This window comes from Flavobacterium succinicans (genome assembly GCF_001662485.1).
Classification (GTDB): Bacteria; Bacteroidota; Bacteroidia; order Flavobacteriales; family Flavobacteriaceae; genus Flavobacterium; species Flavobacterium succinicans_A.
Genome location: NZ_JMTM01000065.1, coordinates 115,343 through 173,013 on the forward strand (window position 1 = coordinate 115,343; position 57,671 = coordinate 173,013).

Below are 57,671 nucleotides of genomic sequence, written 5' to 3' on the forward strand. Positions count from 1 at the left end.
ATCAATAATAAAGTCGTCAATGTACAATTAGATTTAGCCAGTGGAACCTTAGAAGAAGTTGTAGTCACCGGCTACGGAGTCCATAAAAGCAAAGTATCTGCAGGTGCAGTAGCAGTTGTTGAAGAGGACAATACCGTATACAATACCGCTGGAATAGAAGAAAGATTACAGGGAAAAGTATCAGGAATTCGAATTAGAGGAGCTGCTTCTTTAACAGGAAATCAAAGTACTCCACTAATTATCATCGATGGAGAAAATGCTTCTGAAGAAACGCTTAAAAATTTAAATCCATCAGACATTATTTCCATAGATGTTTTAAAAAATGAAAAAGCCACGGCATTATACGGCAGTAAGGGCAAAAATGGTGTTATTATCGTAATAACCAAAAAATCATTAGAAGCCTTAACACAAGTAAAAGCAAGAAAAAATCTATCAGAGACCGCATTCTTTTTTCCTAACCTAAGAACAGATGCCAAAGGCAAAGTGAACTTCAATTTTACTTCACCAGAAGCCTTGACCGCTTGGAAACTTCGTCTATTGGCACACAACAAAGAAGCCGTTTCGGGTTATTTAGAAAAAAGTGTAATTACCCAAAAAGAACTGATGGTTATACCCAATTTCCCTCGCTTCTTTAGAGAAAAAGATTCGATTGTCATTACTGCAAAAGTGAGTAATATGACTAATGAAACCAAAAATGGCATGGCTCTTTTACAGCTTTTTGATGCCACTACTATGCAATCTATTGATGCAAAAACAGCAAACACTAAAACGGTTAAAAGTTTCAAGACTGCTCCTTTAGGGAACAGCCTTGTGAGTTGGAAAATCTATATTCCTGAAGGGATGCAAGGTATTCAATATAAAATCTTGGCAAAAGCAGACAATTTCTCAGATGGAGAAGAAAATATCCTCCCTGTTTTGAGCAATTCAATGCTGGTAACCGAAAGTATTCCTATTTGGGTACGAGAAAATTCAAAAAAAGAATACAGTTTTGAAAACCTAAAAAACAATCCTTCGACTACTTTACGAAATCATCAATTTGTTTTGGAATATACCTCTAACCCTACTTGGCTAGCCATTCAATCCTTGCCGTATTTGATGGAATATGAACACGAATGTGCCGAACAAACTTTTGCACGTTTTTATGCTAATGCCTTGGCTTCATCAATCATTTCAAGTAACCCAAAAATTGCGACTCTTTTTGAAACATGGAGAAAAAACGGAAAGTTAAATTCTAAACTTGAAGAAAACGAAGAACTCAAATCGATGATTTTGGCCGAAACACCTTGGTTGAATGATGCTCAAAACGAAGAAGAAAAAAAGAAGCATCTCGCCTTGCTTTTCGATTTAGAAAAAATGAAGTCCTCACAAGAAACGACATTCAATAAACTAAAGCAAAAACAGACCTCTTCAGGAGGATTTGCTTGGTTTGACGGTGGTACTGAAAGTGAATACATTACCCGACATATTTTGGCTGGATTAGGACATTTGGCAAAATTGACTAATGAAAAAAGCGACCCAAATAGAATAAATCAAATTGCTAAAACAGGTATTCCTTTCTTGGATCAAAAATTTTTAGAACAATACAAAATTAGAACTCAAGATTTAAAAACTACTGACAAATTAATTTGGTTGAACCCCAATTTTGATTTGCATTATCTATATACCCGTAGTTTTTACTTGAAAAATTATCCCCTTTCAGATACTTTAACAAAAACTACAAAAAGGTATCTTGAAACGGCCAAAACAGATTGGTTGGGCTACTCATTATATGAAAAAGGATTAGCCGCCTTGGCTTTACACCGATTTGGAGAAAAAGAATCCGCTAAAAAAATTCTAGAAAGTCTAAAAGAAACCGCTTCCAATAATGAAGATTGGGGCATGTATTGGATTGCCAACAAAGCTGGCTGGTATTGGTACCAAGCACCTATAGAAACTCAGGCACTATTGATTGAAGCCTTCACAGAAGTTTTAGACGATACAAAATCGGTGGATGCTATGAAAGTTTGGTTACTGAAAAATAAACAAACCAAAAACTGGCCCACTACAAAATCCACCACCGAAGCTATTTATGCCTTGTTACTACAAGGAAACGATTGGTTGAGTGTTAAAGACAATACCATCTTAAAAATTGGAGACGAAAAAATCCTTACCAAAAAGTTATCCGAAAACGAAAAAGAAGCCGAAACAGGATATCTCAAACTCAATTGGAAAGCCGATGAAATCAAGAAAGAAATGGCCCACATTACTATACAAAACAAATCGAAAGTTCCAGGATTTGGAGGCGTATATTGGCAATATTTTGAGGACTTAGACAAAATTAAAACTAATTCGGGAACGGTTTTATCTATAGCTAAAGAATTATATCTGAAGAAAAATTCGCTTTCAGGAGAAGAATTACAAAAAGTTACCACTAAAAATAGTTTAAAAATTGGCGATTTAGTAACCATCCGATTAATCATTTCTTCAAAAGAAGACATGGAATTTGTTCATTTAAAAGATATGCGTGCTGCTTGTTTTGAACCTGTAAATGTACTTTCGGAATACCAATACAAAGGCGAACTAAGTTATTATATGAGTACAAAAGATGCTGCTACGCATTTCTTTTTTGACCATATTAACAAAGGTACTTATGTCCTAGAATACGATACTCGAATAAATAATCAAGGGGACTTCTCTAACGGAATTACCACTATTGAAAGTATGTATGCACCAGAATTCAACAATCACACGAAAGGGATTCGAATAAACACAAAAGAACAATAAAACTACGTCTTAACAACAAAGGTCTCAAAATGAGGCCTTTTTTTATATATAAATAATACTAAAATCACATTCCCCTAACACTACCATCTTATTTTCGTAAAAACTTTATATGAAATCGATAACAACCAAAAGTTTGCCTAAGCAAACACCGAAGAGAAGCAAGTCGACCCGAGTGAAGCGAATTGGCGAAGCATACCATATGTGTCCTTTAAAAAATATAATTCACACATATGAAAAGTAAACGAAAAATTCCTCTAGTCGTAATTAGTGATGTGCATTTGGGCACGTATGGTTGCCAAGCCAAAGAATTACTGCAATACCTCAAATCCATTCAACCGCAAATCTTAATTCTCAATGGCGACATTATCGATATGTGGAATTTCAGTAAAAGTTACTTTCCTGTTGCCCACATGAATGTTTTGAGACAAATCATAAAACTCTCCAATTTAGGCACAAGAGTCATCTACATTACCGGAAATCACGATGAAGCCCTTCGTAAATATTCAGATTTTGCTTTAGGAAATTTTGAGTTGGTCGACAAATTGATTTTAGAAATCGATGGAAAAAAAACCTGGTTCTTTCACGGCGATGTATTTGATTCTTCCACCAGAGGCTACGCCAAAATTCTCGCAAAATTGGGTGGCAAAGGCTATGATTTACTGATTCTAATCAACAGTTGTATCAATTGGTTTCGCGAATTGTTCGGCAAAGAAAAAAGAAGTTACTCCAAAACCATCAAAGACAGTGTAAAAAAAGCCGTCGCTTTTATCAGTAATTTCGAAACCACAGCCGCCGAAATCGCCATAGAAAAAGGCTACAGCTTCGTGGTTTGTGGCCATATCCATAAACCTCAAATGAAAACCATCGAAAATGAGCACGGACAAGTCACTTATCTCAACAGTGGTGATTGGGTCGAGAATTTAACCGCTTTGGAATACAAAAAAGGAAAATGGAGTATTTACCAATATCGTAAAGAACATTACAAAGATGCCGACACCTCCGAAGAAAAAATCAAGAACGACATTGTGGTCAAAATTTTATCCTAATCCATAAAATGAAAATATTCTACGCCATCCAAGCCACAGGAAACGGACACATTAGCCGAGCCATTCAGCTCTATCCTTACCTACAAAAATATGGTGAAGTAGATTTCCTCTTAAGCGGCACTTATGCGACGCTAAACCCAAGCATTCCAATCAAATACAGAAGCAACGGTTTGAGCCTTCATTACAGTCAATGTGGCGGATTAGATTATTGGAACATTGCCAAAAAAATAAAGCCCAACCAAATCTACAACGACGCTCGCTCGCTACCATTAGACCAATACGATGTCATCATCAACGATTTTGATTCCATCACTTCATTGGCTTGTAAATTGCAAAAAAAACATTCGGTATCCTTTGGTCATCAAGCCAGTTTCAGGTCCAAACTAACCCCACGACCCGAAAGAAAAGATGTCATGGGTGAATTAATTTTCAAACATTATGCGCCCGCTCCACAAAATATTGGATTGCATTTTGAGCGTTACGATGATTTTATTTTGCCTCCCATCATCAAGGACGAAATTTTAAACGCGGACCCAAAAAACAGCGGACATATCACCGTTTACCTTCCTTCTTTTCAAAAAGAGTGTTTAGAAAAAGCCTTCAATAAATTACCCAACGAGCGTTTTCACTGGTTTTTGAGCGATGTCAAAACAAAGCATAAAATCAAAAACATCACTTATTATCCCGTAGACCAAACCTTGTTCAACAAAAGTTTAATCAAATGTCAAGGCATCATCACTGGCGGCGGATTTGAAACGCCTTCAGAAGCTTTATACCTTCGCAAAAAAATCCTTTCCATCCCCATTCGAAAACATTACGAGCAAGAATGCAACGCCGCCGCCCTAAAAAAAATGGGCATTCCCGTTATTTACGAAGTCGGACCAGATTTCGATTTAATCATAGAAAATTGGCTTTCACTGCCTATGAATTACCCTAGAATCGAAGCCAATGTCATTCCACACACTTTAGACTTCATGTTTGACACCTATCCTCAAAAACAAAACCGCCTTGAAATGAATCAAGACGGTCTTATTTATTAAAATTTTTAGGAGCAGAAAAAATGGGCACTTTAGTGGTCATCGTCCCGCTATCCGCTACAATCTTTGGTGTCGAACCCCGCCACCAAAGGATTTTCGCTGCTATCGGGGCTAGAGAGCCACAATTTTCTTTCTTGCCTTCAATTTTCTTTTTTGGTTCTACCACCATTTGTGTGGGTTTCCAATTAAGATTTATTAAATTTTGTTTTTGAACCATTAAGATATTAAGTTTAATTAAGTCTTAATTGCCTTAATATCTTAATGGTTAAAATTTTTGAATAGTCTTTTTTTAATTTAAAACATTTGTTAAAAACCCACACATTTCGTGGTAGAGCCTCTTTTTTAAACTATTTTACGATAGTCATTTCATCAATAATATTTTGAGCTCCAGCATATTTATCAATAATCCAAAGCACAAAACGAATATCTAAATTGATGGTTCTTTGTAATTTTTTATCAAAAATAACATCACCCGCCATCGCTTCAATGTTACCATCAAAAGCAACTCCAATCAACTCTCCTTTTCCGTTCAATACTGGTGAACCTGAGTTACCACCCGTAATATCATTATCCGTTAAGAAGTTTACTGGCATATATCCTGCTTTGTCAGCATACTGACCAAAATCATTGGCTTTATTCAATTCTAATAAACGAGAAGGTAAGTCAAACTCAGCGTCACCTGCTTTGTATTTGTTTACCATTCCGGCCATAGTAGTATAATTGTTCACTTTAGCGTCGTTACGTTTGTCAGCAGGTAACGCTTTTACTTTTCCGTAAGTCAAACGCAAAGTTGAGTTTGCATCTGGATACTGAATCGTATTCAATTTTGATTCTCTCAAACCTTCGACCAATTTGCGGAAAGCTATAGCAAAATCATCATCAGCTTTGGCTTGTTCTGGCGATTTCGCTCTGATTTTAGTCACCAAATCACTAGAAACAACATACAAAGGATCGTTTGCAATCGTTTCAACTTTTGGCTCTTTCAAAAAAGCAAGCACTGCATCTTTTGAACTAAAAATACTAGAAGTCACTGCTTTGTTTACATCATTTGTGAAATCACCATTGTTAGTCGCTTTCATTTCAGCCACTTTTGGAGCTAATCCATATTCAGCTGCTTTAGCAGCATATAAATTCAATTGTGCGATCAACACTTCTTTTTCAAGAGGAGCGTACAAACTTCCGTAAGCACCATCAATCGCAGCAATAAGTTTTGGCAACATTTCAGTTCTCTTTGCTTCGTTTTCTTTAGCAAAAGCAATCAAACCATTACCTAAACTAGCAGGCAAAGCACCATAAGCAGCAGTACGCAATAATTGTGTCAAGTAGTTATCGTGACGCGCTTTTAAGTTGGTTTGTGCATAGTAGTTATTGATTGTAGCAATAACGTCTCCATATTTCGCTTTATTTTCTGCTTTATTAGCCCAAGCATTGAATTTAGCTTCTTCTTTCGTTTTGGTTTGAGCCGTTTTAGCTTTAGTCAAAGCATCAATCATCCCTTGACGATTTTTCCAATAGTTAGCAGTAGACGCATATTTAGAAGCATATTGCAAATTTACCGTAGCATCTTTGGTCATAAACTTTTTCATATTGTCCATACCTGTTTTGGCACCTTCAACCCATGCAGGATAAGCAAATTTTACGTTTTGCTCGATTCCATTAGCTGGCATCCATCGATTGGTACGACCTGGATAACCTAAAATCATAGCATAATCGTTTTCTTGCACTCCTTTTAAGCTTATTGGCAAATAATGCTTAGGTTGCAATGGCACATTATCTTTAGAATACTCTGCTGGATTTCCATCTTTATCCGCATACACTCTAAACATAGAAAAATCAGCCGTGTGGCGTGGCCATTCCCAGTTGTCAGTATCTCCACCAAACTTCCCTAAACTCTCTGTTGGAGTTCCTACCAAACGCACGTCTTTGTAATCTTGATAAACGAAATAGTAGTATTCATTTCCTTGAAAAAATGGACGAACCGAAACGGTATATTTTCCACCTTCACTGTTTTCTTTCTCAATCAAAGCAATTTCTTGTTGAATGGCTTTGTTGCGCTCAGCTTCTGTCATTTTATCGTTTACTTTAGACAAAATACGTTTAGAAACATCATCCATACGTACAAAGAAACGAACGAACAAAGATTTTGGCTTCATTTCTTGACTTTTGTCTTTCGCCCAAAATCCATTTTTCAAATAGTTGTTTTGTTCTGTTGACAATTCTGCTATGGCATCATAACCGCAGTGGTGATTGGTTAAAACTAGACCTTGTTTTGAAACAATTTCGGCAGTACATCCGCCATTGAATTGTACAATCGCATCTTTCAAACTGTGGTGATTGATACTGTAAATTTCTTCGGCTGTCAATTGCAAGCCCATTTTTTCCATATCTCTATGGTTTAATCTTTCGATAAACATCAAGAACCACATTCCTTCGTCAGCTTTTACAGGAAAAGCCATAAGGCATAAGGTCAAGAATAAGACAATCTTTTTCATATAGGTATATATTTATTTTAGCATTGCGAATATAAGTCATTTTCGCATTTTAAATGACTTTTGACATTCAAAATCACATTTTACATTCTCTTTCTTAACTTAATTTTATGAATTTTACAAAACAAAAAAAAGGTGCTCTTTTTCAAGAACACCTTTTTATATTTGAAGGAAAAGAAACTATTCGTTCAACATTTTCCATAATTTATCTTTCAATTCGGTCAAACCTTGTTGGGCAACAGATGAAATGAACATATAAGGAACATCTTTAAAAGCCACGTCTAAATCGGCTTTTAGTTCTGCTTTTAATTCGTCATCGAGCATATCAATTTTGGAAATAACCAACAAACGTTCTTTGTCGAGCATTTCTGGATTGTATTTGGTCAATTCGTTAACTAAAATATCGTATTCCGCTTTGATATCTGGCGTATCTACTGGAACCAAGAACAACAGCGTAGAATTTCTTTCGATGTGGCGTAAGAAATAATGACCTAATCCCTTTCCTTCTGCTGCACCTTCAATAATACCAGGAATATCAGCAATCACAAACGACTGATAATCGCGATAAGCAACAATTCCTAAATTAGGTTTTAAAGTCGTAAAAGGATAGTCGGCAATTTTAGGTTTCGCAGAAGTCAACACCGATAGCAAAGTTGATTTTCCAGCATTTGGGAAACCTACTAAACCAACATCCGCCAAAACTTTTAATTCAAGAATCACATCCATTTCAACGCCTGGTAAACCCGGTTGCGCATATCTTGGTGTTTGATTGGTCGAACTACGGAAATGCCAGTTACCTAACCCCCCTTTTCCGCCGCGGCATAAAACTTGTTTTTCTCCGTCTTCTGTGATTTCAAATAATGTTTCGCCTGTTTCTTTGTCTTTAACAACGGTTCCTAATGGTACCTCGATAAATTTATCTTCTCCATCAGCACCAGTACTTCTGTCGCCACCACCATCTCCTCCATGACCCGCTTTGATATGACGGGCAAATTTTAGATGAAATAAAGTCCAAAGCCCTTTATTTCCTACTAGATAAATGTGTCCTCCTCGACCACCATCTCCACCATCTGGCCCACCGTATTGTATAAATTTCTCCCTGTGCAAATGCGTAGATCCTTTTCCACCTTTACCCGATGAAACAAATATTTTTACGTAATCTACAAAATTTCCTTCTGTCATAATTTCTTTTACTTTTCAAAAAATCTAAAAAAAAACCTGACAGCCACTGACTGTCCTCCTTTTAATTTCAAATCTTCTGTCATTTTTTCTTGTTTAAAAGTTTAAAATTCAAAAGTTTAAAATTGTTCTGAGAACCAACAACATTAAACATTTAAACCCTAAACCAAATTAACCATTTAAGGCTTTCACCATTACTTTATCTATCTTAACCCCATCCATATCAATCACTTCTAGCTCAAACTTTTGCCAGATCAATTTCTCTCCTTGTTTAGGAATGTGTGACAATTCGGTCATAATTAATCCACTAACAGTGGTTACCTCATAATCATTGATTAATTCATCCAGCTCGAAAAAAGTCAAGAAATCGTGTAATGAATAATGCCCATCCACCAACCAAGAACCATCTTCTCTTTCTATTAGTTGAAAATCATCTTTGTAGAACTCAGCAGCATCACCAACTAACGCTTCTAGTATATCGTTCAATGTAATCACTCCCTGAAACACGCCATATTCATCAGAAACAAAGGCGTAATGAATTCCTGTTTTCTTAAAATCTTCTAGCGCAGTGTAAGCTGTAGTTTGCTCCATGATAAAAGGCGCTTCGGTCATGATATCGGCCAAATTGAAATTTTCATTCTCAAAATGAGAAAAAATATTCTTCAAATTCACTACCCCAACAATATCATCAAAGTTTTCTTTGTAGACAGGATAAATAGAATGCAATTCTTTCAACATCAATTGTCGCACTTGTTCCTTATTTGCGTCAAAAGGCAAGAAAACAACTGATTTTCTGTGCGTCATTAAAGAATTGACTTTTCGATCACCAATATGAAAAACGCGCTCTACGATATCTTGCTCAATTTCTTGTACTTCCCCTCCTTCGGTTCCTTCTTTGATAATGGCTTTGATTTCTTCCTCCGTTACTTTTCCGTCTGCCGTAGGTTTGATTTGCAAAATATCCAAAATAGCATCTGTAGAAGAAGTAAGTAACCATATAAAAGGAGCCGTGATTATCGAAATAAATTTCATTGGCATTGCTACCGTCTTTGCAATAGACTCGGGATGATTGAGACCAATTCTTTTGGGCAACAACTCGCCTAATACTAGTGAGAAGAAAGTTAACACCACGACAACAATTCCAACCGCTATAGAATGAGCATAAGGATGAAAAACTTCAAAGCCTTGAACAAAAAGTTCAACATCATTCGTGATTTTATCTCCAGAATAAATCCCCGTCAAGATTCCGATTAAGGTAATTCCAATTTGAACGGTTGATAAAAATTTATTGGGTGAATTGGCTAAATCGAGTGCCGTTTTAGCGCTTTTATTTCCTTTTTTTGCTGCTGTTTCTAATCTATTTTTCCTTGCTGAAATCAATGCGATTTCTGACATAGAGAAAACGCCATTTAAGAGTATTAGAAAAAAGATAATCAGTAATTCCAATTTTATGTTTGTTAGTTAAACTTCTTTTTAGCCCAGATGGCAGTGGAAAGCCCGGACTCTCGTTGTCTAGTTTTTTGTGAGTAGCGCTAAGCGACTAAAAGAAGCTTGGGCGATGCTCTACAAAAACAGATAAGGAGAGGAGGACTTGTAACGTACAGCTGGAAATGCTTCTATAAATTATCGATAACTTGTGTAAGTCTTTCGGTAATTTCTTGAATACTTCCTATACCATCTACAGCGTGAAATTTGTTTTGTGCCTTGTAGTAATCCATTAAAGGAGCTGTTTTTTCATTGTATTCTTGGTAACGGTTTCTGATTTTTTCTTCGTCTTGGTCGTCTACTCTGCCGCTCGTTTTTCCTCTTTCAAGCAAACGTGCCACTAGTACTTCGTCATCAGCTTCTAGTGCGACAGTCGCAGTTACTTGGCTACCGATAGTTGGCAAAAATGCATCTAATGCTTCGGCTTGAGAAATGGTTCTTGGGTAGCCATCGAATAAAATTCCTTTGGCATCCAAATGCTTATTTACTTCGTCAATTAGCATTTTGGTGGTTAATTCATCTGGCACTAAATCTCCTGCGTCCATGTAAACACGAGCTTGTTTTCCTAACTCGGTATCATTTTTCAGGTTATAACGAAATACATCTCCTGTTGAAATATGAACTAATTGGTATTTTTCTTTTAGGAATTCTGCTTGAGTTCCTTTTCCTGCACCTGGTTTCCCAAATAAAACAATGTTAATCATTTTTGTAATTTTAAAAAGTGGTAAGCTTGTGGTTAAAGATTACCTTTAAATTAGTTATAGTTAATTTTAGTTATTCACTTAGTTGATATACTTCGGGTAAATTTCTACCCAACCCATCATAATCAAGGCCATAGCCAACGATGAATTTATTCGGAATTCGGATCCCTACATAATCAATCTTACTATCTTGCTTGTAGGCTTCTGGCTTGAAGAAAAGGGTGGCAATCTTCAAATGCTTAACATTTTGACTTTTGAACAATTCTTTTAGTTCTACCAAAGTATTTCCGGTGTCTACGATATCTTCGAGAATCACAACTGACCTACCTGAAAGGTCTTGATTCAAACCTATTAATTGTTTTACATTTTCAGTAGAGGCCGTTCCCTCATAGGAAGCCATCTTAATGAAGGTGATTTCACAAGGTTTTTTGTATTTTTTCATCAAATCTGAAACCACCATAAATGACCCATTCAAAACTCCAACAAAAACAGGAGTTTCATCAGCAAAATCATCTTGAATTTGAGCGGCTAATTTGGTAATAGCAAAATCAATTTCGTTCGCAGAAATAAACGGAACAAATTGTTTATCGTGAAGTTGTATCATTATTTTTAGGTTTAAAATAATGCACAAAGATACAGAATTCGGGTTTGACAATTCACAATTGATTTTAAATTTGTATTTTTAAAATTAAAACCATCCAAAATGAGCGCTGAACTGTTGTCCCATCTAGATTATGTAAGTGGTTACCGCGACAAAAGAGTACTTGCTGCACAATTTGTTTTGAACCATCCCGCACATTTTGAAACATTATTACAACTTTGTTTTGCTACTGAAGATGAAAAGTCATACAAAGCCTGTTGGGTTTTGGAACAAGTGGCTTATAATCAATTAGAATGGCTGCAACCGCATTTGGATTTTTTTTGTTCGCATTTAAATCAACTCAATAATGAAAGTGCGATTCGTCCAGTCGCCAAAGTATTGCAGTTATTGGTTGAAAATCATTTCAAAAAGAAAACAATAAAACTAAGCCCAAATCAAATAGAGCAAATAACGGAATGCTGCTTTGATTGGCTGATTTCTGATACTAAAGTAGCGGCCAAATGCTATTGTATTCGCACGTTATTTGTCTTAGGAAAATCGAATGATTGGATTTATCCCGAGTTACAAATTATCATCGAAAAAGACTATCCCACTCAATCCGCAGCCTACAAGGCCGTTTCGAGAGAGATTTTGAGGAAAATAAAGTAGCGTTTTTCTATTTTCGGAAATAAACGAAATAAAAATTATCCGTACATTTGCAAAAACTATACGTATATGAACACCAAACTCACATTATCGTTAGAAAAAACCGTTATAGAAGATGCAAAATTGTATGCTAAAAAAACGGGGAGAAGTTTGTCTGAATTGGTAGAAAATTATTTCAAAAACCTTACCGACAAATCAGAAACGGCAGAAGACATTCACCCAAAAGTAAAAAAACTGATTGGCAGGATTACACTTCCACCCGATTTTGACTTAGACAAAGCAAAAGAAGAACATTACAAAGAGAAATATGGGTTTTAAAAATATTTTTCTTGACACCAATATTTTAGTGGACATCGTTGCGAATAGATTACCCTTTTCAAAGAATGTTATTTTAATTTTCGATTATTGTGAACGCCATAAAATCAAAATGTATTCTTCCTCTCACTCTATTGCCACTATGCACTATATCGCAAAAAGGGTAGTTGACGAAAAAGAATTACGTTCTATTATTGAAGATTTATTAGACACTATTTCTATAATTGCTGTAACAGAATCTATTTTAAAAAAAAGCCTCAAATCCAGTCACAAAGATTTTGAAGATGCAATACAAATTATCACAGCACAATCAATAAATACAATGGATTGCATAATCACTAGAGATTTGAAAGATTTTAAATTTTCAGAGATTAGTGTTTTCACTCCAGACGAATTTTTAAATATAATTACCAAATAACACGAGCGAAGCGAATGCATTTAATCGTTACTAAACAATAACTAAAAAATGAATTATTTTTCTTCTGATTTTAAACTAGGCATATTAGGTGGCGGACAATTAGGCAAAATGCTGTTGTTTGACACTCGAAAATTCGACATTCAAACCTATGTACTAGACCCTAGCGACGAAGCACCTTGCAAAATCGCTTGTAACCAATTCTTCCAAGGCGATTTGATGGATTTTGATACAGTGTACAACTTTGGAAAACAAGTCGATGTGCTGACTTTCGAAATCGAATTGGTAAATCTAGAAGCCTTAGAAAAACTAGAAAATGAAGGCAAAAAAGTTTATCCATCTCCAAAAACTTTGCGTTTGATTCAGAACAAGGGCGTACAAAAAGATTTTTACACTCAACATACTATTCCCACCGCTCCCTACACTCGATTTGAAAATCTTGATGCTTTACAATTGGCTGTAAAATCGAGTGCAGTTGAATTACCTTTTGTGTGGAAATGTACTGAATTTGGTTACGACGGAAACGGCGTAAAAGTGGTTCGAAAAGCTTCGGATTTGGATTTGTTACCCAATGTAGAATGCATTGCCGAAACGATGATTCCATTCAAAAACGAATTGGCCGTTATCGTTTGCCGCAATCCATCAGGCGAAATCAAAACCTATCCTGTAGTCGAAATGGAATTTCATCCCGAAGCCAATCAGGTAGAATATGTAATCTGTCCCGCCAGAATCAATGAAAAAGTAGCCGAAAAAGCGAGAGCTATTGCATTAAATGTTTCGCAACAATTTAACCACGTAGGTCTTTTGGCGGTTGAAATGTTTCAAACCGAAGACGACGAAATTCTAGTAAACGAAGTAGCCCCTCGTCCGCACAATTCAGGTCATTACAGCATTGAAGCGAGTTATACTTCGCAATTTGAGAACCATTTGCGTGCCATTTTGGATTTACCTTTAGGCAATACCGATAGTAAAGTAGCTGGAATTATGGTCAATTTGGTAGGTGCCGAAGGGCATTCAGGAGATGTGGTTTACGAAAACATCGAAACGATTTTAGGTTGGAATGGCGTTACCCCACATATTTATGGTAAAAAACAAACCCGTCCTTTCAGAAAAATGGGACACGTGACCATTGCCAATGAAAATATGACCGAAGCAAGAAGAATTGCTGAGGAGGTAAAGAATACGATAAGAGTGATTTCTAAATAATTAAAAGATTGAATAATTTAAAGATTAAAAAATTGGTAAAACCATAAAGTTCTATCTTTCCAAAATCTTTAAATCATTTAATTTTTAAATCTTTAAATGTAAAACAATGAGCAAAGTAGCAGTAATAATGGGCAGTATATCAGATATGCCTGTAATGCAAGACGCCATCGATATCCTAAACGGATTTGATATAGCAGTAGAAGTCGATATTGTTTCGGCTCACAGAACACCAGAAAAATTATTTGATTTTAGCCAAAACGCTCACAAACGAGGTATTTCAGTGATTATTGCAGGAGCTGGTGGAGCCGCGCATTTACCAGGAATGGTAGCTTCGATGTCGCCACTTCCAGTGATTGGTGTTCCTGTAAAATCAAGCAATTCTATTGATGGTTGGGATTCTGTATTGTCGATTTTGCAAATGCCAGGTGGTGTTCCAGTTGCCACTGTGGCCTTAAACGGTGCAAAAAACGCTGGATTATTGGCTGCTCAAATCATCGGTAGTGCTGATAAATGCGTTTTAGATAAAATCGTCCTTTATAAAGAAGGATTGAAAGATGCCGTAAACAAAGCGGCCGAAGGATTGAAAAAATAGATAACTGACGAACAAATCGGTTATTTTAAATTATTAATCAATAAAAGTACGGACAGGTCGCGACCTGTCCCTTCGGTAAATATGGAAATTTTAACCTCTACCTTCAAAACGAAATACAATACCGCACCCTTTTCTCAGATAAAATTGGAGGATTACCAACCGGCATTTATCGAGAATATTGCTGCGGCAAAAGCGGAAATTGATGCCATCATCAACAATCCATCAGCTCCGACTTTCGAAAACACTATCGAAGCCTTGGATTTTTCAGGAAATGCTTTGGACCGTTTATCGTCTATTTTTTTTAATTTGAATTCGGCCGAAACTTGCGATGAGATGCAAAAAATCGCCCAAGAAGTTTCGCCTTTGTTGACCGAATTCAGCAATGATATTACCTTAAACGAAGCTTTATTCCAAAGAATAAAAACCGTTTACGAGCAAAAAGACAGCTTGAATTTATCGCCCGAACAAGCAACATTGTTAGACAAGAAATTCAAAAGTTTTTCTCGAAATGGCGCCTTGCTTTCGGAAGAAGACAAACTAAAATTACGTGAGATTGACACGGAATTAGCTAAACTCAAACTGACTTTCAGTGAAAATGTTTTGGCCGAAACCAACAACTACCAATTGCATTTAACTAATGAAGCTGATTTAAAAGGTTTACCTGAAGGTGCTATAGAAGCGGCGAGTGCATTGGCCAAAAGCAAGGATTTGGATGGATGGATTTTTACGTTGGATTTCCCAAGTTACCTTCCGTTTGTGACCTATGCCGACAATCGTGAATTACGCAAAGAAATAGCAATCGCTGCTGGTAAAAAAGCCTTTCAAAATAACGAATTCGACAATCAAGAAATTGCTTTGAAAATTGCCAAGTTACGCTTTGAAAGAGCTAATTTATTAGGATATGAAACGCATTCTCATTTTGTCTTGGAAGAAAGAATGGCGCAACATCCTGACAAAGTCAAATCGTTTTTGAATGATTTGTTGACCAAAGCCAAACCAGCCGCTGAAAAAGAGTTTGCTGAATTATCGGCTTTCGCCAAAGAATTAGATGGCATAGAACAATTAGAAAAATGGGATGGTGCTTATTATGCTGAAAAATTGAAGCAAAAATTATTCAATTTGGATGACGAAAAGCTAAAACCTTATTTTCAATTAGAAAACGTTTTGAACGGAGCTTTTACCATTGCCAATAAATTATTTGGACTAACCTTTACAGAAATTTTCGATATCGATAAATACCACGAAGAAGTAACCACCTATGAAGTGAAAGATGAATTTGGCGAACTCGTAGCTATTTTCTACGCGGATTTTTTCCCAAGAAAAGGCAAACGAAACGGCGCTTGGATGACTTCTTTCAAATCGCAATACATCAAAGACGGTAGCAACGAAAGACCTCACATTTCTAATGTTTGTAATTTCACCAAGCCAACCGCCACCAAACCTTCATTACTAACTTTTAATGAAGTAACGACTTTATTCCATGAATTTGGTCACGGATTACACGGTATGTTGGCCAATACTATTTATCCAAGTTTGTCAGGAACCTCTGTGTACTGGGATTTTGTAGAATTACCAAGTCAGGTGATGGAAAACTGGTGTTACGAGCCTGAAGCGCTGGCTTTATTTGCCAAACATTATGAAACTGGCGAAATTATTCCACAAGAATATGTAGATAAAATAAAAGAAAGCGCCAGTTTCCAAGAAGGAATGGCTACGCTACGCCAATTGAGTTTTGGTATTTTAGATATGGCCTTTCATAGTAACAATCCAAGCGCGATTACTAACATAAAAGCGTTTGAAAAAACGGCTTTTGAAGGTACCTCTTTATATCCTGATGTAGCTGAGAATTGTATGTCGGTTTCCTTCTCCCATATTTTTGCTGGCGGCTATTCTTCTGGATATTATAGCTACAAATGGGCCGAAGTGCTCGATGCCGATGCGTTTGCTTATTTTCAAGAAAAAGGCATCTTCAATAAAGAAGTTGCAACAAAATTCAAAGATAACGTACTTTCAAAAGGCGGCACCGAATTACCAATGGAACTTTACAAACGCTTTAGAGGGCAAGAACCAAAGGCTGATGCGCTTTTGAAAAGAGCGGGGTTGCTGTAAAAGATTGCAGATTTTAGAATTCAAAGAAAATTCCGAAGTAGCAATGCTTCGGTTTTTTTATTTCAAAAACTCCCTAAAATTATCTGCAGTAATAATCTCAAAACTTCCTTTATAGTTGTCCGAAAAAGTTTTGGGCAATTTCACTTTTTTGGCTTTCCATTTGAATTCATAGGCATTCACATCATCAGCAACCGTTTCGACATAATCAATTTCTTGCTGTTGTGTGGTTCGCCAGAAATAAGGTTTCGCTATACTGTTTTGGTAACTCAATACTTTCATACGTTCTGAAATAAGGAAATTTTCCCAAAGCGCACCTTTATCTTGTCGGAATTCCAAAAAATTAAAATTTCCTATCAGCATATTCCGAACACCATTGTCGTAGAAATAGATTTTTCGATTGGCTTTTATTTCATTTCGAACATTTCGGCTGAAACTATTTAATTTAAAAATCACAAAACTCTTTTCAAGCAAATCGATATAACTGCTTACCGTATTTTTATCAACACCAACTAACTGGGCAAGTTCATTATAACTCACTTCATTCCCAATTTGAAGCGCCAAAGCTTGAAGAATCTTCTCTAACACCTCTGATTTTCGAATGCCTGTCAAAGCCAAAATATCTTTGTACAAATAACTTGAAACCAAGTTCTTTAGAATTTCATATTCGTTTCCAAAATTATTAATTACGTCTGGATACATACCATATAACAATCGGAGTTCGAGTTGTTGTTTTGCTTTAATATAGCCCACATTATTCTCGAATTCGGCCCAAGAAATTGGAAACATTTGAAACTCAAATTTCCTGCCTGTAAGCGGTTCTTGAGTCAAATTATGAATATCCAACGCTGAAGAACCACTCACTATAACTTGAACATCCTTGATTTGATCTACAATAATTTTTAGTTTCAAACCAATATTCGGAATGCGTTGTACTTCATCGATAAAAACATATTTGTAGTCACCAATAATACTTTTTAGTGTTTCGGTATTGGCATTTGCCAAAGTATCCATTATCACCGAGTCGTCTCCGTCCAAAAACAAATACGAAACACCTTTTAGCAACTCATTAATTAAGGTAGTTTTTCCCACTTGCCTTGGTCCAACAAGAACAATAGCTTTTCCTTTATTGAGCCGATTTCTTATTATCTCTATTAAACTCCTAGTTATCATAACATTAATTTTAATCAAATGTAATAAAATAATTAATTATTCACCAATTATTATGTTATTTAGTGAATATACTCACCAATTATTATCTTTTAAAAATAAATAATTGCAACATCAACCCAAAAATCGGCAAAACAAAATAAAACTCCAGAATAATTGAAAAGCACAAGTTAAGAATCAAAACAAAGTGATAATGAAAATTTCGTTTTTTTTATTTTCTAAAATATTTATTATTTTTTTGTAACAATTAATAAGTGTTTCCGTATAATTAGAGATTTTATACCATAACGATATTCTAAAATAACACAGGGCTGTTGTAACTTCAAAAAGGGATTTCAATTTTCTTATATAATTTGAATTCAGAAACTAAAAAAGGAAATTACAGTATTTTTCTATAGTCATTATCTACAAAAATCAAACATAGTAATAATCAAAAAAATATTTCATAATGACTGCAATTCTAGATTTTTGGTGGGTATTTTTACTAGTATTATCCATCGTTCTTTACAAATTTGTTTTAAGAGTTTTCTTTGGAATGGTAATCGTTCCCGAGGACAAAATTGGATTAGTAACCAAAAAATTCGTGCTCTTTGGTGCGGACAAATCATTGCCTGACGGAAGAATTATAGCCACGAAAGGCGAAGCAGGGTTTCAAGCACAAACGCTCGCTCCAGGTTTGTATTGGGGAATGTGGATTTGGCAATTTTCAGTAGATATGACTCCATTTACTATCATCCCTGAAGGAAAAATTGGATTAGTGTTGAGTAAAGATGGTAAAGAAATCCCAACGGGACGCATCCTTGCAAGAAAAGTAGATAGCGACAACTTTCAAGACGCTACTGCTTTCTTAACTAATGGTGGACAAAAAGGAAGACAATCCGCTTTTATAACTACTGGATCTTATCGTATCAATACCTTTTTGTTCGAAATTGTAATTGCCGAACAAATAAAGATTTTTGAAAACATGGTTGGAATTGTAACCGCCTTAGATGGTGATCCAATTCCACAAGGACAAATTGCAGGTAAATATGTAGATGGTCACAATAATTTTCAAGATTTTGACTATTTCTTAGAGCAAGGTGGAAATCGTGGTTTGCAACCTCAAGTAATGCTGGCAGGTTCTTACTACATCAATACTTGGGCGATTCAAATAGAACAAAACCCAATGACAGATGTGCCAATTGGTTATGTTGGAGTAGTGATTTCCTATATCGGTGAAGACGGAAAAGATGTTACAGGTGACACCTTCAAACACGGTAATATTGTGTCAAAAGGGCAACGTGGTGTTTGGATGGAACCGTTTGGTCCAGGTAAATATGCTTTGAATAAATACACAACAAAACTTGAGCCTGTTCCAACAACAAACCTAGTCTTAAACTGGGCAAATGCTAGAAGTGAATCCCACGACCTTGACAAGAATCTATCAACAATTACCGTTCGTTCAAAAGATGGTTTCCCTTTTAATTTGGATGTAGCACAAATTATTCACGTTCCCGCGAACGAAGCACCAAAAGTTATTGCACGTTTTGGTAGTATGACCAACTTAGTATCACAAGTTTTGGAACCAACTATCGGTAACTATTTTAGAAACTCAGCACAAGATAGCGATGTAATTTCATTCTTAAGTACTCGTAAAGAGCGTCAAGAATCAGCTAAAAACCATATCAAAGCAGTATTGGATGAATACAACGTAAATGCAGTTGATACCTTAATTGGGGATATCGTTCCTCCAGATTCTTTAATGAAAACATTGACCGACAGAAAAATTGCGGAAGAGGAACAAAAAACCTATCAAACCCAAAGAATGGCACAAGAACAACGTCAAGGTGTTGAAAAAGAAACTGCTATTGCTGATATGCAAAAAGAAATTGTAAAAGCTTCGCAAAGCGTTGAAATTGCTCAAAGAACGGCTGATGCGACAGTAAAAAAAGCAGAAGGAGACGCTACAAGTTTGAAACTTAATGTAAATGCAGAAGCTGAGGCTACTAAAATGCGTGCCAATGCAGAAGCTGAAGCCACAAAAGCAAGAGCTGGTGCACAAGCAGAAGCTACAAGATTAAATGCAAGTGCTGAGGCTGAAAAAATTTCTAAAACTGGTTTAGCAGAAGCTGAAAAAATCAAGGCTATAGGTCAATCTACAGCTGAAGCGTATCAATTACAGGTATCAGCTATGGGCGGTGATAACTTTACTAAATATAAAATTACAGAAGAAATTGGAAAAGGAAATATCAAAGTAATTCCTGATGTCTTAATTTCAGGAACAAATGGTTCTGAAGGCGGAATCAGCGGCTTACTAGGTATGAAACTAATGGAAATGATGGATGCCAAAACCGACAAACCAGCTCCTAAAAAGTAATTATTAATCGCTAAATTTTAGTCATAAAACTTCATTGTTTTGAAGCTCTATCTTAAAATCCGAAGCCATGCTTCGGATTTTTTATTTACCAAAAAAATAAGGCAGCTTTATTGTAACCTAAAAAAAAAAAAAACACTTCTTTTTGCCAATATAATAGGTTCTCCGATCTTTATTAAGGATGATTAGAGGTGTAAAGATGTTTGCTTATCGTTTAAATTCCCTCCTTCTTTGGATTCTAAATTATAACGTCAAATGGATTTTGATACCCCTAACTTGTTAATGAACTGATAAATGGTTTTAATTTACCCACTAAACATTGAAACATTATACAAGTAAATAACTTTACAGGTCTATTATTTTATTGCTAAAAATGTGTTCTGCATGATACCCATAAATCTCTAACCCTTTGTTTTCTTGATAATATTGCAATGCTTTATTATATTATTTTTTTGATTTAACCTCGTAAATACATCCAGTCTACGTTGTTATGGCTACAAAATAGGCTTCATCAGTATTGCTTTATACTTTGTTGCCGTTTTTGTTTTAAAATTAAACAAAAAAGTTGTAGCCTTTTTACAACTACAACTTTTTTACTTTAAATTTCTGCTCACTGTTGTGTGCACAGACAAATGCCTGTGCTAACCTTTAGATTGAAGACAAAACTGCGCCATCGGGTTGTATTTTTTTTGTAATTGACAACATTTGAGCGCAAAATGAGGCCTTTTGGTACTCTGAAATACCTCTCTAGTGTTTATCTAAAATACAAGATTTATCTCAAATCCAATTTTATCCATTCTTGTATTGAACTCCGCCTACCCACGTTTCTAGTACCTTGATATTTCTCATGTTTAGGTAGGCTTTCTCTGGCGTATCCATGAGCATAGGGTTTTTTTCCAAAATAATGAAATCGGCAAGTTTTCCAGGCAACAAAGACCCTACCAAATGGTCTGCTTGGCACTGCCATGCTGCATCAAGTGTTACTGCTTTTAAAGCTTGCATTACAGTTATTCTTTCTGATTCATTCAAAACTGGAAGATCTTTAAAAACAGTGTTTGTTGGTTTGTCTCCACTCTTTTTTTTCAGGTTCGTATAGTAATCCTTTGCCTGTTCCGAGCCTTCCATAATTCGTGTAATTGCCTGTTCCATATATCTAAGCGGACCCAATGGCGTTACCGCATTGTCACTGTGCAGCGTAATTCGCAGTGAATGATCTAAGGCCGATTTGCACAAGTCAAGATGTTCAGCTGCTGAATTGACTGTTTGCGATTTTGGGAAAATGTACTTATCGAATACATAGCCCCAGTACCCCACATGGCCAATTAAGAAACTTGGTTGAATCCCATATTCCTTCATATCCTTCAAATTCTGCTCATTCAATAATGAACAATGTTCAATACGATTTCTCTTATTTTGGAATTCCTCCATCTCTTCCTTTGTTGGAGGTGTACCAAGTGATTCTTTGTATGCATTGATTGTGTAGTCTATCGCTTGATTCCCATTGGCGTGGATCAATATTGGCCAACCTTCTTTTACAATTGCCTTTACGAGACTATTGTTATGATTTATTCCATCATTGAGAGTATCAACAGAAAGAGGGTCAAGCTTAGCCTGCGTTTGAAAATTATATATTCCTTTTTCATTTGGATCAGGGAGAGAAGGACAAACGTAATTCAAACTTTGATATCCTGTAAGTCCTTGATTGGACCCATCCGAGGTGATTTTTATACTTCCCCAATATCCGTTTATTGTCTTCTCCGTAGGAGGTTGAAAAGAATCAAAATCTTCGAATTGTTTTTTTAGATCTTCATTTGCTTTTTCAAATTTATTTTCAATTCCATACGGAAGAGACATCCCAATGCGAATCCCATGGTTTATTGGAGTACCATCTTTAAAAAAATAGGCATTCGCCCAATCTTGTTGCATTCCCGCATCATACACCATGGTGACCCCCAACTTTCTTGCAGATTTAATGTAATCATTAATTGAACCCTCTATACCATCCTTGAGATCTTTGAGTTGAGTTTTGCAAATTGCCCTCATTACGGGTGTCATCTGAGCCATCTCTTGCAGGACACAATTTTCGTTTATCACATATTTTTCCTCAGTTGGGTATTTTTCTAAAAATCCTGGAGTAGGCTTCTCCTTCTCGAGACTATAAGCAAGACTGAGCGCAATTTTGTTCACATAAGCGGTATGTCCGGATGCGCTCATCAACAATATCGGGGGTACTGCAAGGCTCGGTGTACTTCTTTCGAAGTCAAGGTCTACCTCTCTAAAAAAAGAAGAGTCAACGCAATTGTCAATTGTCCAATGTTTCTCTGGATAAACCTCATACATTAGTGAAGGGTCGACACCAAGGCCCAAGAGCCAATACGGACCGTTTTTTTTCTCTAAATAGCTAAGTTTATTATTTTTTTCCGCAATTTTTTTTGCATCGCCAATAACATCTTTTAATAAATTCTCTCGTGTATAATCTGGTTTGAGACATTGAGGATAATGAGGATCAGGATCAAGAGGATCAGATTGATTATCAAAAGGCGAGTAATTTTTCCAAATTTTGTCACCCCATTCTTTCGACAATGGAACAGGGTATTTTCCAAAATCGCCAGCAGCACTCGGTACAATGTGACAATGAGGCTCTATAAGTCCTGGGAGGATTGTTTTTCCATTTAAATCCTGTAGATCTATCTTTTCGTCATCAGCCTCTTTCTTAGCCTTTTCACTCGTTCCAAGCCATGTTATCATTCCGTTATCTATTCTCATGGCCTCGTAATAGAAATCTGGATCTGTGACATCAACGATCTTTTCATTCTCATCTTTCCTTTGTACAGGATAAATGATGCCGTTGTAAAATATCATTGACTTTGGTACCTCATTCTCTTGAACACTTTCAGCGCGTGCGTCTTTTGTTTCGTTGGAATTGGTAGTATTTAAGAGTAAATCAAAAGCTGGGTTGTAACAACCGCAGCCAATACAATCTTCATGGTTATGGTTATGCGTGTCTGACATAATGAATAGTTTTAGTTTGTTATTATTCAAGAAAATGTAACTAATATAAATTAACGCGAAAACAAATTCCGCCCCTGCAATTAACCTTTACAGAAAGGGTCGTTTTTTTAAATGGGTTCTGTTCCACTGTTAGATTTATCATTTCTGTCTAATACATCTTCAATAAATAACGTTTTATAAATCATGTAAACACATACAAGTTATTTTATTGAGAAAATTAATTAGAAACTAATGTTGAAAATATATTTTGCTAGCTTTCATTTTATTTTCTAGCCTAAAATTAAAATAGAAGTCAAGCCTAAAATAAAAAAATGTCATGGAACAGCTATTTCAATACACGAGGTGAGCTTAAAATTATTACTCGGAGATATGTCTATCCTAAATAATTATAACAAAAGAATGGCTTGACTAAAATTTTAATGGTAAATCAGGAACACATTAGTCCGCAAAAAATTAAAATAAGTACATAACTTTACTTCTCAATAATTTTAAAAAACCCTTGCACGTGCAGGCTTCCCCTTTCTAGCACAAGACTCTAAAAGTTATGGTCTATCACACCGATGAAGTGTACTATTTCAATTCGCTTGTATAAGTAAAAACAATAATAAACTCAACAATTTGTCATTTTAACTATACATAAAAAAAAGTACTGGGACATTAATTTGTTAAACTGAAAAACGAGTTAGGATTGAATCATTACAATCTACCCAAACCCACTGCTTAAATTACTCCTACAAAACACATGATCAATTTCTTAAATCCACAAGCAATGGTGTTTTGGTAGTATTAGGATCAATATATAATTCATCTAAAGCAACTAATAACACCTCTACTTGCATAAATTTTTCGTTATAATGAAACAATTGATGTAATCCTTCTGTAATTGTTTTTATAAGGTCGGGGTTTTGCTTATCAACGACTTCCTGAACAACAAGTAATCGAATTACTTCTTGAAGCTTTTTGTTATAGGACAATTGCAATTGAAAGGCTTCTGCTTGTTGCGTAAAAAAGGCAATTTGATCCAAATTATAATGTTGTTCTCCAACAATAAATGATTTTGTTTCCCTAGATTTTAACTCTAAAAAAGAGTCTCCATCTATATCAACCCATCTACCTAAATCTCCGATAGCATATCGAAAAACGGGAAACCTTTTGCGAAAAGTATTGGTGACCGCGATAATCCCGTATCCATTAGCATCAGGATCAATAATCTCGACTACAACACCTTCGAGAACAGAGAACAAGGAAGGTCTTTTAGTAACATCCGACCAAGCCCAAATTCCAGTCTCGGCAGAACCGTACATAGAATAAACTTGTTCGTAGCCTAATGTTTTTTTTAGAAGCTTTTGCTGGCTTGGTCTTAAAAATTCACCCGCATAAAACAAATTTTTAACTTGAAGCTGTATCTTTTTTTCTTCTAAAAACTTGGCAAAACACAACAATTTAGAAGGGGTTCCCAGAATAAAATTCGGATTGAAATAGTTAGTAGCTTGTAGCATATCATCATAACTTGCATGAGCACTTAATGACAATGTTGTTGCATTACATTTCTCTAAAATATCATCCATAATAGCTGCGGTTCGATACATATCAGAATAGCCAAAAATATTTAGCGCAACTGTTTTAGAGGTAAAAAAATTATTTTTGACTAACTCTTTTGCCATCGCAATTCGCTGATCTTGATTTTCTTGAATATCTACTGGAAAAACCAAAGGCTCCTGAGTACTTCCGCCCGATCGTACCAAATATACTCCTGTATTTTGATCGTGAAGTTTAAATTTTGTTTTTAAAATTGACATTAATTCTTTTTTACTCAACATCGGCGCATCAGCAACACTATAAATTTCTTTATATAATTCGTCATATAAAGAATTGTTTCGGACTACTTCAAAATAATCTGGCAACACTGAATCGTATTTTTTTGGAACTAAATCAACTACATGCATAATTTATCGTCTTATGAATTTTCTTCTTTTGAAATAGTAATAATTTTTAAGCAAAACCAAGGCATGATGAAATACAAATAACCCTTTTTGCTGCCAAGACGGCAATCGTTCCATCGCGTGTTCATACCATCGCTGCGACAACATTCCCATAAGATGTTGATCGTACCGATTGGAACTCCTTTGATAGCGCTTTATAGAAATAGGAATTTCTAAATCTCTCCAATTAGCATAACATGTTCGAGACAAGCTTCCTTCTACCTCTCTAACTTCAATGCAGGCTTTATTTAGCAATCCTACATGTATGGATTCTTTCATATTCTTCAAAACACGATACCAAAAATCAATGCCTTCATTTAATGAAACGCCAGCCTCATAACGAAGTTCATTTAGATATTTTCTCCGTATTACAACGTTGCTACCAACGCCCATAATAAAATCCGGTGAACTAACTGTATGTAATATGTTAGGTATTACAAATAAATGATTTGAAAGAAATTGCATTTCCTTTGCAAAGGATTTAATATTTGGCAAATAATAATTAGATGGATTCAATAAAATCCCTAGAATTACTACATCCAAATTTTCCTCTTCCATAATAGAACCTACTTCCCTTATACAAGTGGGAGTATAACAATCGTCAGCATCTAAAAAACTTATAAGTTCACCTGTGGCTAGTTGAATCCCTATATTTCTAGCATTTCCAGGGCCCGTGTTTTTATCTAATTCTATAATTTGAATCGCAGTTTGTAAAAACTGTGGCGCAAAAAACGACAAAGCTTCTTTCAAGTGAATGAGACTTAGATCGTTACTGCAATCATCAACAACAATAATTTGAGATGGTTTTTTTTCCTGAAAGGCTAACGAACGAATAGTATCATAGATATACTTTTCTTTGTTGTAAAGAGGGATAATTACAGTATGTTTCATAATTATACTACTACTCTACTAATGGATAAATCAATGCTCTTCCCTGATGTACATTTACAATCGATTCATCTGAACCACGAAACAAACCTGCTCCATATGTTTTATTGTCTTTGCACAACAACATTCCGACCAAATGGATTCGGCGATGGTTTTCGGTATCGATAAATTCTTTCTGCTCTACAAAATGCTGAATCAAAAAATTCCTCCAATTCTCCCTTACAATAATCTCCCATTCTTTAATAGTACAATCATTTTTAACGTACGCACCAATGCCTCTGCCTCCGCTATTTAATTTTAGAATTAGATTTTGTTCTCCATGAATGAAGGAATCACAAGCATCAGCATCGGTAATGACAAAACTCGGAATAAGATATTTTCGTAAAAAACTATATTCTTCTTCATCCAAATAATCATTCATAATTTGCGCATCATACATTACTGCCAATACTCTTTTATCATGAATTAAAATCAAGGTTCGGATATCATTAAAATATAAATTTTGCTGAATCAACTTTTCCAAAACATCCTCTTTTATTTTTTTTAGCTCATCGCGATCCATTTCTAAAATAAAGTGCAAAACAGGTTCGCCATTTACACAAATAAAATCATTCAAAACAGTTAAATCCTGAGGTTTTACAGAAATTAATTGAATTTGTAGCTTGGCTAGTTCCTTTTGAAGAAGAAAAATTTCGGTCCCTTTTTCATCGTCATGAACTAAAGCGACCTTTCCACTAGGAGCAAATTGATTTCGAAAATCATTAACTATGCTTTTTATACTTTTATGAGTGACCTTTTGTACTATGCCACTAGAATTAAGCCGATCATTTATTAATTTCAAATAATAGCTAATCATCCAGCCATTTAAGGGATATCGTGCACCAATCTCACAAATTTTTATTTGATCGTGGGTATCATATAAAAAATCAGGGCGATAAAAACCCTGATCATATATTTCGCTATTACTTTTTCGTAAAATATTTTCCAGTTCTTCATCCAGCTGATAGTATTTACGGATTCTAATGTCTTCAAAATAATTTAAAACAATTGCTCTACAAGTTTTGTTTAAAATGGCACACAATCGATTCATCTCTTGATAGTATTCTGAAGACAGCATTACAGAAGAATTAGCAAAAGAATGGCTATTTAGTCCAGAATCATTTTGAAAATATTCAGAAAACAACTCGTTCCATTTTTTCTGTTTTTCCGCTTGATTTTGCAGTAACTGAATTTTAGGCATAATGAGTTGGGATTTCGTTTCTTTCTTAGTAATAGCCATAAGTACTATTGAATTAATAACTAAGTTCTTCTAGTTCCATTATATCTTCCATTACGGCAGATTTTTTACCTAAATAGTCTTTAATAATTGGCTCTAAATCATAAGATTCTATATCAATATTCATGGCCTTTGCATAATAAAAAACAGCACTAACTGCAAAAAAGAAATGGTTTTTCTCTGTTGGGCCACAATGTACACTGATCCATGCCAGTGTTTTTTCGCACTCTTCCTCTGAGTAATTATAATCATTAATCAACCATGATTTAAATTTTGGAAGTATAAACTCTACTTCACCATGGGTATAAATCTCATGAATCAATGTGGTCAATAAAGCAATCATTATATCTTTATTTCGTAATGAATTTTGATCTTTCCATGCTTTGAAATCACAAGCACTTTGATTTAAATACTTGCGTGAAAGCCAATCATCATCAGTACAAATAGTTGTGGCCATAGTATAAAACATCTGAGAATGTAAAATTCGACCTACCACGGCTAAATCTTCATCTACAATTCTGTTTAAGCTTGTAATTGAAAGCAAAAGCGCCTTTTCGTCTACAATTGGTTGATTTTTATGCACCAGCATCGTCATTCGATTACTAATACCTGCCACTGTCATTGCACTATTATTGGTTTGACTCCAACTATGAAAAAAACGTTGCAATCGTTCTTTATCTTGAACTTTAGACGTTAATTGATTGAAGCTTTTTTCAATTTTTGAAAACGCTTCTTGTTGATTGGGTAAGAATTTTAATAATTGTTCCTTTAAATAAGATGCTTCCATTCCTTGAAGAACCGGAAGAATGATTGAACTCAAATTTGTCATAACTATTTATGTTTAATGGTTAGCATTTTTAACTTAATCGTGCCTTTTTGCAACTCTTTCTTTGGCGAAAAAAATCAATAATTCTTTGTCGGAAAAGTGTTTATTCTATTTATAGTAAACCTAGTTTATAGCATCGATTCACACATACAAAATGTCACAAATACATTAAATTTTGACATAAAACAAAAATTCTATGCCATAAAAAATACCTAAATAAAAAACAAAAGCTCACCGGACCTTATAAACATTTAAGCCTTATTTTCCTATAAAATAACTTGCGCTTTAAACTTTATTTTTGACAAAGTGTCTTTTCAACTTATATAGAAGTGCTTTTTTCCAAATTTTTTTATGGTGATAGGTAAAGATTATTTTATGATTTATGTCCTCTAAGTTTTTCATTGCATGTCCAAACCAACGTAAGCTTAGCATTCCGACTAACTGCAAATCAAATGGATTATCACTTTTTTCATAACGTCTTACCGTAGGCGGAATGTTTAGTTCTTTCCAATGGGCGTACTTCTTTCTAGAGAGACTTCCTGGTACTTCTGTTACGCGAATATAACTTCCAGTTAACAGTCCAATACTCGTAGATTTACTTTCAACTACTGATTTTAAAACTCTATACCAAAAGTCAACTCCTTCATTCAATAAAGATCCGACTTCATAACGATGCCAACCTATACATTTGCGAGCTACAATAACATTACTCCCGCGTCCCATAAAAAAATAAGGCGAGCTAACCGCGAATAAAGGATGATGTAAACCAAACAACTCATTATTTATTGGAGTAAGATGTTGCTTTATTTTTTTTATTTGAGGTAACTCTACGCCAGATGGATTCAATTTTATTCCGACTACCAAAAAGTTTAGTTGTTCATGGTACATATACTTTACAGCTTTATCAATAAACTCTTTTTCATAGTAATCGTCTCCATCCAAAAAACTAATGAGATCGCCAGTTGCTTTTTCTAATCCAATATTTCTAGCATTGCCTGGTCCTGAGTTTTTGGTTAATGCTATAATCTCGATTTTAGTAGTGCAAAAAGCCTCGCTATACATTAAAAAACTATTTTGAGCAACCTCTAAGCTTGCATCAGTACTAGCGTCATCTACTAGAATTATTTCATAAGGCTTTTTACTTTGAAAAGCCAGCGAAGAAATTGTTTTTGCAATATATTTTTCTTTATTAAACAAAGGAATGACCACTGTATACCTCAACATAGATCTAGGACTACTATTATAGTTATAAATTATTTAAGCTTACTTTTTTTTAATCAAGAATAGTATTGCATGGAATAGCAAATAATTTATTTACACCAGTCATTTTTTTTCTTGTAAATCATAACTAAGCGATTTTGAGCGATAAAATTTTATTTTTCTAACAATATCAATATCTATTTCATGATACTGCTTTAGCCAATCTGTTTGATCGAAATATATGCAACGTGACTCAGCAATCACTACGATCGATTTGATCAATGAAATTTGATACAATTTGTTTAACAATTCACCATATTGAAAATCAAAAAGAGGATTATAGAGATAAAAGATATTTCCATCAGAAACATCGGCTTTCAATATATCGCCACAAATTGCGCTTGCATTTACTATTTGCTCTTTTTGAATTATGGATGCACAAACTTGATTTCGTTCAGGGAGAATCTCAATGCCTTTAAATTGTGCTTCAGGATATTTTAAAGCTCCAAACAAAATGATATTCCCATAACCCGAACCCAAATCATAAAAAACCGTTTCACTTGTTATCTGTATAGCATCAAAAATCACTTCTAAAAAGCTAGAAGATTGATATCTGAATGAATTAAGCCCATGTTGAATTGTAATTTCTGGTAGGCTTAATGTATTTTCAATACGTTCAGAATAAGTATCAATTTCAGCTTGTATTTTATTAAAAACTTTCATTTACCTCATCATTAAAAGTTCTAATTTTTCTAACGACAGAATTGCTTTCTGTAGCATTTGAGCATATTCTTCATTTACCTTCTGAATATCTGAGTTACAAAAAGTACATTCAACTTCTTCTTCATAAACATAATTATCACAACCATTACACAATTTAAGTGCCTTTGGAATTCTTGGTATTCTATCAGAGTTAGACAAAACTGAGATCGGATCGACATCGCTAGGTGATTGCACTTCTACTATTTCTCCTTTTTCATTTTCTACTACAATTTCAAAAAGACCTATATCAAATGATAATCCAGGTGCTTCTTGTATTTTTCTTATACGTTCGTGTAGTCCCTTCTTTTTTAATTCTAACGCTCTATAATGGCAAAAAGGATTATTACCTCTCTTGCCAAATAAAACGTGACTTGTCCAGGTACAGCCTGCCAAACAAGATGATTCATAATAGCAACCTTTGCAACCTCCCCATAATTCTTCTTTGTTTCGATATCTAGAAAAGACCATTTCTTGGCTATACTTCCAGATATCTTCCAACTGCATATCTTTTACATTTCCTCCAGTATATTCGGTTGTAGGCAGTGATGGACAACCTTTGATCTTACCATCTGCTTCAATTCCAATTCCGGTATGTCCTGCTGAACATCCGGTATAATATTTTTCATTTCCTTGTCGCCAAATGTGTTCATACGGTCCAAAATAACCAATATTGTTACCTGCTTGAATTAAAACATTATTGGCTAAGGCTTTTCTGTAGATTATAATAAGGTTGTCATAAAAATCTATTAACTCGTAGGGCTGTACAATTAATTCTTCCGAATTATCTACTGCATTGCCCATGGCTACAGCTAATTGTATTTGCCAATTTTCTACCCCATTTTCGATTAAAACATCTAAAAGTTCATTCAATTCATTTTTGCTACTTTTTGTAACGACTGTATTTACACTAGAAGGTATATTGTGCTGCTTCAATAATTGCAAACAATTGATAACATGATCAAAAGAATCGCTTCTTCCTCTTATTTTATTGTGTGTAGCTGGCATTCCATCTAAGGAAACACCTATATTTCTAATTCCTGCTTTTTGGGCATCAATAATTCGTTGCTCTGTAAGATTATAGGCTCCAGATTGCATGGAACATTCAATTCCGCTTTGATGAATTCTTTGAATAATGTCTATCCAATCTTTTCTCAAAAAAGCTTCTCCGCCTATAATAGTGATTTCTCTTGTTCCAAGACGTTTTAGGCTATCAATAACACCAAAACATTGTTCTGTGGTCAATTCACCAGGTCTAACTTTTCCTGCTCTTGAACCACAATGTGAGCATTTTAAATTACATGCTAAGGTGATTTCCCAAACTACGTGCACTGGGGTAGCCGTTTTATAATCGTCTCTTACTCTGTATCGTGTAGAAGTTTTTTCCATTTTTTTTTTGCTATTTCAGTTCCGTAAATCACTAAAAAAAGCGGTTTAAAAAGTAAAACTTAAAAAACCGCTCTCCAATTTTGATTACTTTTTTAGTGCTTCAATTGCATCAAGCAATTCTAGCAATGCTGCACTTAAATCTTTTTGTTCTCTCACAGTTTGTTTAGCTTGTTCGGCTACTGCAATCATTTTTTCTAAATCATTTGAAGCTATGGCTTCTCTGATTCCTGCTGCGTAAAGCATTACTACTCCCATGATACTTATATTTTATAGTTATTCCTACTCTTAAGGTTTTTCGGCTACACCCTTGTTTTGCTGTACAAGTCAGTAATTATTTAAAGTTTTTTTTTCAAAGAATCAATTGCTTCTAATAATTCTAACAATGCAACATGCATATCCCCTTGTCCCTTTACAATTTGTTTGGTTTGTTCAGCTATAGCTTGCATTTTTTCCAAATCGTTTGAGGCAATAGCTTCTCGAATTGCGGCTCCATAAGGCATCATTATTCCCATGATTTACATTTTTAATTGTTAATGACTTTTTATTCATATTTTCTTATTCCTATCAAATACATTTTATAAAAACAATCTGATTTTTAGAATTTAAATTCCTGTAAAAAAAGTGCTGGTTCATTTGGGCTCAAACAAGTTAAATTACCCATGGTAAAGGTTTTACCTTCTTTATTCTTACCAGTAATCATAATGTTTTTCATTCCTACTCTTAATGTGCCGACACGTTCTCCTCCAACAACTTCTACTCCCATTTCATGAGGTGTTCCTGTCTTGGTAGCAATTATATTACCTGAACCATTTTCAATCAGCATTAACTCTCCAATTGCTGGCGGTGGAAATAACTGACTCACCGTAATATCAGCTAGAGGCCCCAAAGTAATGTAAGCTGGCAACACAGCACCATCTATGCTAATTGTTTCAGAATCTTGTTGATTCATTCTAATAGTTCTACCAAATTGAGGCTGATTACTAGTATTAGTACAATACATCCACGGAGTAGTAAATGGTGCGCCATCTTCCGTCTCTCCCATCGCCACATAGCACTGATGCACAACAAGTTGAGAGCTTTGATTTCCTGAATCTAAATCAAGATTGTAAAAAGCAGACATTATAAGTGTCCCAACCGCATAAGTTCCACTTGCTCCCTCAATAACAGGAAGAATAACCGGTCCAACACCTCCACCACTCCAATCAACATAAGGATATACACTTACATTTTTAACTTTTACAGGTATAGCTTGCATAACAATTAGTTTTTATTCTTACTCATAAGGCTTTTCAGATTCCGCCTTCGTATTTAACTGTACGAAACAGTTCGTTTTTTTAACGTGGTTTTCTGCTCCACAATTTTGAATTAATAATCCCATATAGTGACTCTTCAAACATTTTTTTCATAACTCATTAAAAACATGATTTTTAGCTTATACAAAATGAATCAGAAAAAGTCCTAAAATAAGTAGTAAGCCTCTTTAATTTCATTATTAAAATTACAAGAGAAGTAAAGTCAAGAATAAAAAAATGACATGAAACAGAATTATTCAAGCATGAAAGGTATAAAAATCACAATAAGTTATTTTGTTTTCAAAACACTGATTATCAAGCATTAACATTGTCTTTTTTTTTTAAATTATAAAAAGTAGCTTCTTAATAAAAATTAAAAACCTTATGTGTTTTGTTATAGAGGGATTTCCATTTGAATATACTTTCTTGTGAGTAACCACCTTTTTACACTAAATCTCTACTCAATTAAATTTAACAGGAAAAAGTTATGATATTGTATTTTTTTTCAATAGAAAAGCTCTAGGATAGTATTCTTTAAAAAAATCAAAAACTAGGTAGATAGCTTCAAGAATAATCCACAAAAAAATGATACTCCTATATTTTTTATTAAAATACAAGAGTACCAGTTTAAGAAGAAAATTATAAGTGATATTAATTTTAAAGATAATTCTTGGTTTAGGCACTAAATTCCTAAAGAAGTTATCAATTTAATTCTAGTTTGAGCAATAATGATTTTCAACAATTTCAATCGAGGGGGAAGAAACCACATTGGAAATCTAGGATTTTCTAGATGCTCACTAATCATAATAAAAGTCACCAATAGCATTGCTAGATTATGCCCTTTGGGTAATAGCATAGGAAATAGCATCAATGCCCATCCAGAGCCAAAACACCAAACACCATGGGTAAGTCCAAAAAACAATGAGTCTCTAAAAGCCTTCCATCCAAAAGCTGATAAAATTCGATGATCATGACCAAGATTTAAAAACCACTGTTTCATTGGTGAAATCTCCCATACTATAGCTATAGCAAACAATCCCATTGCCGGAATGTAAGACAGGGGTAGTAAAAGATTAAATCCCATTATTACTGTTATCATAAAAAAACCTGCAATCATCCAAATCTGCATATAACCCAACACGAATAGTAAAGCACATACAAAACGATAGCGCTTAAAACTTTGTTGGTAAATAAACTGAATCGGAAGAATTAATTTAGGAAGCATCATTGCTACCACCATAAGTCCCCAACCAATAAACTGGGATGAAAAAAACTTCATGCCAAGCAGCATCTGAAATGATGTAGGAGAAGGACAGGAAGCAAAAACATGACAGTATCTCATAGCCATAATATGCCCTGGGTTTACCAAAAGCAACATCCAAAACAAAGCGCTTACTACCAACATGCTAATCGTAATTCGTTTATTTTGCGAAAGTTTCATTTTATTTACTTATTGCCCTGAACGGTAAATTCCTATTCGCTCTACTGTAATTTCATCACCATCTAGTAGAGTATCTTTACTCTTTATTTGAACATCTAACGCATCAATATCAATAGCATTTTCAAGGTGTAATTGATCAATAATACTTGTGATATTAAATTTATAAGTAAGTCCAGCTCCTCCGTGAGACGAATTTTTCAGGGATGCCCCAATGAGTCCAAAAAGAGAAACAGATTTGACAAATGTTTGATTTACATAAACTGAAAGAAAATTAGAGTCTCCGCCACCTTTTACACCTTCTAACTGGAGATACACCTCGTCAGGAACATCAGAAACAGACGCTTTTAGAAGACTATTCTTTACTGATTTCCATGCTGTCTTGTCCAATTGTACAGTAGCTTTAGCTTCTGTGTTTTTTAAAGTAATTGAACCACTACTTGCACCTACTAATTCATTGTTCGGTTGATTTGTCATCTTAACTGCTGTATCTAAATTTGTTGCGCCCAATTTAGTTAATCTATCGGATAAACTGTCTTGTTGAGAACCTGGTTTAACTGTGTCATAAGAAGTTAAAGAGAGATCACTATATGTATAAGAATAATAAGATCCGTTATACTTCAAATTATTGGTGGATTGAACATCTCCAGGGGTGTAATACCAAGGAGTTCCTGATGAATCCAACGGCATAGCAAATTGTGAATTACCATTCGCTGTTGGCCCCACTAGCCAATCTGCATCCGATGGATTACTATTATTTCCGGTTACATTCCAAGCATCCCACATACGGTCAATATTAGAATGATGCAAGAAAAATATAGGATCGAGTCCTGCTGTTGCGGGAACGCCCATAAGACCAATTTGTTTTGCAGCATTTTGGCCACCCACCATACCGTGAACGAAATTATGAGGATTCTGCTCAAGATCTCCTGTCTCTGAACCACTATGTGAAAATCCAGTTTCGCCTCCTCCATAAAAATATCCATTTAAATCTCCTGGTCCGGTTTTTGAAGGTGCAGCCCCTTCACTGTAAATAGTATCCCATTGGCATTCATCATTCGCTTCATTCTCGTCATTACCCACCTGAACACTAGATCCGTATCTTTCAGGAACATACAAAGGATTTGGTGTGTTATCAGGTAAAACAGTAAGGGTAAATGCTGGAGGAATATTAGACTCAACATAAGCAGTTGATTGGCTTAAATAATTCCAATATGGTAATGCCCAGTCTAATGGTCCTTTTAATTCAGCGATAATTGTTCTAAGAATATTTTCGAGTGCTACCAAATATCCTCTATGCCACGGAGGAAAAAACCAAGTTCCATGCTGACATTGATCCCAAAAAAGATTGGTTAATGACTTGGATGGAAGTGTACTCAAATTTGCTGAAGATCCTATATAACTAATATTTACCCAATTTAGATATTGGTATGGCCTTGGATATACTGATTCCGGCAATAGTAATTGTCCATGAATTGCAGCGTAAAACCACCAGCTAGTAGGATCGCTTATTGGGCGAGATTGCATTACCTGAACAGCTTTTGCATACCAATATAGGTCGGTATAATTCCCCGATTGATCGACAAACTGCCCACCGTTATTGGCATCCCAAGCATTTCTTCTTAAATAAACCAATTGTTTCCAAGTTGTTCCATTATCCCAATCTATCTCATCATTATTACTGGATAATGTCCCTGTTTTATTTCCCCCATCATCTGTAAAATTTACGGTAATTGCTAATGGATTAGAACTACTTAAAGTGCCTTGAAAAGGACCTCGTCCGTTGCTGTAGCTTACACTAATACTCGTTTTAGATCCAGTAATTGTGATTAACACATTTTGTTGATCTACCCATTTTCCAATAAATGAATTCATATTTTAGTTATTTAGTTGGTTGTCTCAATTTATTAAAGTCATTCTTTACCAAACGAAACCGTTCGTTTATTAAGTGGTTTTCTGCTCCAGCATTTTTTATATCCTTACCTACCTTGCACTAAACAAATTTTTTAATTGTTATAAAAAACTTGCAGGTTGCATTATGATAAATGAATTAGAAGAAGTCTTGAAATGAATATTGTCCCCATTAATTTCTTTATTAAAATTACAAGAGTAACAAAGTCAAGAATAAAAAAATGACATGAAATTGAATTATTCACGTACGAAAGGCATAATAAACACACCCAACCTATTTTCACAACACAAATCACTCATTAGCAATGACAAATGATTTATTTTTAAAATAATAAATAGTTATTCGTTAGGATGCGAACAAAAAAATTGAAAGGTATCAATCAACTAGAAAACAATTACGCTGTAGTCGTATACGAGGGGTTTATCGAAAAGGTATCAAAACTTATTTCTTGTCGTAACAACTCTATATCTAGGCTACCATCATCTTCCGTTTTTATGTAATTGGGTTCAGGTAAATAGCGCAATTGAAGATGAGGATGATATACGGTTTTTCTGCCTTTACGGAAATATGTGCACATTACCGAGAAACTACTATTAGAGCAAACCAAAATATCAGCTTGAACAAAGGATTTAAAAATAGCATGAATTTGATCATAGTTTTTTTGCTCACGATCAGAACCAAGTAAAACTCTAGTGTGCTTTCTATTCGAAAATCTTTGTAAAATATCCTCAGAATTTTGTTTTTCAGTATAGATACTAAAATGAACCATACCAACACCATAGGCTTTTTCTATATGTAAAATGATATTCTCATAATAATCCATATCAAACATATATCTTACTGCATAGGGACTAGTAAAGTGTTGTGGAAACTTATCTCTATCATAATCCGTTCCTCTATTAATATGAACAGCCACTTCAATAGGCGATCTAAATTCGGTTACTTCTAATGAATGGATTTCATTAAAATTATTAGAGAACTCCTGTTGAATTTCACTAAAAACATTCTGTTTGGTTCTTCCTTCTAAATACCAAGGTATTGTTTGAAATGGATGAATTCGTAAGGCGTTTTCAAAAATGACCAAAGTATCTTTACTACTTTCGGGTAACGCTTTCGTAAAATATTCTAGTAGCTCCTCATAGTCGTCAATACCACACCAAAGAGGGCCTTCAACTCTTACTATATTTTTATATTTTAATTCTCGATCCGCTCGTTCAACGACAGGATATTTATACCCAAAGCCAAAATAATCCAAATATTCATAGGGTGTATGCACATAATTGAGATCAAATAAGCGGCCAATAGTAAGCCCTCCTAATGCATCTTTGAGTTGATGTCCATGATTACCTCCAGAGGTAAAGTCTATTGTAAAGTCCATTTTGCCTTGATTTTAGATGTGTTTATAAAACTTATGGAATAATTTTCTCGAGGAATTTTGAAGATTCAAAAACAGTATCAATATGACTCTCCCCTTCAAGGTACTCAGCACCATGTTTTTTGTCCTTACTGATCTCACTCATTCTATTTGCATATCCTTTATGTTTTTTATACAAATAATCTTTCCCAAGGTATTTATAGTGTAAAAGTTTCAATTCCATTTTCGAAGTTTCAACTCTATTTTCATAAAAGAGAGGTTGGCACAAATGCGCACCAGGTCTATAATTTATCTCTTTTACTTTTTTAGGATCAAAAATGATTTGTTTATCAAATCTTTCAGAGCGAACACCATATTTAACTTGCTCCGTTATCAAGCTTTCGTAATTTATTGGAAAAACATCGCTTATCATGTTATAACCAATCACAGCAGGCATAATTATTTTTTGCTCTTTAGCCATCACCAACTTTTCTAACAATTGCTCGTCGTATAAAAATTCATCCATATCACAAACAATTACATAATCTGCCGTACTTTTTTTCCAACAATTATTCTTTGCCTCTGTCAATTTATCTTCTATAAACTCATTTCCGGAATCTAAATACCGGAATTCTATGTTATTATAGTCGCTTGCTAAACGAATCGAATTATCTGAACTTTGATTATCAATAATGATTATTTTACTACATATTCTAGAATAATAATTTAGAGTATGTAAAATCATTTTCTCCTCATTAAAACAAAGCAGATAAAGCTCAATAGCAATAGCACTATTTGTAATCATCGTTTTTTAGGTTTTATTTTTCTATCCAAATATTTAGGCTCAATCTTAACCGTTGAACTATTAAGCAAAAATCATCTGCTTCAGTTTCATCATTTCAATGCCATAAAGAAGCGTAAAGTATAGGTGTTGAATTTTATACCTATGTCACAAAGAGCTCTGATTTTTTTTCATGTATTGTTTTATTTAGATCCGTGAATTGGATGCGCTTTACCTAATAAAGCTAGATTAGAACTAAAGAAATAAACCTAAAAATGACATGAGAAAGAGATTCTTTGTAACAAAACAAAAAAGACAAGTTAAAGCAAATACTATTTGGAGAAAATCAACTTACCAAAAATGAATATTACTTAATGTTGAGAAAAAAGAAGTGTCATCCACCAAAAAAAAGGTATCGCCTCCACCCAAAACAAAGTATAATAGTGAGAACGATCTTCATGAGCAAATGCTAAAAAAAAAGCAGTTACTAGGATAAAAAAAAGAGAAAGCAAACTAAAGTTCCCAATCAAAAAATCAAACACTAAAAAAAGAATCAACAAACCAAAACCAAGCTTCTTAGTTCGCTCCACTCCTATCTGTTGTGGTACGGTTTGCAATAAAGGATCATCGTTTTTCAAATCGACGATTTCAAAAATTAAGATAAGCACAAAAACCAAAATAAACCGTTGCAAACCATATACAAACACCGTAAGATCTAATGAAAAATCCCCTTCTAAGGCAGGCAAAAAAACAGTAGCCAAAGTCCAACACAAAGACACGATATAAATTTTAATCCCTTTCCAATTTCTAGCATTGCTGCGATTAGGAAAAAATGGCAAAGCGTACAACAAGGTCAGTACTACAATAAAAAAAGCTCCTAATTGAGTCTGGAATCTCAGCTGAAAGAAAGAGTATAGCAATCCCAAAAAAACAACAGCACTAAATCCAACGATTACTTTTAATGCTCTTCGAATAGCATTTTTTTTCCTCCTAATTAAAGACTCATATTTAACAAAGTCGTAAGCAAAAACCGTCCCTAAAAAAACAAATAGCGCCAAAGAAAAAGAAGAAGAAAAAAATAACTGTTGTTGAGTAATTAGTAACAAGGCCAAACAAGACAAGCCCACGTGAACACTGCTATTGATGTAGAAACGAAATAATTGCCTGAAAATCTTCATTAAACAAAATTAATCAATTGTAAACAAATCACGCCTTTAGTTGAAAATTCAATAAAAAATACCAACCAAAATAGGTTCTGAATTACTAATAATACTTATTTTTGCACCACAAAAAAACAACACCTACTATTTTAATTCAAAAAAACGTCTGATGATTTTGTAATCAAAAGTAATCCAAAACATTACACTACAGACCAATTTGTTTTAGAATATAAAAAAACACTATTTAGTACAAATGAGAACAGATGCTTTTGCTTTAAGACACATTGGTCCCAGAGAGAATGACCTTCAACACATGTTGAAAACCATTGGAGTTGATTCTATAGAACGACTCGTTTATGAAACCCTTCCAGATGACATTCGTCTAAAAGCACCACTGCAATTGGACCCCGCAATGACAGAATATGAATTTGCGAATCACATTCAAGAATTAGGTAATAAAAATAAAGTTTTCCAATCTTATATTGGTTTAGGCTATCACCAAGCGATTGTTCCTGCTGTTATTCAAAGAAATATTTTTGAAAACCCAGGATGGTACACCGCTTACACGCCTTACCAAGCCGAAATCGCACAAGGTCGTTTAGAAGCGATTTTGAACTTCCAAACGATGGTGATTGAATTAACAGGTATGGAAATCGCCAATGCCTCACTTCTTGACGAAGGTACAGCAGCGGCTGAGGCTATGGCTTTACTTTTTGATGTAAGAACTCGCGATCAAAAGAAAAACAATACCAACAAATTCTTCGTTTCTGAAGAAATTTTACCACAGACGTTATCGGTTTTGCAAACACGTTCTACGCCAATCGGAATCGAATTGGTAGTTGGTAACCACGAAACTTTTGAATTTTCAGAAGAGTTTTTCGGTGCGATGTTGCAATATCCAGGTAAATTTGGTCAAGTATATGACTATTCACAATTTATCTCAAAAGCAGCAGCTAACGAAATAAAAGTAGCCGTTGCGGCAGATATTTTGAGTTTAACAAAATTGACACCTCCAGGCGAAATGGGAGCAGCTGTAGTGATTGGTACTACACAACGTTTCGGAATTCCATTAGGATATGGTGGCCCTCACGCTGCGTATTTCGCAACAAAAGAGGAATACAAACGTTCTATGCCAGGCCGTATTATCGGAGTAACTATTGATGCGAACGGAAATAGAGCATTGAGAATGGCTTTAGGAACTCGTGAACAACACATCAAACGTGAAAAAGCTACCTCAAATATTTGTACAGCACAAGTATTATTGTCTGTAATGGCAGGTATGTATGCCGTGTACCACGGACCTAAAGGTTTACGCTATATCGCTAATAAAGTACACGCTGTCGCAGCAACAACTGCTAACGAATTGACTAAATTAGGCTACGAGCAAACCAACAGCGCTTTCTTCGATACCATTGTGGTGAAAGCAGAGGCTCAAAAAATAAAAGCAGTAGCAGAACAAAACAACATCAACTTCTTCTATATCGACGAAGCGACTGTTTCTATTGCTTTCAACGAAACCACTAGCATCGAAGACGTAGCCAAAATTGTTAGCCTTTTCGCTGCCGCAAAAGGAACTCAAACTCCTGAGATTACTGAATTAACAGTAACCAACCATTTCCCAGAAGAATTAAACAGAACGTCTTCGTTTTTACAACACGATGTTTTCAATAAATACCATTCTGAATCAGCAATGATGCGTTACATCAAAAAGCTAGAACGTAAAGATTTATCATTGAACCATTCGATGATTTCTTTAGGCTCTTGTACGATGAAATTGAACGCAGCTTCAGAAATGTTGCCATTGAGCAACCCACAATGGAATAACATTCATCCTTTTGCTCCATTAGATCAAGCTCAAGGATACCAAGAAATGTTGCGCAAATTAGAACAACAATTGAATGTAATTACAGGATTTGCTGGTACTACTTTGCAACCTAACTCTGGTGCACAAGGAGAATATGCCGGATTAATGGTGATTCGCGCATACCACCAATCTCGTGGAGATCACCACAGAAACATTGCTTTGATTCCATCTTCAGCTCACGGAACCAACCCAGCTTCTGCTGCTATGGCGGGCATGAAAATAGTGGTAACCAAAACCTTAGAGAACGGAAACATTGATGTAGAAGATTTACGTGAAAAAGCGATGCTACACAAAGACAATCTTTCTTGTTTGATGGTTACTTATCCATCTACTCACGGAGTTTATGAAAGTGCTATTATCGAAATAACAAAATTAATTCACGATAACGGTGGTCAAGTGTACATGGATGGAGCAAATATGAACGCTCAAGTAGGCTTAACCAATCCAGCAACTATTGGAGCGGATGTTTGCCACTTGAACCTACACAAAACCTTCGCTATCCCTCACGGTGGTGGTGGACCAGGTGTTGGACCAATTTGTGTGGCGCCTCAATTGGTTCCATTTTTACCAACAAACCCAGTAATTCCAACTGGAGGAGAACATGCCATTACCGCTATTTCTGCTGCTCCATGGGGATCTGCTTTGGTTTGCTTGATTTCTTATGGATACATTTCCATGTTAGGTGCCGAGGGATTAAAATCAGCAACAGAACACGCTATTTTAAATGCCAACTACATCAAAGAAAAACTAAACGGTCACTATGACACTTTATATTCAGGTGAAATGGGTCGTGCCGCTCACGAAATGATTTTGGAATGTCGTCCTTTCAAACAAAAAGGAATCGAAGTAACTGATATTGCTAAACGTTTGATGGATTATGGTTTCCATGCGCCAACCGTTTCTTTCCCAGTAGCTGGAACCTTAATGATCGAACCAACCGAAAGTGAAAACTTAGAAGAATTGGATCGTTTCTGTGACGCTATGATTTCCATCAGAAAAGAAATCGAAGCCGCAACTATCGAAGACAGCAATAATGTATTGAAAAATTCACCACATACTTTAGCGATGCTAACAGCCGAAACTTGGGATTTCCCATACAGCAGAGAACAAGCTGCTTTCCCATTGGATTACATCGCTGAAAATAAATTCTGGCCTACTGTTCGCAGAGCCGATGATGCTTACGGAGATAGAAACCTAGTTTGTAGCTGCGCTCCTATCGAAGCATACATGGAAAGTTAAAAATCTTTCCCTTTAAAGATTACATTTAACCCGACAGATTTCCAACTGTCGGGTTTTTTCATATCTAGATAAAACTTTTTAAACCCAGAATCTGCATAAGACTTCGTAGCGAAACTGAATTATTCAATAAAAGCAAGAGCTCACGGACTATTTTTGAAGAAGGAAACAACGTTCAGTGAATACCTATAAAAAATATAAACCAATGAGCTAATACTTTTGTATTTTGAATTTAAAAATAGGAGAACCAAGCGTAGCGTATCTTGAACTCCATTAAAAATAGAAACTCGTGAGTAAAGTTCTTGGTTTTGAAGAAAATATTCATTCACTGAACTCCGTTAAAAAATATAAAAATGGTGAAGTAATTTAGTTGTAGTAGATTTCTAATGCGGAATCTGGGTTAAATTAGACAAAAGGTCTTTCCAAAAAAAATACTGCATTCGATCTCAAACGTTTGAAATTAGGCAAAAACCCGAAATTCATTAAAAAATAAACAATAATTCTAGAAAAAAATTATTATTTCATAATTATATGCATGCATAGTAAATTTTATAGCTCGAATTATTTTTTAATGCTTAATTTAGCTAAGATTATACCAAAAATACCCTGATGAAAATACAAATAACCGGAATTGGAAGCTACATTCCATCCCTAAAAATTCACAACACCGACTTTGATAAACATGTCTTTTTAAACGAAGACGGATCCGCTTTTGCTTATCCGAATGACGTAGTGATTAGCAAATTCAAAGGTATCACAGGCATAGAAAAACGTCGTTATGCTGAGGATCACTTAAACTCCTCAGACTTAGCTTATTTCGCTTCGCAAAAAGCAATAGAAAATGCTAAAATTGATCCAGAAACCATTGATTACATTATTTATGCACACAATTTCGGGGATGTGAATCACGGGACCATTCAGGCAGACACCTTACCTAGTTTAGCAACCAGAGTAAAAAACAAATTACAAATCAAGAACCCAAAATGCGTGGCTTACGACATTCTTTTTGGTTGTCCAGGATGGATTGAAGGCGTATTGCAAGCCAATGCCTTTATTACTTCTGGAATGGCCAAACGTTGTTTAGTTATTGGAGCCGAAACCCTATCAAGAGTAGTAGACGCACACGATAGAGACTCTATGATTTATGCCGATGGTGCTGGAGCAGCTATTATCGAAGGCTCAGATTCTGAAACGGGTATGCTCTCTTACGAAAGCGGTACTTTTGCCATAGACGAAGCCAATTATCTGTTTTTCGGTAAATCATACAATCAAGATTTGAATCCCAACACGCGCTATATCAAAATGTATGGCCGCAAAATATACGAATTTGCCCTAAGCAAAGTTCCTGCCGCCATGAAAAGTTGTTTGGACAAAAGCGGTATCGAAATCAACCAAGTCAAAAAAATATTGATTCATCAAGCCAATGAAAAAATGGATGAAGCCATCATCCATCGCTTCTACAAATTGTACGGACAAACGCCCCCAAAAGGAATAATGCCGATGTGCATCAACGAACTTGGAAACAGCAGCGTGGCCACCGTTCCAACTTTATACGACTTATTGACGAAAGGACAAATCGAAAACCATGAAATCCACAAAGGAGACGTCATAATGTTTGCCTCAGTTGGTGCCGGAATGAATGTCAATGCCTTTGTATATCGCTACTAGTAGTCATTAGTAACTAGTCCTAAGTCCTTAGCTCAAATTGTGCTAATCACTAATCACTATGGACTAATCACTATTTTTAGGAGCCCATCCAGCTATCCACTACAAGTCCTCGCCCTGGAGTTTATTTTTACAAGGCGCCTCAAGAGCTTCTTTTAGTCGCTTTGATGCACCAGCAAAAATTAAACCCCAGTGCTGTGGGCTTTTCGCTTCTATCTGGGCTATACATTGCAGAACATTCACGTTTATATTGGTAGCCACGAATGCACAAATTGTATGTACGTTTCTTGAAAAAAGGGGGTGAATTTTTACAAATAATACGATAGTATGAATTTGTGGAATCAAAACGTATTCAAATTTGTGCTGCATTAGTGTAATTTGTGGCAAAATAGTTAAAAGAGAACACCCTATTTACAATGCCTTCAAAACACATATAATTTGTATATTTGCGCCTTGTTTCCAAAAGGTCAACACCCATAACTATGTACGAAAAAACATTTCCCAATAAACGATTCAAGCATACTTTAGAATTTTTACAAAAACACATCACTACCCAAGAAACCATTTTTGATTTAGGCGTTCCCAACCCTTTCTCAAAAATTATGGAAGAAAATGGATATACCGTAAAAAACACCACTGGCGAGGATTTAGACAACAATCAAACTGCTTTACAAAACGAAAATTACACCGTTTTTACCGCCTTCGAAATCTTTGAACATTTATTGAATCCTTATACTGTTTTACAAAATGTAAAATGCGACAAATTATTGATTTCTATTCCACTTCGTTTATGGTTTTCACCCGCTTATCGTAGCAAAACTGATATGTGGGACAGACACTACCACGAATTTGAAGATTGGCAATTGGACTGGTTGCTAGAAAAAACAGGCTGGAAAATTATCGCAAGAGAAAAATTTACACATCCCGTTAAAAAAATAGGATTCCGTCCGCTATTGCGTTTTTTTACACCAAGATATTATATTGTTTACGCTGAACGAGCCTAAAAACAAATCACAAAAATGAAATTCCAATTTCCAATTTTGGACTCATCCAATCATTTGGAATTTGGAATTTTAAAATTTTGTAATTTTATTTTTTTATGAAATACTACATCGTCATACCGTCCTATAACGAAGAAGCTTTAATTGGTTTGACACTGCAATCACTGATTTCGCAAACGGTTTTGCCTTCAAAAATTGTAGTGGTCAATGACAATTCAACAGATAGAACTGCTGAAGTTGTATTGGAATTTGCTAAAAACAATCCATACATAAGTTTGGTCAATAAATCATCAGAAAACATACATCTACCGGGAAGTAAAGTCATTCAAGCTTTTGAAAAAGGATTCGAAACCTTGGACGACAACTATGATTTAATTGTAAAGATTGATGCCGATTTAATATTTCCTACCAATTATTTCGAAACCATAATTAAACATTTCCAGTCCGATGAACGCATTGGAATGGTCGGCGGTTTTTGCTACATCGAAAAAAATGGGGAGTGGATATTAGAAAACTTAACCGACAAAGACCATATTCGTGGTGCGCTAAAAGCCTACAGAAAAGAAACTTTCAAACAAATCGGAGGACTAAAACCAGCTATGGGTTGGGATACCGTAGACGAGTTGTTATGCAAGTTTTACAATTGGAAAGTAGTCACCGACGAAAGTTTGCATGTAAAACACCTCAAACCAACTGGCGCAAGCTACAATAAAGCCGCTCGTTACAAACAAGGCGAAGCTTTTTACAGTTTGGGTTATGGATTTATCATCACAGCTATTTCATCATTAAAATTGGCAATGCGAAAAGGGAAACCCCTACTATTTATTGATTACATAATGGGTTTTTGGAAAGCAAAATCATCCGGAAAACCATTATTTGTAACAGCGGAGCAAGCTAAATTTTTTAGAAACTACCGCTGGAAAAAAATGAAAGAAAAACTGTTTTAAAAGTTAGTTTCCAACAATAAAAACAAAATCTTAAGTTTAAACAAAATACAGTATTTTTGCCCCTATGTATTTCTATAAACAATACTGCAAACTGTAACAAGACTACTCAAAAAAAATGATGCTCATTCGCTACATATCACAAATCGGGAAATACTTCTTGATGCTCAAAGAAATCTTCACAAAGCAAACCAAATGGTCTGTGATGAAGAATCTAATTTTTAAAGAAATCGACGACCTCATCATCAACTCGATGGGAATTGTTTGTTTCATTTCATTTTTCGTTGGCGGTGTAGTTTCCATCCAGACAGCTTTAAACCTAACCAACCCACTAATTCCTAGGTACTTAATCGGCTTTGCCACTAGACAATCCGTGATTTTAGAATTTGCTCCTACTTTTATATCAGTAATTATGGCTGGTAAAATGGGTTCGTTTATTACCTCAAGCATCGGCACTATGCGCGTAACAGAGCAAATAGATGCCTTGGAAGTAATGGGAGTAAATTCATTAAATTATCTTGTTTTTCCTAAAATTATTGCCCTACTGATGTATCCGTTTTTAATTGGTATCAGTATGTTTTTGGGCATTTTTGGCGGGTGGATGGCTGCCGTATATGGTGGCTTTACCTCAAGTGAATCGTTTATTACGGGATTACAGCTAGAGTTTATTCCCTTTCATATCACTTACGCATTTATTAAAACTATCATTTTTGCCATGCTTTTAGCCACCATTCCATCTTTTCATGGCTATTATATGAAAGGCGGCGCCTTAGAAGTAGGTAAAGCCAGTACAGTTTCCTTTGTTTGGACCTCGGTATGTATTATTACTTCGAACTATATTTTAACGCAATTATTACTTGGCTCATGATAGAAATTAAAAACATAGAAAAATCATTTGGAGGTAGTAAAGTTTTAAAAGGAGTATCTTGTCTTTTTGAAGCTGGAAAAACCAACCTAATCATAGGTCAGAGTGGATCTGGGAAAACGGTTTTACTAAAAAGTTTATTAGGAATTCATGCTCCCGAAAAAGGAACAATTTCTTTTGACGGAAGAATCTACTCGGAATTATTACCCGCAGAAAAAAGAGAACTTCGAACAGAAATTGGTATGGTATTTCAAGGAAGTGCCCTATTCGACTCCATGACTGTTGCCGAAAACGTGGGGTTCCCGCTTCAAATGTTTACTCACAATAACCCTACAGAGATTAAAGACCGTGTTGATTTTGTTTTAAAACGAGTAAACTTGATTGACGCACACAAAAAATTACCTTCGGAAATATCTGGTGGAATGCAAAAAAGGGTGGCTATTGCTCGTGCGATAGTGAATAACCCAAAATATTTATTTTGTGACGAACCCAACTCAGGTTTGGATCCAAATACTTCAACTATTATTGATAATTTGATTAAAGAAATCACCGAAGAGTATAATATTACTACTGTAATTAATACTCACGATATGAACTCTGTGATGGAAATAGGAGAAAACATCCTATTCCTAAAAAACGGAATCAAAGAATGGCAAGGTACGAAAGAAGAAATTTTCAGAACCGACAACAAAGCCATTGTAGATTTTGTTTACTCTTCTAATTTATTCAAAAAAGTAAGAGAAGCTTATTTAAGAGGTTAATTCTGAAAATAAAAAAAAAGACCTAAACCATTACCCAGAAAAAACATAAGCCAATGGAAAAGCCCCTTGACTTTGTGTTTTTAAAAATCTCACGGATTTTCGCGTAAATGCTTTTAGCATCATTGACTTTTAGAAAGTATAAAAAAAGCTACAAAATAAACCTTTTTGGTTCCTTTGTAGCTTTTTGCTTTACATTCACACTACTAAATTCCGCAATACTTTTATAAAAACATGAACCCAAACGTCTTTAACTTCTAAGTTCTAAAAAAAAAAAAAACGTTGGTAGGCTTAGTGTTGCTCGGTCTGCTGTTTTGATTTTGAAAAAAAAATCCCTTATCCGCAAACAAGAAACTTTGTGCTACAATAAAAGCACAGCTGATTATACTTCCAGTTGCTTCATAGCCGTACCCCAGTCTTCCAAATGATGCACTGAAGTTAGCTTACCATCAATGACTGTGTGAAAATCTATAGACATAATATTGAATGTTTTTGTTCCGTCGGTAGGAATCCCCATAAAATCCCCATTTGGCGTACCGCTTGCCATACAACGGACAACATATTTATCGCCATCGTTGGCAATGTCTTGTGGTTCCCACTTTAAGTCTGGAATTAATTTCCAAAAGAATTCAACTAGCCCAATCAAAGCAGGTTTCCCTTTGCTATCTACTGAACCATATGAAACAAAATCATCGGCTAAAACCTCTGTCAATACAGCAGTTGGAGTGGTTTCGGTGTTTACGGTTAATGCTTTTTTGTAAAAGGCTGTTAACGCTTCTCTATTTTTGTCCATTTTTTAAAAATTTTTAAACGATTAATAAGGGAACAAAGATGAAGCGAATAGATTTTTTGAACAATGGACAAATCAGCCTTTGTATGGTACTTTTGGGATAATTACTTTTTGAGATACCTTTCCCTAAACTCTACGGGTGTAGTTTCCGTATTTTTTTTAAAATAGCGTACAAAATAAGCAGGGTCGTCAAAACCTAATTCCTGCCCGATTTCTTTGATGGATAAATTTGAATGAACCAAAAGACGTTTAGTTTCTAAAACTATTCTGTCGTTAATGATTTCTTTAGGCGATTTGCCTAAAACCTTTGCAGTTGCTTGACCTAAACGTTTTTCAGAAAGGCACATTAATTTAGCGTATTCATTTACGCCTTTCAATTTGTGGAAGTTGCTCTCCAATACATCCCGAAAAAGCAACGTATAATCAAGATCAGCGCCTTTTTTCAATTCTGTAAAACCTTGCTTGCGTTTTTCCCTTTCAGCAAGAAGCAAAAAATTATGAAGCAGATTTTTTATCAAAATATGATTTGAATTGTCTATAGGCAAACTCAATTCTTCTGTAATACTTTGGCAAATGTTAGTGTATTTTTCATAATCGCTTTTGTTTAAATTAATCGATGGCTTGTCAGCAAGGTCATTGAATAATATGTTGCTTCTTAAAAATTTAGTATCATTTTCAGTGGTGCAAAAAAAATCTTCGGTAAATATCAAAACTTGTCCCTGATAATCCAGTAATTTGTCAAACTGATGGACACGATCTTTGTCAATAAACAACAAAGTATAGGGCTCAATTTTGACTGGAGTAAAGTCGACATAATGTGTTAGTTGGCAGTTGTCAAATAAAAAAATGTGGTAAAAAGATGTCCGATGAGGCGTTACTAAATGGTCTTTATTTAAAGCTGTCAACGCATACAGCGGAACAACTTCTAATTGTAGATAAGAGTTCCGTTTAAATTTAAGTTTCTTTATTTTGTCGGCCATTTTTTATTTCAAAACACAAAGATACGTTTTTGTTTACAGGTAGTGGTTTATTGAATGATTGAAGCATTAAGTTCAACAGATTGACACTATTAGCTTTGCATTAAATTAGTCGTTTTTTTTGGGCGGAATCAGTAACCTTTCGAATGCAAAAACAATCCTTCACTATAGAGACCCTGTTCCAAATCAATCCTTTTGCATCGATGATGTTCGTAAATGGCTTTCTTTTTGGGAAGCATTCACAAAAAAAAGGACTTAATTTTTCATTTAGAAATCGTCCTAAAGGACTTAAGCAGCGACATTGAACTACAATAATTCCTTTACAATACAACTCGATTTTTAAATTACTCAACCTATTATCATTACTTTCTAAAAAAGAGTATAGATAGCTCCTCAAAAAAAGAAACAATCAAATTAATCCAAATCTACTCATTATCAAACTTATTTTCAATATTTTGCGCTGTTAGCTGATAAGAATTAATTATTTTTAACACATAAGAGATACTGATAAATTTTAAAAAAAATGAAAAAGAAAATATTTTTAATGGTAATGCTTTTCGCAACAAGGTTTACTAATGCAAATGACGTAATAGGAACAAATGGTTTTGGAGATTTTAAATCCAATTTTAAAAATGGAGGAATCCAAAAGGAGGAAAAAAAAATATTTAAATCCATCAAAAAAGAAACAAAAAAAGATGAGGATACAACCTTAATCAACCCGAAAGAGAAAAAAAAGCCTCGAGTTAACAAAAACGAAGTAGAGAAAAAGGTCATGCAATCTAATTTTATAAATCAAGAATATACAGTTTCAGTTTCTGTACCAAAAAGCTATATAAAAACAAAAAAATATCCTGTTGTGTTTTTGGTTGATGGTAATATTTATTTTGACATTATGGCTCAAACATTTCATCATTATGCAGAAGCAGCTGTAATGCCAGAGGCTATTCTTGTCGGAATCGGATATAAAGATTATGCAACTACAAATACTTTACGTTCTAGAGATTTTACTTATCCAAAAGCCGACCCAAAAGAAAAGATTCCTTTAATGACAGGTGGAGCAAAAGAATTTGTTTCATTTATAAATACACAAGTTGTACCATATGTTGACGCAAAATATTCGGTTGATACTACAAAACAGATTTTGATGGGACATTCTTTGGGTGGCTATTTTACATTATACGCACTGTATACTAATCTAGCAGCAAAAAATCATATTTTCACAAACTATATTGCTGCTAGTCCAACAGCATTTTATGAAAACAATTATATTATAAATGCTTTTCAAAACGCTAATTTTGAAGACAACAACCAAACTCAAGCCTATGTTACTTTTGGTGGACTTGAAAATGATGAATTTCACGCCATAACCACCATTAAAAGAGAAGATGTATTATCACAGTTAGAAAGCGCTCTAAAAACAAAAAATGGTCTAAATTATTCGAATGAAATATTTTCAGGACTTGCTCATACCGATACTCCACTTCCAACCTTTATTAAAGCACTTAAATTGATACTCAAAAAACAATAGCAAAGAATTATCTATTTTTTTTGGAAAAATTTATCATTTAGAGCAAAAAAAAAATCCTTAATTACTTAAGGATTTTTTTGTGGGCGATGAGGGGTTCGAACCCCCGACCCCCTCGGTGTAAACGAGGTGCTCTGAACCAGCTGAGCTAATCGCCCTATTTTACTAGGTTGCTATCGTTTGTGATTGCGAGTGCAAATATACAACCCTTTTCGGGATGTGCAAGCAAAAATGAAAAAAAATTACAAAATTTCTGCAACCACAAAAGTACTGCCGCCTACATAAACAAAGTCTGTTGGAGCAGCATTTTTCAACGCTGCTTCGTAGGCTTCTGAAACAGAAGAATATACTTCTCCGTTTAGACCAAATAACTGCGCTTCGGATTGTAGTGTTGTAGCTTCTAAGCCACGTGGAATATTTGGTTTACAAAAATAATAAATGGCGTTTTTTGGAAACAAAGGCAATACTTCTTTTAAATCTTTGTCATTAACCACTCCTAAAACGAGATGCAATTGATCAAATTTCTCTTTTTGAATTTGACGCATTACGATTTCAAGTCCATTTTTATTGTGAGCTGTATCGGCAATTACTTTCGGTTGCTCTTTTAGCTGTTGCCAACGGCCTTGGAGTCCTGTATTTTTTATTACGTTGGCAATTCCAGTTTGAAGTTCTTTTGGCGTAACCACTATGGATCTGTTTTCGTTCAAAACCGCTATGGTCTGCATTACCGTTTTCTTGTTGTGCACTTGGTAATCGCCTAATAAATCCGAGGGATAAGTACTCGAAATCAAATCCGAGGCCAAATGAATTTCAGCAAAACAACTTTTGGCTTTGCTAATAAAAACAGCTAAGGTTTCTGGAGTGTATTCGCCAATCACTACTGGAATGCTTGGTTTTATGATGCCTGCTTTTTCACCAGCAATAGCCGCTAGTGTATCGCCAAGAAATTGAGTGTGATCTAATCCTATATTGGTGATGATCGAAACTAATGGCGTAATAATATTAGTGGCATCCAATCGGCCACCCATTCCAACTTCTATGATAGCAATGTCAACTTGCTCTTTTACAAAATAATCAAAAGCCAAACCTACGGTCATTTCGAAGAAACTCATATCCTGTGCTTCAAAAAATGAACGGTGTTGGTTTACAAAATTACAAACAAAGTCCTCTGGAATTTCTTCCCAAGCTTGTTCTGGATTCGCGTTCGAAATGATTTTGATGCGTTCTCTAAAATCCGTAAGATGTGGTGAGGTGTACAAACCTACTTTTAATCCTGCTTCCTTCAGTACAGAGGCAAGCAGATGAGAGGTAGAGCCTTTCCCGTTGGTGCCCGCCACGTGTATGCATCGTAATTTTTGCTCGGGATGCCCCAAGTAGTCGGCTAACAAATGTACGTTGGTCAAATCTTTTTTATAAGCCGATGCGCCTTGCAATTGATACATAGGCAGCTGATTGTATAGCCAGTGAAGAGTTTCTTGATAATTCATTTTTTGAGCAAAAAAGAGGGGTTTAAAATAATTTTCATTTTTTTTAGTTTAATACTAGAACGAAAAGTATCTTTAGTGCAAAATTGAAATATTTTTTAGAATTAATTCGTAAAAATCAAGAATAAAATATGTTTACTTTACTCTCTCTACAAGCCGACTCACTTACTGCTGCGACTTCTACTGCTATTATTGAAAATGTTGCTCCAAATACTGAAATCTCGGTATTGGAATTTATTTTGAAAGGTGGGTTTTTCTTAATTCCGATTGCCATTTTGTTACTCTATACGTTTTATGTAATTGCCGAGCGGTATTTGTACATAGACAGAGCCTCAAAAATAGACGATCGTTTGTTGCGCGATGTGGGAGAGCAATTGCAATCCGGAAATATAGAATTGGCTAGAGCCATCGTTGAACGTTCTACTAATGCTTCAAGCACGATTATAAAAGAAGGAATTCTGGTGATTGGTCGTCCCATCGCAGAGATTGAATCGAATATGGATCGCGCTGCCGATATCGAAATTGGTCAAATGGAAAAGCATTTAGGTCATTTAGGATTAATTGCAGGTATTGCTCCCACACTTGGATTTATCGGAACCATTTCTGGGGTAATCAAAATTTTTTACAGCATTTCGGTTACAGAAAACATTAGTATCGGAAACATTTCTGGTGGATTGTACGAGAAAATGATTAGTAGTGGTGCTGGATTAATTGTTGGAATCATCGCCTACAGTGCCTACCATTTGCTGAACGGAAAGATTGATAATTTTGCGTTAAAAGTGCAAAAACAGATTTTAGAATTCGTTAATATTATTCAAAGAGCATAGTTATGGCGATCAAAAGAAAAAGAAGATTTCACGCCGAAGTAGCGACCTCTTCGCTCAGCGATATTATGTTTTTCTTATTGTTGTTTTTCCTAATCATTTCCACATTGGCCAATCCAAATGTGATAAAAATGACCTTGCCCAAAGCCAAGTCCAACGAAAAAACGAATAAGCAATACATTAGCCTTTCGGTTACCGAAGACAAAAAGTTCTATCTCGATAAACAACCCGTAGCTTTCGAAGACCTAGAAACCACTTTGATGGGAAAAATGAGTGGCGAAAAAGACCAAACGGTCATCGTCCGCATTCCATTCAACTTACAAGTTCAAGATTTAGTAGACGTCCTTCAAATAGGCGTCAAAAATAACCTAAAGTTTGTCATAGCCACCAGTCCAAAATAAGTATAATTTGGGCGTGACCCCATAAAAGCAAAGGGGCGAATAGCATAGGTGTTATTCGCCCCTTTACTTTTCTGCGGTCGGGCTATCCGCGCTACTTCGGTAGCTAGCTCCTATCCCTCACGCATTTAACTAAAGCGATTTTAGTGCTAAATTAAATATCATTTTTGTCTTGGAAGTTTGAATTGTTTTCTGTTATATTTGTAACCAATGTCTAATGTTGTATAATTTGGTTATGAGTGAATATTTAACTATTTCAGAAACAGCAAAGTTGCTTAATAAGAGTACAAAAACGCTTCGTCGTTGGGATGAAGAAGGAAAACTTTCTGCAGTTCGTGAGCCTATGAGTAATTATAGAGTTTATAGAAAAAGCGATGTTGAAACTTTATTTGCAGATTTTCTTCAGACGGATGTCCGAGAAACAGTTTCTAATTTTGTCGAGCCAGAAAACGAATACAAGGTTTTAGAACTATTTGCTGGTGCTGGTGGTTTAGCAGTTGGAATGGAAAAAGCAGGATTGAAATGTGTTGCTTTGAATGAAATTGACAAACACGCTTGTGCAACTTTAAGAAACAATCGACCAAATTGGAATGTTTTGGAAGGAGATATAAAAGATTTTATTTTTTCTCAATACTACAATCAAGTGGATGTTGTTACAGGAGGATTTCCTTGTCAAGCATTTAGTTATGCTGGTAAAAGATTAGGATTTGAAGATGCCAGAGGAACTTTGTTTTATGAATTTGCACGTGTTGTAAAAGAAGTAAATCCGCCAATTTGTATCGGAGAAAATGTTAAAGGGTTATTGAGCCACGATAATGGAAAAACTTTACAAGGTATGATTTCAATTTTGGATGAAATTGGATACAATGTTGTTCCAGCACAAGTATTAAAGGCTATAAATTATAAAGTTCCACAAAAAAGAGAACGTCTTATTTTAGTTGGAATTAGGAAAGATATTGATTTAAAATATGAATATCCAAAACCTTATAAAAAAATCTATAATCTTTCTGATGCACTTAAAAAAGGAGAATTGTTTGCGTCTAATGTGCAAAAGTCCAATGGAGCAAAATATCCTGAAAGTAAAAAAAGTGTTTTAGATTTAGTTCCACCTAAAGGATATTGGAGAGATTTGCCAATAGATATCCAGAAGGAATTTATGGGGGCAAGTTTTTATTTAGGTGGGGGGAAAACTGGTATGGCTAGAAGAATAGGCTGGGATGAGCCTTGCTTAACTTTAACTTGTAGTCCAGCCCAAAAACAAACTGAAAGATGTCACCCAGACGAAACTCGTCCGTTTACAGTGCGTGAATATGCTAGAATACAAACTTTCCCAGATGATTGGCAATTTTCAGGACCACTGGCTCAACAATATAAACAAATCGGAAATGCTGTTCCTGTAAATTTAGGTCGAGAAGTTGGTTATTCGATTATCAAGTTTTTAAATAACTTTTATAGAGTAAAATAGAAATCTACATTTCTATTTTACTCAAAATATTTTGCTTGAATTTCTAGCGCTAGATTTGAAATCGTTTCTTCTACAATATGACTTCCATCAACTTCTAATGCAACGTCTCCAATTGCATCAATCAAGTCAAAGTAAAAATCTTCTTTTCCTGTAAGTCTATACCAAAATTCTTTCCCTATTATGACAGGAAATGAGTTAGATATTTTTTTATAATGTGAACTTAATTCAGCTTCTTCACCGTAAATAACTCCAACTATCATATCATTTATTCCAATATTTAAGTTATTTGTTCTTGCTAAATTTCTAACGCCATTAAAGTGATTAATAACGGTTACTACATCATCGTGATTGATTGTATTTGGACCGGCTTTAAGTTGACAATATTTTCTGCGTCCATCTATAGCATCAATGAATTCAATATCAATTCCTGATGTCGTTGAACCTAGCCCTTGAAACAATTGGCCTATTAATTTTTGGATTTTCATTCCAAATGACGTGTTAATTGATGAGCCTAGAATTCTTGGTAAAACTAAAGCTCTTGCAATACTTTCAGCATTATCATTTCCAGTTAGGAAATTTGCTAAATATTTGAATAAAAAAGGATTCACATTGTATTCTGACAATTTACTTGCTCGCTTGCAAGCTCCTTCAATATGGCTAGTTACAATTTCACTTCTGAAAAAATCTTTAGCATTATTTAGTATTTCAATTCTATTTTCTTCTGTCATTTTTTTAAAATTGGTTTTCAAAGATAGTAATTTTTTTACGTTTTACTTTTTATAGAATGACAGATAACTTGTCGATTAGTCAGACACATTTTTTATAATAGAACATATAAAGAACTGTCTTCGGTTATACTTTTCTGTTTTTTGGATTTCCTGCAAGGTTTCTTTTAATCTTGTAGGTATTATTGATGATGGATACTCATATGGGTCTGGAAAAAGACTTTGTAGGAATGAGTTCTGCACAACGACTTAATTCAAGCTAAAATTATAAACGATTTTGCCGACTTGTTTCTCTGGTGCGTTGCTGCTAGCATCCCATTTGGTGTTCATTGCTGCAATCTTGGCTTGGTCCAGAAGGCATTTGGCGGTATTGGTGGTTCCTTTGCTTCCGGCAATGGCGCTTATGGTGTTGCCGTTACGGTCTACGGCTACTTCTACGACTACTTTGCCTACTTCGTTACAAGTGTATTTTGGGACAGGTTTTGAGATAGCTCTGCGGTTGCCTAGAGAATAGCCTGCGCCTCCACCGGATCCACCGCCGCTTCCTGCGCCATAACCGCTTCCGGTCCCAATGCCATTTCCGGTTCCGTTGCCACCGCCTGTGCCGCCGCCAGAACCTCCAGAGCCATAATAATCTTTGGCGCTTAAGCTTCCGTTAGCTTTTCCTTTATTCCCTGTTACTTTATCGTCGCCATCGCCTCCTTTGTTGGAGCCTTTTAGGATGCTCGATAAGGCATCGTTGGTTGTATTAGAAACTTTTGGTTTTTCGACCACGGTTTTTGGGGTTTCTTTTGGGGTAGGTGTGGTGTTTTTTACTTTTTCTATTTTGGGAATGACTACACTTTCCTCTGTGGCAGTTTCTTGAGATAAGATGGCCTCGTCTGGAGTTGCCGGTGTGGGAGTAACTTTGGTTTGGTTTTTTACGTCCAAAACTTCGCTTTGGTAATCGGCACCCTGTCCCATTTCGCTATCGCCAAAGTTGACCGTAAGCCCACCACCGCCGCCGCCAGCAAGTGCTGTAAAAGAATCGGGGTTGTAGGGAGGCCAAAAACGGATAAAAAATAAAAGCAACAGCAGTATTCCGTAAATTGCTACGGAAAAGGCGATGGCTTTTTTCTTATCTGAGGTAACTGGGGATTGCATTATGGTTTTGAATTTTAAGTATGGGTTAAAAACGCTGAAAAGTACTAAAAATTGTCAAGAAAAGAGGAGCGTTGTAGTGAAAATGATGGCAAAAATTGAGGTTGTGGCTCTCTAGCCCCGATGGCAGTGGCATCCTTTGCCTTTTTCCTTTAAAAAGGCAAAGATATAACGGACAGCGGGACGATGCTGCCCAGAAAGCCTTTTGTTGCTGCTCCTAAAAATGAAAGTATAAAAAAAGGTGCGGTTGATGAGCCGCACCTTTGGGAAATTTGTATGTTGATTTTACACCAATTGTTTCAAAGCGATTTCGAAAGCCGTCGCGCTAATGTTGGTTTTTGCAGTGCTTAAAGCGTGTGCTTTTACAATAGCATTTTTGATGGTTTCGGACGTGTCTTGAAAGATGGCTTCGTCGGTCATTTGTACTTTTTTCTCCATAAAATAGGCGAAAACTCTAGCCATTCCACAGTTGGAAATAAAGTCAGGAATCAAGCTTACTTTGTGGTCAACGTCTTCCATAATTGGGCCAAAGAAAATTTCTTTGTCGGCAAAAGGAACGTTCGCACCACAAGAGATTACCTCGAGTCCGTTCGCAATCAAACTGTCAATTTGAGATTGAGTTACCAAACGAGAGGCAG

At 35.2% G+C, this 57,671-nt stretch carries 49 protein-coding genes and 1 tRNA gene (2 of these 50 running past the window's edge); 20 read left to right on the forward strand and 30 right to left on the reverse strand.

From position 1 onward, the window contains the following. The 3 genes from FLB_RS12035 to FLB_RS12045 form a co-directional block, all read left to right on the forward strand. Positions 1-2,763, forward strand: the end of a protein-coding gene (locus FLB_RS12035; protein WP_064716200.1) for a carboxypeptidase-like regulatory domain-containing protein. 3,717 nt of this gene lie to the left of the window's left edge; 2,763 of the gene's 6,480 nt are visible here — the last part of the coding sequence; its start codon lies beyond the left edge, outside the window; the stop codon is at positions 2,761-2,763. Between the two features lie 230 nt (positions 2,764-2,993). After that, positions 2,994-3,809 carry a UDP-2,3-diacylglucosamine diphosphatase gene (locus FLB_RS12040; protein WP_064716201.1) on the forward strand — a complete coding sequence of 272 codons (816 nt, stop codon included), beginning with the start codon at positions 2,994-2,996 and terminating at the stop codon, positions 3,807-3,809. Positions 3,810-3,817: 8 nt separating this feature from the next. Next, on the forward strand, positions 3,818-4,849 hold the full coding sequence (locus tag FLB_RS12045; protein ID WP_064716202.1) for a glycosyltransferase family protein: 1,032 nt from the start codon (positions 3,818-3,820) through the stop codon (positions 4,847-4,849). Here the strand turns inward: FLB_RS12045 and FLB_RS12050 are convergent. The 6 genes from FLB_RS12050 to hpt form a co-directional block, all read right to left on the reverse strand. Then, positions 4,839-5,063: a hypothetical protein gene (locus FLB_RS12050; RefSeq protein ID WP_064716203.1), complete on the reverse strand. Its 225-nt coding sequence runs from the start codon at positions 5,061-5,063 to the stop codon at positions 4,839-4,841. The genes FLB_RS12045 and FLB_RS12050 overlap by 11 nt on opposite strands. A 130-nt stretch (positions 5,064-5,193) precedes the next feature. Continuing rightward, positions 5,194-7,338: a S46 family peptidase gene (locus FLB_RS12055; protein ID WP_064716204.1), complete on the reverse strand. Its 2,145-nt coding sequence runs from the start codon at positions 7,336-7,338 to the stop codon at positions 5,194-5,196. A 177-nt stretch (positions 7,339-7,515) separates the two neighbouring features. Continuing rightward, a complete protein-coding gene (gene obgE / locus FLB_RS12060) occupies positions 7,516-8,517 on the reverse strand; it encodes a GTPase ObgE (protein ID WP_064716205.1) in 1,002 nt (333 codons plus the stop codon). A gap of 168 nt (positions 8,518-8,685) precedes the next feature. After that, positions 8,686-9,909, reverse strand: a complete 1,224-nt coding sequence (locus FLB_RS12065; RefSeq protein WP_064716206.1) for a hemolysin family protein — start codon at positions 9,907-9,909, stop codon at positions 8,686-8,688. A gap of 221 nt (positions 9,910-10,130) precedes the next feature. Next, a complete protein-coding gene (locus FLB_RS12070) occupies positions 10,131-10,703 on the reverse strand; it encodes an adenylate kinase (protein WP_064716207.1) in 573 nt (190 codons plus the stop codon). A gap of 70 nt (positions 10,704-10,773) precedes the next feature. After that, positions 10,774-11,304: a hypoxanthine phosphoribosyltransferase gene (hpt, locus tag FLB_RS12075; protein WP_064716208.1), complete on the reverse strand. Its 531-nt coding sequence runs from the start codon at positions 11,302-11,304 to the stop codon at positions 10,774-10,776. Positions 11,305-11,403: 99 nt separating this feature from the next. Between hpt and FLB_RS12080 the strand changes: the two genes are divergently transcribed. The 6 genes from FLB_RS12080 (at position 11,404) to FLB_RS12105 (ending at position 16,583) form a co-directional block, all read left to right on the forward strand. Beyond that, positions 11,404-11,949 carry a hypothetical protein gene (locus tag FLB_RS12080; protein WP_064716209.1) on the forward strand — a complete coding sequence of 182 codons (546 nt, stop codon included), beginning with the start codon at positions 11,404-11,406 and terminating at the stop codon, positions 11,947-11,949. A 66-nt stretch (positions 11,950-12,015) separates the two neighbouring features. Then, a complete protein-coding gene (locus FLB_RS12085; RefSeq protein ID WP_064716210.1) occupies positions 12,016-12,264 on the forward strand; it encodes a DUF6364 family protein in 249 nt (82 codons plus the stop codon). Beyond that, positions 12,254-12,679 carry a type II toxin-antitoxin system VapC family toxin gene (locus FLB_RS12090; RefSeq protein WP_064716211.1) on the forward strand — a complete coding sequence of 142 codons (426 nt, stop codon included), beginning with the start codon at positions 12,254-12,256 and terminating at the stop codon, positions 12,677-12,679. Before FLB_RS12085 ends, FLB_RS12090 begins: the two co-directional genes overlap by 11 nt. A 48-nt stretch (positions 12,680-12,727) precedes the next feature. Further along, positions 12,728-13,882, forward strand: coding sequence for a 5-(carboxyamino)imidazole ribonucleotide synthase (locus FLB_RS12095; protein WP_064716212.1), 1,155 nt, complete (start codon positions 12,728-12,730; stop codon positions 13,880-13,882). A gap of 106 nt (positions 13,883-13,988) precedes the next feature. Continuing rightward, positions 13,989-14,474, forward strand: coding sequence for a 5-(carboxyamino)imidazole ribonucleotide mutase (gene purE, locus FLB_RS12100; RefSeq protein WP_064716213.1), 486 nt, complete (start codon positions 13,989-13,991; stop codon positions 14,472-14,474). An 81-nt stretch (positions 14,475-14,555) separates the two neighbouring features. Continuing rightward, positions 14,556-16,583 carry a M3 family metallopeptidase gene (locus FLB_RS12105; RefSeq protein ID WP_064716214.1) on the forward strand — a complete coding sequence of 676 codons (2,028 nt, stop codon included), beginning with the start codon at positions 14,556-14,558 and terminating at the stop codon, positions 16,581-16,583. Positions 16,584-16,640: 57 nt separating this feature from the next. Here FLB_RS12105 and FLB_RS12110 read toward each other — a convergent pair whose 3' ends face one another. Then, a complete protein-coding gene (locus tag FLB_RS12110; protein ID WP_064716215.1) occupies positions 16,641-17,753 on the reverse strand; it encodes an ATP-binding protein in 1,113 nt (370 codons plus the stop codon). 445 nt (positions 17,754-18,198) lie between these two features. On the opposite strand from FLB_RS12110, the gene FLB_RS12115 reads away from it, so the two are divergent. Then, on the forward strand, positions 18,199-20,106 hold the full coding sequence (locus FLB_RS12115) for an SPFH domain-containing protein (RefSeq protein WP_064716216.1): 1,908 nt from the start codon (positions 18,199-18,201) through the stop codon (positions 20,104-20,106). A gap of 786 nt (positions 20,107-20,892) precedes the next feature. Here the strand turns inward: FLB_RS12115 and FLB_RS12120 are convergent. The 16 genes from FLB_RS12120 to FLB_RS12185 form a co-directional block, all read right to left on the reverse strand. After that, entirely contained in the window at positions 20,893-23,115 is a 2,223-nt protein-coding gene (locus tag FLB_RS12120; protein WP_064716217.1) for an amidohydrolase, read from the reverse strand. Between the two features lie 746 nt (positions 23,116-23,861). Continuing rightward, positions 23,862-25,061 (reverse strand): AMP-binding protein, encoded by a 1,200-nt coding sequence (locus FLB_RS12125; protein WP_064716218.1) that lies wholly within the window; start codon positions 25,059-25,061, stop codon positions 23,862-23,864. 3 nt (positions 25,062-25,064) lie between these two features. After that, positions 25,065-25,988: a glycosyltransferase family 2 protein gene (locus FLB_RS12130; protein WP_064716219.1), complete on the reverse strand. Its 924-nt coding sequence runs from the start codon at positions 25,986-25,988 to the stop codon at positions 25,065-25,067. A 10-nt stretch (positions 25,989-25,998) separates the two neighbouring features. After that, positions 25,999-27,264, reverse strand: a complete 1,266-nt coding sequence (locus FLB_RS12135; protein ID WP_064716220.1) for a hypothetical protein — start codon at positions 27,262-27,264, stop codon at positions 25,999-26,001. Between the two features lie 13 nt (positions 27,265-27,277). Continuing rightward, entirely contained in the window at positions 27,278-28,090 is an 813-nt protein-coding gene (locus tag FLB_RS12140; protein WP_064716221.1) for a hypothetical protein, read from the reverse strand. A 282-nt stretch (positions 28,091-28,372) separates the two neighbouring features. Beyond that, a complete protein-coding gene (locus FLB_RS12145; protein WP_064716222.1) occupies positions 28,373-29,311 on the reverse strand; it encodes a glycosyltransferase family 2 protein in 939 nt (312 codons plus the stop codon). Positions 29,312-29,410: 99 nt separating this feature from the next. After that, positions 29,411-30,010 (reverse strand): methyltransferase domain-containing protein, encoded by a 600-nt coding sequence (locus tag FLB_RS12150; RefSeq protein WP_064716223.1) that lies wholly within the window; start codon positions 30,008-30,010, stop codon positions 29,411-29,413. Then, positions 30,011-31,435, reverse strand: coding sequence for a radical SAM/SPASM domain-containing protein (locus FLB_RS12155; protein WP_064716224.1), 1,425 nt, complete (start codon positions 31,433-31,435; stop codon positions 30,011-30,013). It lies immediately after the preceding gene. Between the two features lie 84 nt (positions 31,436-31,519). Next, positions 31,520-31,690 (reverse strand): DUF1843 domain-containing protein, encoded by a 171-nt coding sequence (locus tag FLB_RS14150; RefSeq protein ID WP_082923283.1) that lies wholly within the window; start codon positions 31,688-31,690, stop codon positions 31,520-31,522. An 80-nt stretch (positions 31,691-31,770) separates the two neighbouring features. Further along, positions 31,771-31,947 carry a DUF1843 domain-containing protein gene (locus FLB_RS14155; protein WP_082923284.1) on the reverse strand — a complete coding sequence of 59 codons (177 nt, stop codon included), beginning with the start codon at positions 31,945-31,947 and terminating at the stop codon, positions 31,771-31,773. An 83-nt stretch (positions 31,948-32,030) separates the two neighbouring features. Further along, positions 32,031-32,690 (reverse strand): hypothetical protein, encoded by a 660-nt coding sequence (locus tag FLB_RS12160; RefSeq protein ID WP_064716225.1) that lies wholly within the window; start codon positions 32,688-32,690, stop codon positions 32,031-32,033. A gap of 719 nt (positions 32,691-33,409) precedes the next feature. Next, complete coding sequence (locus FLB_RS12165; protein WP_064716226.1) at positions 33,410-34,168, reverse strand: DUF2182 domain-containing protein; 759 nt, start codon at positions 34,166-34,168, stop codon at positions 33,410-33,412. A gap of 9 nt (positions 34,169-34,177) precedes the next feature. After that, on the reverse strand, positions 34,178-36,040 hold the full coding sequence (locus FLB_RS12170) for a tyrosinase family protein (protein ID WP_082923285.1): 1,863 nt from the start codon (positions 36,038-36,040) through the stop codon (positions 34,178-34,180). 431 nt (positions 36,041-36,471) lie between these two features. Continuing rightward, positions 36,472-37,455, reverse strand: a complete 984-nt coding sequence (locus tag FLB_RS12175; protein WP_064716227.1) for a hypothetical protein — start codon at positions 37,453-37,455, stop codon at positions 36,472-36,474. 31 nt (positions 37,456-37,486) lie between these two features. Continuing rightward, the gene (locus tag FLB_RS12180; RefSeq protein WP_064716228.1) at positions 37,487-38,236 is read right to left on the reverse strand and encodes a glycosyltransferase family 2 protein; all 750 of its coding nucleotides are present in this window, start codon (positions 38,234-38,236) and stop codon (positions 37,487-37,489) included. A 347-nt stretch (positions 38,237-38,583) separates the two neighbouring features. Beyond that, complete coding sequence (locus tag FLB_RS12185) at positions 38,584-39,390, reverse strand: hypothetical protein (protein ID WP_064716229.1); 807 nt, start codon at positions 39,388-39,390, stop codon at positions 38,584-38,586. Between the two features lie 235 nt (positions 39,391-39,625). Between FLB_RS12185 and gcvP the strand changes: the two genes are divergently transcribed. The 6 genes from gcvP to FLB_RS12220 all read left to right on the forward strand — a co-directional run bounded on the left by gcvP (position 39,626) and on the right by FLB_RS12220 (position 47,708). Further along, the gene (gene gcvP, locus FLB_RS12190; protein WP_064716230.1) at positions 39,626-42,475 is read left to right on the forward strand and encodes an aminomethyl-transferring glycine dehydrogenase; all 2,850 of its coding nucleotides are present in this window, start codon (positions 39,626-39,628) and stop codon (positions 42,473-42,475) included. Positions 42,476-43,081: 606 nt separating this feature from the next. Beyond that, positions 43,082-44,140 carry a 3-oxoacyl-ACP synthase III family protein gene (locus FLB_RS12195; RefSeq protein ID WP_064716231.1) on the forward strand — a complete coding sequence of 353 codons (1,059 nt, stop codon included), beginning with the start codon at positions 43,082-43,084 and terminating at the stop codon, positions 44,138-44,140. Positions 44,141-44,619: 479 nt separating this feature from the next. Continuing rightward, on the forward strand, positions 44,620-45,141 hold the full coding sequence (locus FLB_RS12205) for a hypothetical protein (RefSeq protein WP_064716233.1): 522 nt from the start codon (positions 44,620-44,622) through the stop codon (positions 45,139-45,141). 95 nt (positions 45,142-45,236) lie between these two features. After that, complete coding sequence (locus tag FLB_RS12210) at positions 45,237-46,085, forward strand: glycosyltransferase (RefSeq protein WP_064716234.1); 849 nt, start codon at positions 45,237-45,239, stop codon at positions 46,083-46,085. Between the two features lie 115 nt (positions 46,086-46,200). Beyond that, positions 46,201-46,950: an MlaE family ABC transporter permease gene (locus tag FLB_RS12215; protein WP_064716235.1), complete on the forward strand. Its 750-nt coding sequence runs from the start codon at positions 46,201-46,203 to the stop codon at positions 46,948-46,950. Then, positions 46,947-47,708: an ABC transporter ATP-binding protein gene (locus FLB_RS12220; protein ID WP_064716236.1), complete on the forward strand. Its 762-nt coding sequence runs from the start codon at positions 46,947-46,949 to the stop codon at positions 47,706-47,708. The genes FLB_RS12215 and FLB_RS12220 overlap by 4 nt, the downstream gene beginning before the upstream one ends. Positions 47,709-48,087: 379 nt before the next feature. On the opposite strand, the gene FLB_RS12225 is transcribed toward FLB_RS12220, so the two are convergent. Both FLB_RS12225 and FLB_RS12230 read right to left on the reverse strand, forming a co-directional pair. Further along, positions 48,088-48,498 carry an ester cyclase gene (locus FLB_RS12225; protein WP_064716237.1) on the reverse strand — a complete coding sequence of 137 codons (411 nt, stop codon included), beginning with the start codon at positions 48,496-48,498 and terminating at the stop codon, positions 48,088-48,090. A 101-nt stretch (positions 48,499-48,599) separates the two neighbouring features. Then, complete coding sequence (locus FLB_RS12230; RefSeq protein ID WP_064716238.1) at positions 48,600-49,475, reverse strand: helix-turn-helix domain-containing protein; 876 nt, start codon at positions 49,473-49,475, stop codon at positions 48,600-48,602. A gap of 520 nt (positions 49,476-49,995) precedes the next feature. Here FLB_RS12230 and FLB_RS12235 point away from each other — a divergent pair. Beyond that, complete coding sequence (locus FLB_RS12235; protein WP_064716239.1) at positions 49,996-51,000, forward strand: alpha/beta hydrolase; 1,005 nt, start codon at positions 49,996-49,998, stop codon at positions 50,998-51,000. An 80-nt stretch (positions 51,001-51,080) separates the two neighbouring features. Here FLB_RS12235 and FLB_RS12240 read toward each other — a convergent pair. Further along, positions 51,081-51,155, reverse strand: a tRNA-Val gene (locus tag FLB_RS12240). An 84-nt stretch (positions 51,156-51,239) separates the two neighbouring features. Beyond that, positions 51,240-52,484, reverse strand: a complete 1,245-nt coding sequence (locus FLB_RS12245) for a bifunctional folylpolyglutamate synthase/dihydrofolate synthase (protein WP_064716240.1) — start codon at positions 52,482-52,484, stop codon at positions 51,240-51,242. Positions 52,485-52,612: 128 nt separating this feature from the next. Between FLB_RS12245 and FLB_RS12250 the strand changes: the two genes are divergently transcribed. The 3 genes from FLB_RS12250 (at position 52,613) to dcm (ending at position 55,168) form a co-directional block, all read left to right on the forward strand. Further along, positions 52,613-53,308 (forward strand): MotA/TolQ/ExbB proton channel family protein, encoded by a 696-nt coding sequence (locus FLB_RS12250; protein WP_064716241.1) that lies wholly within the window; start codon positions 52,613-52,615, stop codon positions 53,306-53,308. A 2-nt stretch (positions 53,309-53,310) separates the two neighbouring features. Then, entirely contained in the window at positions 53,311-53,706 is a 396-nt protein-coding gene (locus FLB_RS12255; RefSeq protein WP_064716242.1) for an ExbD/TolR family protein, read from the forward strand. A 232-nt stretch (positions 53,707-53,938) separates the two neighbouring features. Further along, positions 53,939-55,168: a DNA (cytosine-5-)-methyltransferase gene (gene dcm / locus FLB_RS12260; RefSeq protein WP_064716295.1), complete on the forward strand. Its 1,230-nt coding sequence runs from the start codon at positions 53,939-53,941 to the stop codon at positions 55,166-55,168. Positions 55,169-55,185: 17 nt separating this feature from the next. Here dcm and FLB_RS12265 read toward each other — a convergent pair whose 3' ends face one another. The 3 genes from FLB_RS12265 to FLB_RS12275 form a co-directional block, all read right to left on the reverse strand. Next, a complete protein-coding gene (locus tag FLB_RS12265) occupies positions 55,186-55,896 on the reverse strand; it encodes a PmeII family type II restriction endonuclease (protein ID WP_064716243.1) in 711 nt (236 codons plus the stop codon). Positions 55,897-56,142: 246 nt separating this feature from the next. Next, positions 56,143-57,036 carry a hypothetical protein gene (locus FLB_RS12270; RefSeq protein ID WP_064716244.1) on the reverse strand — a complete coding sequence of 298 codons (894 nt, stop codon included), beginning with the start codon at positions 57,034-57,036 and terminating at the stop codon, positions 56,143-56,145. Between the two features lie 282 nt (positions 57,037-57,318). Further along, positions 57,319-57,671 carry the 3' end of a Glu/Leu/Phe/Val dehydrogenase dimerization domain-containing protein gene (locus tag FLB_RS12275; RefSeq protein ID WP_064716245.1) on the reverse strand. The gene runs 874 nt beyond the window's last position, so the window shows 353 of its 1,227 coding nt (coding positions 875-1,227); its start codon lies beyond the right edge, outside the window; it ends in the stop codon at positions 57,319-57,321.

Coding starts and splice junctions, on each gene's coding strand:
- purE (WP_064716213.1), top strand. CDS start 13,989: ATGAGCAAAGTAGCAGTAATAATGGGCAGTATATCAGATATGCCTGTA.
- FLB_RS12265 (WP_064716243.1), bottom strand. CDS start 55,896: ATGACAGAAGAAAATAGAATTGAAATACTAAATAATGCTAAAGATTTT.
- FLB_RS12105 (WP_064716214.1), top strand. CDS start 14,556: ATGGAAATTTTAACCTCTACCTTCAAAACGAAATACAATACCGCACCC.
- FLB_RS12135 (WP_064716220.1), bottom strand. CDS start 27,264: ATGGCTATTACTAAGAAAGAAACGAAATCCCAACTCATTATGCCTAAA.
- FLB_RS12145 (WP_064716222.1), bottom strand. CDS start 29,311: ATGTTGAGGTATACAGTGGTCATTCCTTTGTTTAATAAAGAAAAATAT.
- gcvP (WP_064716230.1), top strand. CDS start 39,626: ATGAGAACAGATGCTTTTGCTTTAAGACACATTGGTCCCAGAGAGAAT.
- FLB_RS12140 (WP_064716221.1), bottom strand. CDS start 28,090: ATGACAAATTTGAGTTCAATCATTCTTCCGGTTCTTCAAGGAATGGAA.
- FLB_RS12220 (WP_064716236.1), top strand. CDS start 46,947: ATGATAGAAATTAAAAACATAGAAAAATCATTTGGAGGTAGTAAAGTT.
- FLB_RS12095 (WP_064716212.1), top strand. CDS start 12,728: ATGAATTATTTTTCTTCTGATTTTAAACTAGGCATATTAGGTGGCGGA.
- FLB_RS12235 (WP_064716239.1), top strand. CDS start 49,996: ATGAAAAAGAAAATATTTTTAATGGTAATGCTTTTCGCAACAAGGTTT.
- FLB_RS14155 (WP_082923284.1), bottom strand. CDS start 31,947: ATGGGAATAATGATGCCTTATGGAGCCGCAATTCGAGAAGCTATTGCC.
- FLB_RS12080 (WP_064716209.1), top strand. CDS start 11,404: ATGAGCGCTGAACTGTTGTCCCATCTAGATTATGTAAGTGGTTACCGC.
- FLB_RS12165 (WP_064716226.1), bottom strand. CDS start 34,168: ATGAAACTTTCGCAAAATAAACGAATTACGATTAGCATGTTGGTAGTA.
- FLB_RS12225 (WP_064716237.1), bottom strand. CDS start 48,498: ATGGACAAAAATAGAGAAGCGTTAACAGCCTTTTACAAAAAAGCATTA.
- FLB_RS12175 (WP_064716227.1), bottom strand. CDS start 37,455: ATGGACTTTACAATAGACTTTACCTCTGGAGGTAATCATGGACATCAA.
- FLB_RS14150 (WP_082923283.1), bottom strand. CDS start 31,690: ATGGGAGTAGTAATGCTTTACGCAGCAGGAATCAGAGAAGCCATAGCT.
- FLB_RS12055 (WP_064716204.1), bottom strand. CDS start 7,338: ATGAAAAAGATTGTCTTATTCTTGACCTTATGCCTTATGGCTTTTCCT.
- FLB_RS12185 (WP_064716229.1), bottom strand. CDS start 39,390: ATGAAGATTTTCAGGCAATTATTTCGTTTCTACATCAATAGCAGTGTT.
- FLB_RS12050 (WP_064716203.1), bottom strand. CDS start 5,063: ATGGTTCAAAAACAAAATTTAATAAATCTTAATTGGAAACCCACACAA.
- FLB_RS12150 (WP_064716223.1), bottom strand. CDS start 30,010: ATGAAAGTTTTTAATAAAATACAAGCTGAAATTGATACTTATTCTGAA.
- FLB_RS12120 (WP_064716217.1), bottom strand. CDS start 23,115: ATGTCAGACACGCATAACCATAACCATGAAGATTGTATTGGCTGCGGT.
- FLB_RS12180 (WP_064716228.1), bottom strand. CDS start 38,236: ATGATTACAAATAGTGCTATTGCTATTGAGCTTTATCTGCTTTGTTTT.
- FLB_RS12245 (WP_064716240.1), bottom strand. CDS start 52,484: ATGAATTATCAAGAAACTCTTCACTGGCTATACAATCAGCTGCCTATG.
- FLB_RS12160 (WP_064716225.1), bottom strand. CDS start 32,690: ATGCAAGCTATACCTGTAAAAGTTAAAAATGTAAGTGTATATCCTTAT.
- FLB_RS12040 (WP_064716201.1), top strand. CDS start 2,994: ATGAAAAGTAAACGAAAAATTCCTCTAGTCGTAATTAGTGATGTGCAT.
- FLB_RS12255 (WP_064716242.1), top strand. CDS start 53,311: ATGGCGATCAAAAGAAAAAGAAGATTTCACGCCGAAGTAGCGACCTCT.
- FLB_RS12130 (WP_064716219.1), bottom strand. CDS start 25,988: ATGAAACATACTGTAATTATCCCTCTTTACAACAAAGAAAAGTATATC.
- obgE (WP_064716205.1), bottom strand. CDS start 8,517: ATGACAGAAGGAAATTTTGTAGATTACGTAAAAATATTTGTTTCATCG.
- FLB_RS12215 (WP_064716235.1), top strand. CDS start 46,201: ATGATGCTCATTCGCTACATATCACAAATCGGGAAATACTTCTTGATG.
- FLB_RS12250 (WP_064716241.1), top strand. CDS start 52,613: ATGTTTACTTTACTCTCTCTACAAGCCGACTCACTTACTGCTGCGACT.
- FLB_RS12230 (WP_064716238.1), bottom strand. CDS start 49,475: ATGGCCGACAAAATAAAGAAACTTAAATTTAAACGGAACTCTTATCTA.
- FLB_RS12155 (WP_064716224.1), bottom strand. CDS start 31,435: ATGGAAAAAACTTCTACACGATACAGAGTAAGAGACGATTATAAAACG.
- hpt (WP_064716208.1), bottom strand. CDS start 11,304: ATGATACAACTTCACGATAAACAATTTGTTCCGTTTATTTCTGCGAAC.
- FLB_RS12205 (WP_064716233.1), top strand. CDS start 44,620: ATGTACGAAAAAACATTTCCCAATAAACGATTCAAGCATACTTTAGAA.
- FLB_RS12195 (WP_064716231.1), top strand. CDS start 43,082: ATGAAAATACAAATAACCGGAATTGGAAGCTACATTCCATCCCTAAAA.
- FLB_RS12115 (WP_064716216.1), top strand. CDS start 18,199: ATGACTGCAATTCTAGATTTTTGGTGGGTATTTTTACTAGTATTATCC.
- FLB_RS12070 (WP_064716207.1), bottom strand. CDS start 10,703: ATGATTAACATTGTTTTATTTGGGAAACCAGGTGCAGGAAAAGGAACT.
- FLB_RS12270 (WP_064716244.1), bottom strand. CDS start 57,036: ATGCAATCCCCAGTTACCTCAGATAAGAAAAAAGCCATCGCCTTTTCC.
- FLB_RS12065 (WP_064716206.1), bottom strand. CDS start 9,909: ATGTCAGAAATCGCATTGATTTCAGCAAGGAAAAATAGATTAGAAACA.
- FLB_RS12210 (WP_064716234.1), top strand. CDS start 45,237: ATGAAATACTACATCGTCATACCGTCCTATAACGAAGAAGCTTTAATT.
- FLB_RS12170 (WP_082923285.1), bottom strand. CDS start 36,040: ATGAATTCATTTATTGGAAAATGGGTAGATCAACAAAATGTGTTAATC.
- FLB_RS12045 (WP_064716202.1), top strand. CDS start 3,818: ATGAAAATATTCTACGCCATCCAAGCCACAGGAAACGGACACATTAGC.
- dcm (WP_064716295.1), top strand. CDS start 53,939: ATGAGTGAATATTTAACTATTTCAGAAACAGCAAAGTTGCTTAATAAG.
- FLB_RS12110 (WP_064716215.1), bottom strand. CDS start 17,753: ATGATAACTAGGAGTTTAATAGAGATAATAAGAAATCGGCTCAATAAA.
- FLB_RS12090 (WP_064716211.1), top strand. CDS start 12,254: ATGGGTTTTAAAAATATTTTTCTTGACACCAATATTTTAGTGGACATC.
- FLB_RS12085 (WP_064716210.1), top strand. CDS start 12,016: ATGAACACCAAACTCACATTATCGTTAGAAAAAACCGTTATAGAAGAT.
- FLB_RS12125 (WP_064716218.1), bottom strand. CDS start 25,061: ATGCATGTAGTTGATTTAGTTCCAAAAAAATACGATTCAGTGTTGCCA.